We start from the raw sequence: 57,671 nt of genomic DNA on the forward strand, positions 1-57,671 counted from the left end.
GCTGTGTTGCGAAACGTATTTGGCGAAATACTCATCAAGCCAGTGACCTCCACCAATGTACTAGTTAATGATAAATCATTTACTGATTGGCTCTTCTTTGCGCGAGCTTAGAATAAGAATAGGTAGCGTGTTTCTATCAAGAGGTAGAACATATCTCTGTATTCCTTTTTTGCAAAGCTCTCATATTATATGTAATATATTGTAGAGCAATTACGAAACATTATTAGATTAATTTTTGTTTTGTCTGATTATAAATTTCCAAATTGATATGTTAGTAACAATTGAAAATTAATTAAGGAAATTATACAACTGAAATTGAAAAATTTTCTCTACCGCGGTGTTTCCTCTAAAATAATAAACTGTCTGCCAAGATGCAGCATTAAGGCTCGTGTCCTTTGTAAATTCTGAATCTGGAGAGGAATAGTTAAAATAAATGCTCCGCCGTTTTCTCTTCTTCCTTCGCTATAAACTACCAAGGCATGAATGTTAACCTTAGCCCCATTCCCTTGTTCAATTATTTCTATCCCAGGAAGTTCTGAGGCCATATTACCTATCAGTTCTTCTCTGGCACCGGTTACAGGGATAAGGAATAAAAACCGGGATTCATGCGTTGAGGTAACAACCTGGCTAACTGATATTCCCTGAGTATAGTGTCCTATTGGAATATTGAGTGCTTGAAATTCCCCAATTTCCTCATCTGAAAATTCCGCTCCTCCTTCATGCCAGCCAGTAACATCATCATGAAGAAGACCGGATTCTGTAGTAGTCTGAAGGAGTGAAAACTGTGCATCTCTATCTCTTAACGCCATCCCTGTATTTACCGCAGCAGAAGCTTCACAGGCACCACTAGTACCTAAAACAACTATTCTCTCACCCAGTACTTCTTCCTGCATAAGCGAAAACACTCTGGGAGGCATATCACCGTCTTTCATCGTAACATAAGTTGCTCCCATTGCTTTTAAATCGTCTATAATCCTTTGATGTCTTGCTCTCTGTAAAATTACAAATCTGGTCTTACTTAAATACTCATCAACAGTTTCACCATAAGCAGCTGCAAGTTTAGGGACAGCCGACTCAGGTAATTCATAAGGCGCAATACTAACAGGTTGGGGAGCATTAAATGTCCAACCACCTATATAGCCGTCAGGAGTATAATGTGCAGGAATGTTAAGAATATCTGGTGAGGTTGCACCGGATTCCGGGAAAGAAAACATTCTCATACTTGCAAAACTCCAGCCGCCAATCTCACCTAAAGCTGTAGAAGTAGTATTCTCAATAGTGTCGAATTTTATAAATATTACTCCTTTAACTTCATCGCGCCCAATTCCTATATGTTCCCACTCTAAAACTTTTAACACATCCGCTATCGTGTCAGGGACATATCTTTTGCCTTCAGAGGAACAGAACTCTTCAACCTGATAATATTTCGGAAGAATCATACCCTGAGAGGTAAATAGCGTCCCGGGTATTGCACCTGCTGAGGAATCTCTCCCTGGACCTTCTTCTCCCTCCAGGACAACAACATAGCCGGTTGTTTTACATAATTCCACTAATTGATTTTGAGCAGCTCTTACTGCTGCAAGGTCCATCTTAGCTTTGATATTTGATACAACTGGCTTAGCATCGCTTACAGGTGCTGCCTGACCGCTCCCAAATTTGGCAGCAATTGATGCTGCTAGAGCAACACGTAATACTTCCATTCCCGGCTGTTCAAAAATTGAAGAATCCACTTCTCCAAAAAGTGAATTTATCTCAACTTCTCCTGCCTGTTTAAAACCATAGTCAAATTGGCTATCGCCATTAGGAGTAAATAATTGAATTTGAGGAACTGACTGTATAGGTTCTTGAGTACGCCTTAGCGATAATTCAATAGAAGTATTATTAAAAATTAATTCCGGGAAAATTATAATTAGTCCCAGAATACATATTAACTTTTTAATCATATCACCCCCTCTATTAATTATAGCACATCAGGGAGTTTCTTCAAGTATCCCTACAGAATTAAATGACCTAAAGTATTCCATTGCGCTTTCATAAGCAGCGTTCCAAATTAAAGCTCTATTTGCTTCCGGAATTTCGCCAAAATCACCACGGATGATATATTTATTTGCCCATTTTATAGATTTATCCATAAACCTTTGGTCTGAATCATGTTTAGGTCTTTCCTTTTCTCCAAAATTATCCCAGATCCATTGCTCTACTTCTACCCGCATAGCTGGAGGTATATTATCTAACATAATATCTTGCCAGTTGGTAGCAACATTAGCTTTAAAAATCCCGCTGGCAACGAAAAGAGCCAGATTTTCTGGCGAGGTCGATGAAGTACCATGCTGGACAGGAACAACCCCTAACGGGGCTATATCATCTTTAACTTCACTCGTCCTCTGTAAATCAATTCCCAGCTGCGGCACCCTATTTCCATCTGCATCATGAGACCAGCCATGTTCGGTACCATTATGAATTGCAAGCATATCAGGATTAATACCTCTTTTTTGCAGCGCTCTGGTAAATGTTGTTGCCTCTAACACTGTTGTTAATACCTGAATATTTTGTTCTGGATTTTCAGGATCAGGCACTGTATGCCCAATTTCACCTACCTCAACCTCTAATCCAACTCCCTCCGGGATAAGTTTGGCTAATCGGGCTGTAATATTTATATTATCAAGAAGCTCAAGATAGGTCGTTATTACCGCAGCTGTTGCTTCACCAATCCCTTCTATCTCTTGTAATTCCTCCAAACTGCTAAATTCACCATGGTCAATAATTCTCTGGGCGAGCACATCTGCGACATCCGGAATAAGTTTTAAATCATCCAATGATGAACCATTCAATCTTTCGACTAACTTTAGAGGATCTAATTCCATACAATGTGAAGGATCAAGTGCAATTGATGAAAATCCTGCTTCAACTTCTGCTCGTACTAATGCTTCAGCTTTAACGATCTCTTCTTCTGTATTTTTCTTAACAGCTACATGATCTCCATGAATTGCAAAAGGAACATTTAGTCCTAACTGATATGCATAGTAGCGAATCTTTTCTACAAACTCAGCTGGAGTTAATCCCACATATGCCTTTTTCAAATCATTATAGTCAACCTCTACATTTATTTCTGACGCTGCAAGTTCAAACATTATCGGAGTTTTGGCATCCATAGCCGCCTGCATAATAGCAGGAATTATTATATCAGGAACACTTCGGGGATTGACGGCCATAATAACTGCCTGACGCCCGCTTTCTTGAACAATAAAAAGAATTTCTGCCGATGAAACTAACATAGGATGAATTTGAAAAAACCTATCTTCAGTATGCACACGCCGACAAGTATAATTAGCAATATTTTCATTATGAGTTATAAGAGAAAAAACCAAGAGAAAAGATGCTAATATTACTTTAGAATTTATGTTCCGCATTTTGCCCCCCCTTCTTTTTAAAGTTAACATTTAACTCCTCATCACATTTATAGCATACTTAATAAACTGTGTCAAGGTCTTGTGAAAAAATCTTACTTGAGGTTCAATATAAGGTTTTTGGTCCATACAGCAATAGAAGCAATTAAACCAGATTATGTTTTTCAACAGTAAGTATTGAGTTCTTATTTTTATGTTTTTTTCTGTAAAATTTTATATCATACGCAATATGTATTTTCAATATTATAGAATAATTGCGAAACATTATCCGACCAATTTTTGCTTTGTCTAAATTATAAATTTCCAATTTGACACATAAATAGCATAGATATATAGTTAGAATCAACAAGGAAACCTTTGAAAAAAACCATAAATTATGAAGTCTGTTTGTTAACTGCTGAATAGTTATGAAAAAGAAGATTAATAAAACCGTAATAATTTTAAGCAGCATAGTTATTAGTTTAGGGTTGATTGAGATTTTGTTACGATTAACCAATTATATCCCGTTTGATCATAAATCTATTAATGACATTCGTTCTTTCATTTATCACCATGAGGATATTGGCTGGTGCTCCAAAGATCCCGACCTATACTGGCGTTTCAATGAAGGTTCTTATGCTATGGGTGAAATTATAGGCCAGCCGACAACCCTAAATATTAACTCGCAGGGGATAAGAGGACCTGAAATTACAAGCGAAAAAAAGAAGAATAACCTTCGTATCGTTTGCTTGGGAGATTCAACTACTTTAGGCTGGGAGATAGATTACAAGTATACTTATGAACAGCAGCTGCAATCTTTGCTGAATGAAAAAATGAAAAATATTCATTTTGAAGTGATAAATGCTGGAGTTAACGGATATAGCGCTTATCAAGGATATCGTCTGTTAAATAAATATATCGATTTTTGGAAGCCCGATATAATCACCGTTTACTTCGGTGTTAATGACCATTTTGAAGCCAAAAGGTTTTATAACCAAATTGAGAATAGTGTAGTCAGAAAAATAGATGAAGGCTTGAGAAGTACCTCATATCTCTATAGTTTATTTAAAAAAATATATTTGCGTAATCAGATGATAACCTCTGCTAAAAAAAGAACGGGTTTACAAGAAAGAGAGTTGGAGAATGAATATAGGAATAACTTAGAATTGATTATTGATTTAGCAGAAAAGAATAAAGCAAAAGTTATTTTCTTAACCTATCCTGTCTCTGAAGAAATCTATAACGATGAGGTTTTTCCCTATAATAAGTTAATACTAAAAACAGCGCAGAAAAGAGAATGCCGTTTGGTTGATCTTGTAGATGCGTTTAAAGAAAACAGAGAAAATAAAATTTTTTATGACAATATTCATCCAACTCCTTTTGGGTATAGTATTATCGCTAAAAAATTAGCCGAAGCAATATATGAAGAGATAAATAATATCTAACAAATAATTTTACCTGACATTTCTAAAATGCAGGTGAACTCAATCGTTATATGAGCATCAAGAACTATTTTATTGAGAAATATGGATATCTCTATAGAGACTTAAGACTTAAATTCGCCATTATAAAAGCTCGCTGGTACGATAGGCTGCTGGGTATAAACGCTGGCAATCTCTTTAGAATAACCGAGGATAATAGCCTTTATAAAGATATGGTTGATTACTGCCCGACTTTTTTTGGCCGATTGGAGAAGATGGCGGCCTATTTAAGGCCAACGGAGGACGATGTATTTGCAGATCTAGGCTGCGGTAAAGGAAGAGTAATTTTTTTTATGGCCCAGCAGAAAATAAAAAAGGTTATTGGCGTAGAGTTAAATCCGGAGCTTTTTGCCATTGCCCAGATGAACTTAAAGAGCCTTAGACGCAAAAATTCTCCGATAGAACTTTTGAATATCGATGCTGCCTATTTTGACCCCATAGAGATTACCGCGGTCTTTTTATTTGATCCCTTTGGCCGAAGAACACTGGAACGGGTTCTTAGTAATATAAAGGACTCTTTAGCAGCAAATCCCCGTAAGGTTCGTATAGTATACTATAATACACGATTTCGGCAGCTTCTAGATGATCAAGACTGGCTGATTTATGAAGGATTTATTGAAAACTCTGCATGTCTTGTCTGGCGCAGTAATTTAAAAAATAACCAAAGCTGACATTAATTAGTAGAAACATATAGCTATAAAAGAAGAAAATCATATAACAGTTTAATTCAGCGGATATGACTATACGTCCTTCGGGTTTGTTCAGGGTGCTGACTTTTTGTATTAAATGAAATCTATATATAGATGCAAATAAAATATATTATTGTTTCTTTAAAGAAAATTATTAAAAAAACTTTCTGGGCTGCTGTATTCTCTATAGTAATATTAGAGTTATGTACAAGAATATTTTTATCTATTTCTTTAAATAAGTATTTTAATAAAGATATTCCTTTTTTATATAAAGAAAATATTTTGGAAATTAAACACTTTTTTATAAGAGGATCAGATTGGACAGAATATGACCCTCTCTGTTATTTTATACCTCGAGAGGGATTGTTCCGTTACCCATCCGAAAGGGGGTGGAATTGGGGAAATCCTATTAAAGAAAAGAAAAAAGATGAAATAAGAATCATATCTATAGGAGATTCAACTACTTACGGTAATTGGGTAACATATAAAGAGTCATATCCGTATTTATTAGAACAGCTTTTAAAGAAAAAATATTCCAATAAGAGCATAAAGGTTTTAAATGCCGGCCTTCCCGGCGGATCGTCCCGGCAGATTAAAAGATTTTTTCAATTGTATCTTATAGATTATCAGCCCGATATTGTTATATGGCGAAAAGGCGCAAAACTGACGGATAGATATGAAATACCGAAATTAACTGCCGCTAATTATAGGATTAGAAATCTTATCTGGTCAGGGTTATATCATCTGCGGATTTTTCGAGTAATTGCTGTAATAAACGACAGAGGTTATTCTAAAAAACAGAAATGGTATCCTGCAGTTGATAGAGTATATGATTATATAATGGGTCTAAATCAAATTTATAAACATAATTATAGTAATGGCTACAAATCAGATTTTTGCATAGTTAAGGAGATATGCAGGAAAAATAAAATAAAATATGCCTTAGCGGTTGACTATCTGCGGAGAGGTTCTGACAACGAATTGTACAGTGATTATCGTGAATATAAAGATAAAAAGATTGAGCCTGCTGTAAATACTTTCAATGCTTTTAAGCAAAGGATAGACCAAACATCCATAGATAAACTTTTTGTTGATAGCTGTCATCTAACAGAGATAGGCACTCAGACATTAGCAAAAGAGATATTTGATTTCTTAATAGACAATAATTGGATAGATGATTTGATTCTAACAAAATAATCCAGCTGGCTCCTATCACGCCGCTAAAGAAGATTTATAGTAGAAACAGGCTTCGCAGGGCAGCTGATTTTTGTGTTATCAGCATTGACCAGCTCAGGAGAGTTTGTATTTAAAACCTTATAGCTATTTAAGAGTATAAATAGTAAGATTGTGAAGAAGAGAAGGTTAACATTACATCAGAAGGCTGAGCTTGCTATGAGAGAAGCGGTGAAGCATAAGAGAGAGGTCCGTCCGCTTCTGGTATAGGAGGATGGCAGGGTTAAAAAATCAAGCTTTAATGGACAAAATTAACTTTAATAAATAGTGAGGGGTAGTTTTTAAAACAGCTATAATTTATGAAGACAGAACTCTCTAATTTTATCACAGAGATTATCGATAAAGATTTACTTGGCGGTAAGTATGGAGAAAAAATCCATACAAGATTTCCTCCTGAGCCTAACGGCTATCTTCATATCGGCCATGCTAAATCTATCTGTCTTAACTTTGGCTTGGCCGGGAAGTATAAAGGGTTATGTAACCTCCGTTTTGATGATACGAATCCCAGCAAAGAAGAGGTTGAGTATGTTGATTCTATAAAAGAGGATATAAGCTGGCTTGGTTTTAACTGGGAGGATAGGGAATATTTTGCATCGGACTACTTCAAGAGGTTTTATCAGGCTGCTCTAGAGCTTATAAAGAAGGGTAAGGCTTATGTCTGTGATTTATCAACGGATGAGATAAGAGAGCACCGCGGTACGCTTACAGAACCTGGAGAGAATAGTCCTTATAGAGATAGAGTAGTCGATGAGAATCTAGATCTATTTAAAGGGATGAGGGAGGGTGAGTTTAAAGACGGCTCAAAAGTATTGCGGGCTAAGATAGATATGGCCCATCCTAATATGCTCATGCGTGATCCGGTCTTATATAGGATCAAAAGAGAGCATCACCATAGAACTAAAGACGGCTGGGTGATATACCCGATGTATGACTTTGCCCATTGCTTAAGCGACTCTTTTGAAAAGATAACTCATTCAATCTGTACTCTTGAGTTTGAAAACAATAGGCCCTTATATGACTGGATATTAGATCAGCTTGATTATTACCATCCCCAGCAGATTGAGTTTGCAAGGTTAAACCTCTCCTTTACTGTTGTGAGTAAGAGAAAGTTATTAGAGCTGATTAACTCAGAAGTTGTAACCGGCTGGGATGATCCCCGGATGCCGACAATATCAGGTCTTAGGCGGCGTGGCTATACTCCGGAGTCAATTAGAGATTTCTGTTATAAGATAGGGGTATCTAAGGTAAATAGCCGTATTGATATAAGCCTGCTTGAGAACTCAATCAGAGAAGAGTTGAACAAGACCTCACCAAGAGTTATGGCAGTGCTTAATCCTCTAAAGGTTGTAATAGAGAATTATCCCGAAGATAAGATTGAAGAGCTTGATGCGGTAAATAATCCGGAAGATGAGTCTATGGGGGTAAGGAAGGTCTCTTTCTCCCGCATTCTCTATATCGAAAGAGATGATTTTATGGAAGAGCCTCCAAGTAAGTTTTATCGTTTATCGCCAGGACGTGAGGTAAGGCTGCGTTACGGCTACTTTATAAGATGCAAGGAAGTCATAAAAGATGATAAAGGTAAGATAGTTGAGTTGAGGTGCAGCTATGACCCCGAAACCAAAGGAGGAGATGCTCCGGATGGCAGAAGAGTCAAAGCGACTCTTCATTGGGTCTCAAAAGAGAGTGCAGTTGATGCAGAGGTCCGTCTCTACGGCCATCTCTTCTTAAAACCTAATCCTGATGAAGCAAAAGAGGGAGAAGACTTTAAGTCTAATCTTAATCCCGGCTCTCTATCAGTTATTAAGAATGCTAAGCTTGAGAGTTCTCTTTCTGATGCAAAGAAAAGCATAAGGTATCAGTTCGAGAGAAAAGGATACTTTACTTTAGATAAAGATTCATCTAAAGATAATCTGATATTTAACCGTATTGTCTCTCTGCGTGACAGCTGGGCCAAGATTAATAAGCAGCAATCTTAACGGTTGTTTTTTATCTTAAGTGTCTTTAAGAAGTCAGGGTGAGCTTTGTCAAATCCTAATTCCAGAGCCTTTAGACAATACTCTTTTGCAAGACTGTATCTTTTACGGATAAAAGAAGTTACAGCCAAGTTGTAAAATGCGCTTGCGTCATTAGGGTTTATCTCTATAGCCTTTTTATAGAGAGGTAGAGCTTTATCTATCTCTTTCTGAGAACTATATAGGTTTCCCAGATTTGTATAGGCTGAACCGTATTGAGGATTGAGCTCTATTGCTTTTTCAAAGCTCGCTATTGCACTCCTTATATTACCTTTAGTTAAATAGATAAATCCGAGATTGTTATATGTCTCTTCATTATTTTTGTCAAGATCAAGAGCCTTCTTGTAGCATAAGTATGCATTATTTATATCACTCATCTCTCTGTATTCACAGCCTAAGTTTATGTATGCATTAGTACTTTTAGGGTTATATTTTATTATATGTTTGTAAAAGGTTATCGGGTTCTTCCAGTAATTATTCTGTCTATATGTAAGAGAGGAGTAAGTCGTTATTAATGAAACTAAGAATAGATAGATTGAAATTTTAAGCTGTTTGGATTTATCTAATTTTTTAATCAATTTTGTAATTAAAACTATAAATATTAGGAAGAATCCTATTGAAGGAATATATAGATAATGTTCTGACATATAAAAAGGCAGGGGATAGAAAATATTTGATACAGGAATTAAAGCAATAGAAAACCAGAGAATAGAGAGACTCAATACTCTATCTCTATTTTTTGTTTTAAGTGCGTAATAGATAGAACCTATAAATATGAATAGGCCTAAAAGTGTTTTATAGTAACCCCAGGAGAATGTAAGCTTGCCATAATCAAAATGTAGGCCGTAGGGTATAATAAGTATTCTCAGATAATCTACTATGGCTACAAAAAATCCCGGGATTCTTTGAATGAAGTTTAGAGAGATTAGATTAGCTATTAATGATGATTCAATAATCGAACTTCTTATAAATAGGTATATGAATGTTACTATTGTTAGAGAGACAATTTTAAGTTTATCTATTTTTAAATTAAAGATGTAGTGATAGCAGAAGATTATCAGGACAAATATTAATGCACTCTCTTTTGATAGCAAGGATAGAATATAGCTTATAAGTGATAAGCTAAAAAGAGTTTTTGATTTTTTGTTTGTACTTTTTATATACAGCATGAATCCGGTTACTACAAATAGGGCGACTAAAATTCCTGCTCTTCCAGATAGATATGTTACTGAGTCTGTATGTATCGGGTGGGATATATACAGCAAGGTTGTTAATAAAGATAGTAATCTGTTTAACAGCAGTAATCTTAAAAGCCAGTATAAAGATATTCCAACAAGTATATGTAATAGTATGTTGAATATATGGTAGTATCTGACGTTTAATCTATCCAATGAATAGTTAAGCATATAGCTTAGAGTTGCAAGCGGGCGGTAGAAATTATATCTTTTTCCTGCTCCTGCACCCCAGTCAGATTTAAATACTTCGGCTATTTTGGTAGGAGATTTTACGTAAACATTGTTTTTAATTAGAGCTTTATCATCCCAGAGAAAACCTACATTGATTGAGTTAGAGTAGATGATAGCTATGAGAACAGTTATTAGGAGAATATGAGAGACTGTTATCTTTTTATCCTTAGATATTTTAGATAGCATTATTTAAAAATATAGTTTATGAGATGGGTTTTAGCAATAGATATTTATAGGTTTTCTAAATTGAATCTTGACAATTTATTATCTTAAAGTAATAATGTTATCAATAAACGGAGGTGAAAGATGATTAGAGTTTTCTTAGTTTCTATTATAGTTTTGTCGGTCTTTACAGCAGGGTGTTCTACTATCTCTGGTAGAAGAGGTTCTCATTCCAGCGATTTCGAGAAACAGCTTGAAGTATCAACTCTTCTTAAATTTGATGATATACCGGTGCCGAGTAGTTTTAAGTTTATTGCAGCAGAATCTTTTGCTTTCCAGACTGATGAGGTAAGAGTCGGTCTTCTTAAATATACAGGCAGGGTCTCTCCTGAAGAGACGGTTGTCTTCTACAAAGAGCAGATGCCTCTATATAATTGGAAGCCTATTAATTTCATAGAATACGAGAGAAGAATACTCAATTTTGAGAAAGATGAGCAGTCTGTAGTTATAACAATAGACGGCAAAGGTTCATCTTCAAGCCTTGTAATAGCTGTTTCACCTCGTTCTGAGAGTGAATTATTCAATAGATAGGCTATAAATACTGCTTTGAGACCTATTTATTATAAAAAAAGAGTTAATATTTTATCAAGATAAGATTAATTTATTACCAATTTTATCTTGACAGGTTCTATAAAGACTATAAAATACTACAAAAGGACAGTTCTTTAAAACTTTGGGGATACGATGCCAATCTTAATGATTGGTTTCCATTTAAACATCTCCCGTTAACTTAAGCCGGGACAGAAGGAGGTGATGTAAAAAAGTCAGTCCAAGGGTTAAAAGGGGAAGATGAAAAGAATATATCGGTAAATACCGTTGTATATTCTTCTCCAGAAAGGGGAAGAAGGCTCGTTAGTAAGGAATTAGCGAACCTATGAATTAACTTAAGGAGGAAAGTAAATGAAGAAGTTATTAATTATTGCAGCGCTTATGATGTTGGCTATGCCAGCATTTGCAGCTGTACAGAATGTAAAAGTAAGTGGTGATATCACTACTTATGGAGTAGGTCAGTATGTGTTTGATTTAGATGACAGAAGTACTGACATTGAAGGTGGTGCGGGTGACGAAGAAAATTTCTTTGCCACAATTACTCGTTTAAGAGTAGATGCAGATTTAACAGATAATGTTGCAGCTACAGTTAGACTTGTAAATGAAAGAGAGTGGGATACGCAATATTGTAGCAGTGGAGATACTACTGATGCAATCATGGACCTTGCTTATATAACTTTAAAGGAGATATTCTATTCTCCTTTAACAGTTATGATAGGCCGTCAAGAGCTTGCATACGGCAGCAAACTTGTTGTCGGTGATCCTAACACAAATGCAGTTAAATCGTCAGATAGTGATTTAACAAATGCTCCTTATCTGAGCAAAATTAAATCGTTTGATGCTATCCGCGGTGTGCTTGATTATGATCCTTGGACAATCGATCTTGTCTATGCAAAAATTGATGAGGCATTTGAAGCAGCAAGCACAGAGGATGAAGATATTCTCGGTATAAATTTTGCTTATGATTTTGCTGACTATGAAGCAGAAGCAGAAGGTTATTTCTTCTACGTTGATGGCGATCCAGAAGCTTCTTACTCATCAAGCGAAGCAAATATCGATGGTTATGTTCTTGGTTTAAGAGGCAGCTTAGCCCCTGTTGATGGTTTAACAGTTGGTGCAGAGATTGCTATCCAGGGTGGAGACTATGCTAATGGTCCTGCTGTAACCAATAGAGACCTTGATGCTATGGCAGCAACAGTGGAAGGTTCATATGTTTGGGATAATGAATATGCTCCTATGATTAAACTTTGTTATGACTATAGATCTGGTGAGAAAGCAGGAACATCAAGCGGTGATTATGAAGCGTGGTTACCTCTCTATGAAGATCAGACCAAAGGTTTGATTGCTGATTATTTATTTAGCGGTGCAAATGCTGGTGTGAATTCAAACTCAAACATCATAAACCTCGGTGGTTCTTTTCAACCGACGGAAGATTTAACAATTGCACTTGACTGGTTCCATTATATTTTAGATGAGAAACTTACATCTTCTAATGACCAGTCGTATTCTAGCTGGTCACCAGTCGGTTCAGTTACTATAGATAGTGAAGATGATCTTGGTGATGAAATCGACCTTGCTTTAATCTATGATTATACAGAAGATGTTGTCATAGGTTTACAGGCTGGTTGGTTTATGCCGGGTGATGTATTTGATGCTACAAACAACGATGATGCATATGAACTGCTTGGTTCTATAGCAGTTAGTTTCTAAAAGTTATTTAGTTTGGTTTTTAAAACCCCCGTAGATTTTTACGGGGGTTTTTCTTTTTAAGTTGTTTTTTCCTTTTTCAGCTTGATTTAGTAGTCCTGAATATTTAGTTTTCAATATTAAATATTAAGGGTTAAATATAGCTATAAAATTGAAGTAGATGGTATTAGGAAAATTATTTTAAAAGTAGTCAAGATCTTTTCAGCAATTAGTGTATATGGAGTGTTAAAATACTCAGAAAAGATTAAAAAACTAAAAAGAATGTTGTCTTCTGCTATAAAAGAGAAAACTAAAGAACTTGAATGTAAAAGTATCCATAATTCTTGATGAGGTATAATGAAATGCATATAAAAATTATTTTAGAACCGAGTGAAGAAGGTGGTTATACGGCTATAGTTCCTGCTCTCCCTGGATGTATAAGTGAAGGCGATACGCGGGAAGAAGCTTTAAAAAACATTCGTGAAGCAATAGAACTTTATTTAGAACCGGCAGCTGATGATGCTATCTTTGCTCCCAATTCTGAACAAGTAGAAATTACAGTATGAGCAAAGTTCCAAGTGTAAATTACTCTCAGCTTATCAATGCTCTGCGGCGGGACGGGTGGATAGTAATTCGCTAAAAAGGCAGTCATATCAGATTACAAAAACGTCTTCCTGATGAAATGCTTAAAATTACTATTCCTGCTCATCATCCAATTAAAAGATCAACGCTCTCGCATATATTAAAACAGGCACATTTATCTGTAGAAAAAATTATTGAATTATTATAAAAATTTTTCATGAGTCAATAGATCTGACTTTTTCCTATTGCTCTATTCCGGAAAAAACAGCAAAAAAGAGAAAAAACTGTTGCTATCTAATTAATAAAAGGTGTTATTTCTACTTTGCTATTACAGTATTTTTCAGGCTAGGTTGACTTTCTATGTTTCTTAGCTATAATAGATTCTTCCCATGAGCCGGGATGGCGGAATTGGCAGACGCGCATGGTTAAGGACCATGTGGGCTAACGCTTGTGGGGGTTCAAGTCCCCCTCCCGGCATTAATCCCTTCTATCTATTGCGTAGTTGCTTCCAGGGAGTGTTTTGGTGTACTCTTTTACTTCAGCCCCTCTCTCGGCTACTTCTGCAACGTGTTTGAACTCTATATTATTGTTAGTTATAACAGATACAGTTACAGACATTAAAGGAACATTCTCTTTATTTCCTTTTCTATCTTTTGATTCTATGTAGCCTTTTTCTCTATCTTTTTTAGGGTAGTAACGGGGTATCTTGGAGTCAAACTTCTTTATAACTGATTTAGATATCTCTTTTGCCCTCTCAGCATCTGCTATTATTACAAAGTCATCTCCTCCGACATGGCCTATAAAATCATTTTTTTGGCCTATCTCATCTACTGTCTCAATAAGTACGCGGGCGGTCTCCTGGATGATTCTATCACCTTTTTCAAATCCGTATTTATCATTATAGGATTTAAACTTATCTAAATCGACATAGCAGACTGCAAATTTGTTTTCTGATTTTATTCTGCTCTCAATCTCATTTAATATTGTTACATTACCGGGTAAGCGGGTTAAGGGGTTGGCATCAAGGTCTATCTCGGCGCGTCTTAAGACCATCTTGACGCGGGCAATTAATTCTTTCTCATCTGTGGTTTTGACTATATAGTCATCGGCTCCTGCATCTATTCCTTTTATCTTATCAGTTACATCTTCTTTTTTACCTGTAAGCATTATTACAGGGATGTGGCGTAAGAGCAGGTCTCTCTTTATGAAGCGGCAGAGTCTCTCACCGTCGACTTCAGGCATAACATAGTCTGTTATAACCAGGTCAGGCGGTCTGTGATGGATTTTATCTATGGCTTCTTTTCCATTAGAGGCTTCTTCAACTTCAAAGCCTTCTGATTTAAACAGTATCGTTAAGACATCTCTTATATCAGCATCATCATCTACGACTAAAATTCTCTTAGCCATCTTTTTGCTCCTCTCTTTTTATAGGCAGTTTAAAATAGAAATGGCTTCCTTTTCCAATCTTGCTCTCAACCCAGATAGTACCGCCGTGGGCTTCGATGATCTGTTTAACAAGGGAGAGCCCAAGGCCTGTTCCTTTCTTCTCTCGATTAATAGCATTATCAGCTCTGAAGAACTCATTAAACAATTTATCCAGGTCTCTATCATCAATACCGGCTCCTGTATCATAGACTTCAAATTTGACATAACCGTCTTCTGAGGTCAGGTTTAATCCGATCTGCCCAAGTTCGGGAGTAAATTTGAGAGCATTACTGAGTAAATTCACCAAAACTCTTTCAAGCTGAAGTTTATCAACCATTATATTCTCAGTTTCAGCTTCAAATCTGGTTCTAAACTCTATTCTTAGCTCTTCTGTCTGAGGTGCGATTATCTCTTCAACGTCTTTTATGACTTCATGTAATGAGATATCTTCAATATGCATCGTTGTCTTACCGGATTTAATTCTTGAGATATCAAGCAGATTATTTATAAGGTTTACAAGTTCGTTTGAATGTCTGTTAATTCTTTTTAACCTCTCCTGCTGTTCTTTTTCTAATTTTCCCAATCTTCCGCTGGAGAGTATCGTTGCATAACCTTTTATTGAGGTAAGGGGGGTGCGCAGCTCATGGGCAACTGCAGATACAAACTCATTCTTAGCCTGGTCTACTACTTGTAAGGCTTTATTTGCTTCTTGGAGCTCTCTGGTTCTCTCTTTGACACGTTCTTCCAAGTCCTGATATGATTTCCAGAGCTGCTCATAGAGTGATGCATTCTCTATGCTCTGGACAAGCTGGTTTGCCAGAAGAGATAATATCTCTATATCCGACTCAGACGGCTTTTGGAATGTCTTTGTATTTCCTATCACCATAACACCGATACTTTTCTCTCTGATAGATAGGGGAAGTATGATCATAGATGTTAAGTTGAGTTTCTCAGCCAAGGGAGCTAGGCCTTCGGGCATATGAACTTTGCTTCCTACATATATAGGGCCTTTTAAGGCCGAGATACTATCTATTATATTATCCGGTATCTGGGGTTCTTCATTGCCGTAGCCGGTAAACTGTTTGACTCTGATATCCTTGCCGCTATCGTCGAATATAAAGAAAGCCAGTTTTTCAAAGTTCAGCTCTTCAATATCTTCCTGCTCTATGCTCTGGAGTATTTTGTCGGTTTCAAAAGTATTGGATACTGTCTGGGTTATCTTATATAGAGTATTTAGCGCCTTTAGTTTTTTATCCAGCTCTCTTTGGGTTCTTTGGAAGTTCAGGTTTGTATCGGCAAGGAGTTTTGACTGGGATTCAACTTCGGTATAGACCCGGCGCATATATTCAAGTTCAGAGAGAAGCTTCTTTTTATTCATCTTCTCTTGGCCAAGAAGAGTGATAAGGAATGTAGCCAGTGTGAGCAGTATAAAAAAGAGTATTAATAAGCCTAGTCCGATATTTATATACATCTACTCTTCCTCTTCATTTAATCTTCTTCCTTTTATTTAGATAGATAATTATACATTCTTTACCCCTAAGGCAGCTATAAGTATTGTGCCGTTCTGATAATAAGAGGAACTGATTAGCTGAGAAGAGTCTCCCAAGGGTGCAAACTGTCCTCTTGTATATATCCCAATTATCTTTGTGGTCTCGGGAACTTTTTTCTTTATAAGATTTATCTCAGTATTTATATCTACCCCTAAGATCTCTTTACGTTCTATTCCTGAAACCAATATTATGAACTTGGGACTTATCTTCTCCTTCTGAAATGGTTTTAAGGCTTGGTCTAGAGCTTTCTCGGTTGCTTTAAGCAGGGCCTTTCTGGTCCCCATCATCAGTCTCAGGTGTTGGTTCTCAGTGACTTGTGAGTCTAGTAATATACTGCCGCCGGGTTCAAAGAACTTGGGGAACTTTATTATGTAATTATCTTTTTCGGTTTCAAACCCTAAGGGGTATATCGTAGCAATTGAAGTTATATCATCTTTCCTTAGATCAAGGTGTTTACCCAGATATTGAAAGTAGTATTTCAGGGGGCTCATATCGTCTAAGTCCTGGACTCTATTGGTTTCCGCTTTCTTTATTTTCTTAGGCAGCCCCAGAGGGATCCAGCCATGATAAGATCCCACTCCGACAATTAGGTTCTCGCCTGCAAATAGTATCCCAACCACTCCATCTTTACTGCTCTGGCGGTTAAAAGATATCTCGGTTGGATTTAAAGACGAATCAGATGATACTATGCCTCCTACGATAGGAAACCTTATCCCTAGTACTTCCTGCAGTCCTTTTAAGAATTCTGTTTTTTGGATGAAACTGTCAGAGCCGAAAACAAGAGCGAGTCTCTTCTGGGACTCTTTTTTCTGGGTCTTAGCTTCCAGGGAATCCAGCAGCCCCCAGGCCAGGTGGTGTCCTGCTATGTAGGGGTTCTCGCTTAAGTTCTTAACCAGAGATACTGCATGATAGTAGGAGTGGCCGGATAAGAGGCTTAAGACCACAGATCTTTTTTTAAAAGTATTGTTTATTACATTAGCCTGAGAGTTTATTATTACAAGGTTTTTCTCTCCTATGGTTGCTTTTATGCCGTCGTTCATCTGCAGGATAGGGTACTCATAGTGAGAGAATGCTATTCCTATCTCAGGGACGTCTGCTCCTAGAGACGAGAGAGCTTTAACCGCGGCATTCTTGCCGGCGAAGTAAGCATTAGTATCTGAACTAATGCCGGTTCCTATTCTTAGAGTCATAAGATTGTTGCTTTTTTTAAATTAGCAAATATGTTTATATAATAAAATTTATGTTTAGTTATGTCAATTTTATTAACCGTTGAGAATATTTTTGGTACAATAACAGCAATGAGAAAGATGTATAATATCTTGCTTCTATCGCTAGTGGTTTTAATTCCGCTTCTCTTCTCCAGATCTACTTTTGAAGTTGTGAGGGCGAAGATTACGTTATTTGAGTTAATCTTACCCTGGATCTTCTCTATCTGGCTCTGGCGTAATTTTAAATCCGGGTTTAAGGATTTGTCCAGACAGCCTCCTCTGCTGCTTCTGATTGTAGTCCTGTTCTATGTTCTGGGGCTATTTCTCTATTTCAGGAACAGTTTCCATACCGCCTGTTTTGAGAAGCTGCTTTTAAATACTCTCTCTCTTGTGTTGATACTCACATTAATAGCCAAGGAGCCCGGCAGAGAGCTGCTGCATAAGACGCTTATCTATCCGGCGCTTCTGGTCTTTGGTTTTGGGCTTTTCCAGATATTTGGAGTAAATATAGCTAATTACGGAGATGAGTTCTTGAAGCAGTCCAGAATATTCTCAAGTCTTGCAAATCCCAACAACCTGGCGCTGTATGCCAATATGGTTATCTTTTTGAGCATCTACTGCTATCTGAAGAAGAGGAATTTTTTCTATCTTATTATCATAGTTTTTGGACTCTTTAATCTCATCTTCACAAAGAGCGGGAGCGGCCTGATATCTTTTATCTTTGGGCTTCTGATATTCTCTTTCTCTCTAAAGAAAAATATTCGAGTCTTGAGTGTGATCTTATTTGCAGTTATACTTCTCTCTCTGATTATGAGTGCTGTATCGTTAAAGACCGAATCTTTCTTTTACCGAAGCTATATCTGGAGTGATGTCTATAGAGTCATAAAAGAGAGGCCTTTTGCAGGCTGGGGTTTAGGGAGTTTCTCTTCCGTCTATCCTTACTTTAGAAACCCCAGGCTCTTTATCCTGCTTCAAGACCACCAGATAGAGTTTGTTCACCCTGAGAACTATTATTTCAATTTAATCGTGGAGGGCGGCTTCTTATATCTGTTCTTATTTCTCTTTATGAATGCTACTCTCTTCTATTATCTTTTTAAGTATAAGAGAGGTTCAAGCTTAAGCTTCTGTTACCTTGCTATCTTAGGTTCTATGCTCTTCCAGAATCTTTTCTCTCAGAGCTTCTATAGTTTTACTCCCTATTTTTTATATCTGGTAATATTTGCTTTAGCGATGCGTGAGGTTGGGAGCCGTTCAGTTAGGAGAGCTAATATGACCAGGTTTCAGATTCCAGTTGTCCTGCTCTTTGTTATGTTGAATATAACGGTGAACTATTATGCCCTGAGGTTTTTTATCTCCGATAGTTATTTAAAAGAGGCAGTCTATTATTCTCAACTCAGAAGGCTCTCCCGCGCAGAGCCTCTCTATAAGAGGTCGATAGAGTATAACTATTTTAACGCCTTACCTCACTACCTGCTTGGGAACCTATACTTAGAAGATGGGAATGAGGCCAATCTCTATCAGGCTTTGAGGTATTATAATAATGTAGAGTATATGGCCGGGAACTATCTTCAGCTCTATGCTTTTAAGGCGCTTCTTTACAGCAGGCTGGGAGATAGAGAGGGAATGGATCTCTATTTTAAGAAGATGGAACGCAATAATCCTTATCTCTATAGACAGTTTAAACATTATATTGAACTTAAGGACTAATTATTATAGTATAAGGTTATAAAAAGAGAGGTTTCTATGGCTGAAGAAGAGAGAGAGTTGGATCCTCAGGAAGAGAGTCCTGAGATTGAAGAGAGAGACTTATCAGGGTTAGACGGAGATGAGGATATCATATTAAATGAGGTGATTAAGAAAGATGGGCAGCCCTCCTTTATAAAAGAGAAGAGTTTAGAAGAGCTTCTTGTAGACAGAGGTCTTCTTACGGATGAACAGCTTGACTCAGCTAAGGCTGAAGCCAAAGAGACCGGCAAATTACTCAAAGATATATTGATTGAAAGCGGTTTTATCTCTCAGGAACATATGCCTCTTCTCTGGGGTGCTGAGCTTGGGGTTAAGAGCGTAGACCTATCCAGTTTTATCATAGAGCCTGAGATAGCCGGACTTGTTCCTGAAGCAACGGTAAGAAAGTTAAAAATCCTTCCTCTATTTAAAGAGGGCAACAGTTTGACAGTTGCTATGGCCGACCCGACCGATGTTAGGATTATCGATGAGCTGCATCGTGAGACTGCTCTCATGATTGAGCCGGTGCTTGCATCTGATATGGAGATCATAAGGACGATTGATCAGACTTACGGTACAGCCGATACAATCTATGAGATTGTCAAGAGTGTTGATGAGAAGAAGCTCTTAAGTTCAAAAGAGGCGGGAGATGAAGCCCCGATAGTCAAGCTTACCAACCTCATTATAGTTCAGGCTGTGAGAGATAGGGCTTCGGATATCCATATTGAGCCTGAAGAGAAGATGGTTAGAGTCAGATATCGGATTGACGGAGTCTTACATAGAGTCATATCACTGCCGAAGTTTCTGCAGATGCCTATTACCTCACGTATAAAGATTATGTCTGATTTAGATATTGCAGAGCGCAGGCTTCCCCAGGATGGAAGAATCAGGATGGATGTAGGTAATAAATCTATAGATTTGCGTGTCTCTCTGCAGCCGACGCTCTTTGGTGAAAACGTTGTGATGAGAATCCTGGATAAATCCAGCATTATGATAGGTATTGAGAGTCTGGGATTTTCAAAAGATGATTTCAATACCTTTACAAATGTTATACGCGCGCCGCATGGGATGATTCTTGTAACAGGCCCTACTGGAAGCGGTAAGACAACGACGCTCTATTCCGCTATTAACAGGATAAATACGGAAGATAGAAGTATTATGACAATGGAGGACCCTACGGAGTATCAGATTCCTCTTGTCAGGCAGACCCAGGTCAATCCCCAGATAGGTCTTACCTATGCTGCCGGGCTGCGTGCGATATTGAGGCAGGATCCTGATATTATAATAGTAGGTGAAGTCAGAGATTTAGAGACAGCCGAGATAGCTGTCCATGCTGCTTTGACAGGTCATCTGGTCTTCTCGACCCTGCATACCAACGATGCTGCTTCTGCTTTCACAAGGCTCATTGACATGGGAGTCGAGGCTTTTCTAGCCTCCAGTTCTGTAATAGGTGTTATAGCCCAGCGTCTTATCAGGGTAATATGCGAGAAGTGCAAGGAAGAGTTTAAGCCTACCAAGGCGATATTGGATGAGATGGGTATTGTAGATAAAGGAGATACTATCTTCTATGAGGGTGCCGGTTGTCCGCTCTGCAAGGGTACAGGTTATAAGGGAAGGATTGGAATATTCTCTATACTAAGGGTAACCTCCAAAATTCAGGATCTTATAGTCTCCCGTGCCCCTGCTACCGATATCGATAAGGTGGCCAGATCGGAGGGTATGGACTCTTTAAGAGATGACTGTCTGGATAAGGTTAAAAAGGGAATTACAACGGTTGAAGAGATGTTCAGGGTTACTCAGGATATAGTTGTATAGTAACTGCAATATAAAAAGGATATGGATATGAAGAAGAGGTTGAGTTCTTTTACCCTGATGGAGCTGATAGTTGTCATGTCTGTTATAATTGTCTTAGGCGGTATATTACTTCCTCAGGTTAATCGCGTAATAACGGAGGCAAGAACATCGAAAGCGAAGGCAGAGTTAGAGCATATAAAGGCTGCTATGCTGGCTTATAAGGAAGATACCGGGGAGCTTCCTCCTAAGGCAGCCACATTTACTGAGAGCTCTATTACTGCAGCTATTATAAATGCTCTCCTGAGTACTGATAGTGCCACAGGATGGGACGGACCCTATCTTGATAAATCGGTTCTGACTGATCCCTGGGAAGAAGACTATATATATGCCGATAATGACGGGACAGCAAATTATCCGATTTCTTATCTTCTCTCTAAAGGCTCAGATAAGACTAAAGATATATCAAATCCTCATCTAACAACTGCTTCGGGAGCGGATGATGATATCTATGTTGTTGTCTATAACGATGGAGATTAAAAATGATGAAACTGAAAAAGAATAAAACAGGTTTTACCCTTGCGGAGATAGTTGCAATTCTCGTTATTCTGAGTCTCTTATCAGGTGTTATTACGCCTCAGATAGTCAAGACCATTAAAAAAGGAAGAGATGCCAGGCGTATAGCGGATATTGATAGTCTTGCCTCGGCTCTTCAGATTTACCATCTGGATAATACCGTCTATCCTACTGCTGCAGCCTGGACTTACTCAACAGGTGCTTTTTTAGGGGATCTTACAACGGGTAACTATATAACTCAGACTATAGAAGACCCCAAGAATGATGCTACTTATAAGTATGCCTATATAAGGGTAGCAGGAGATGACCCCTATGCTGTAATAGGCTGTACTAAGTTTGAGCAGCTCGCTTCTATGGGCGGAACGGTTGAAGCCATAACTCTATATTATTACAAAAAGCTCTATGAAAAGTAGAGATGTCAACCTGTCTATCTTAAGGAGTTTAAATATGAAGACTTCAAAAAGAGGCTGGACTTTGATTGAGCTTGTTATGGTTATAGTGGTTATATCCATTTTAGCTTCAATAGCTATTATTAAGATAAATGATGTTATGCAGGCAGGTAAGGTTGCTGCCGCGGTCTCTGATATAAATATAATAAAGAGAGCTCTTATGAGTTATTTCGGTGACAATATTGCTTTTCCTTCTGATGCTGCTGCCGGAGCTGATCCCGGTTTAGCCCCGGACTACATAGACTCCTGGCCGGCTGAGAATCCCTGGGAAGGAGAGTATGAGTATAACTACGGGACCTATGCCGATTTTAATTTTGACGGTACAGCGGGCAATGAAGTCTATCTCTCTATAAATAAAGGAAGTGATAATTTGACATCTGAGACATGTACAGAGGTTGATAATCTTTTGGATGATGGTACGACTACAACCGGTAAGGTCAGATCCGATGGGTCAACCTATATCTATATCTATGTTTCAGAGGGCTAGGGTAAATATTTTAAATCGATAAGGTATGCCTACATATATATATAAAGCGATAGATGCTAACGGTAAATATTCCAAAGGTAAACTTAAGGTATCGAGTGAGTCTGAAGTAGAGAGCATAATCTCTCAGCAGGGCCGGACGCTTATAAGTGTCCAGGAAGCAGCTAAGAAGCAGCAGTTTTTCTCTTCGGCAAAAAAGGTATCCAAGATAAAGAATAGTTCCCTGATCAGTTTTACCTATCAGCTGGGGACATATGTTGATAGCGGTGTGCCGCTCTTAAGCTCGTTATATGATCTCTCTAAGACCCCCGAGGATCCCTACCTAAGCAGCGTGGTCTCTGATCTCTACTCTATGATAGAGAAGGGTTTCTCTTTTGAAGAATCTTTGAAGTCTTATCCTAAGATATTCGACAATCTATATGTAGGGGCTATAAGAAGCGGTGAGACAACAGGTAATCTGGCTGAAGTCTTAAAATATCTCTCTCATTATCTGGAGTGGAAGGCTGCGATAAAATCTCAGGTGATACAGGCTATGATCTATCCGGTTGTTCTTCTGGTTGCTATAGGAGGTGCTATAATAATTTTGGTTACGTTTGTGTTTCCCAAGTTTGTCAGCATATTTGAAGGCATGAATATAGATATACCTATCACAACCAAGATGTTAATGATATTGAGCAAGACTGTCCGTTCTCAATGGAAGGTCCTTATTGTAGGCTCTACTGCCGCTTTCATTGCTTTTAAGGCCTATCTCAAAACTCAGCAGGGAGGGTTATTATTTGATAGATTGAAGTTTAAGCTGCCTATATTCGGGACACTGCTTAATAAAGTTGCTGTATCCCGTTTTACTCATACTTTCTCAATGGCTTTAAGGAGCGGTATTGATGTTATAAGAGCATTGGATCTATGCATCAAGGTTGTAGGTAATAAGGTCTTGGAACTGGATATATCCTCAATAAGAGATAAAGTTAATATAGGGGAGAACCTGGCTAATGCTTTTAAAGAGAGTCATGGGTTCCCTCCTCTGGTTACAAGGATGATCTCAGTCGGTGAGAGTTCCGGTACGCTGGAGGAGACGGTACGTAAGGTATCTGAATATTACGATAGCGAGGTTCCTAAAACTATAAGCAGAGTCTTCTCTTTGATGGAGCCGCTGCTCTTAGTTATTATGGGTCTGGGTGTAGGCTTTGTAGCTTTTTCAATATTTGTTCCGATGTTCAGTATGGTTAATGTCGTTAAGGCACATTAAAAATGGTTCTATCTCTGTCTCAAAATTATCGTTACAAGATCAGCTCTACTCTATCGAGAGAGCAGGGTGTCACTTTCGTCTCAGCTGTTATCCTGGTTGCTGTAATGTCGCTCTCTATCTGGGCATCCCTGGTATTGAGCGATGTAATACTTAAGGCCAAGAGCGTCGGCACCACAGAAAGCGAGATGGAGATAATAGCCGAAGGCCTTTTAAATTTCTATAGAGATTGCGATCAATTTATAACTGATACAGGAGTGCTTTCAACAGATTTCCTCGATTTAGAGACTCAGCCTCTGGCACCCCGTTTTGAGGGTACTCCATCTTTGCAGAGTTACAGGCAGAGTGCCTGGGACGGCCCCTATGTTAGAGGGGGTTACGATGAAGATAAGGATGGAGATACGGTTGATTTTATACAGGAGTATTTTAAAGATGCCTGGAATAAGACCTATATCTATGATTATACTGCCGGGGCTACTTCGGCTACTATTACAAGCTATGGTTTAAACCGTGCAACTGGTGGAGGAGATGATATAGTGGTAACAGTTACTGCAGATGGCGTGGTAGAGGAGAAGATAAGAAAGACAAAAGAAGAGCTGGCTTATATAAATGCCAGAAAAGAAGAGTTAGAGACAAGGTATGATAATGCCGGTGAGACCTGGCCTCCTGTAGGTTTTGATATTGATAGTCTATTCAGTACTTACGGATGTGATACCACAGGTCTTGTGAGTCATTGGAAGATGGATGAGGCAGTTTGGTCAGGAGTAGCTAATGAGGTAGTAGATTCAGTAGGCACTAATCATGGAACAGGACAGCCCACAGGTGCTTCTTATACCGGGCCCACAACAGTTTTTACAGGTAAGCTTGGCAGATGTGGCAGTTTTGATGGCACTGATGATTATGTAAATTCTATTAATGTTGATTCTTGGATTAGAACTGTCAATGATATAACTGTAACTGGATGGTATTATCATAATGCTGATACTAATGGTGCTCCTTGGTATATACTAACAAATACCTCTCCTATAGGTTCTGCGGATGGTTTTTGGTGGCATATAAAGTATACAGGGAATATTTTTTATTTAAGGACCGAAGACAATGTTAACGGGGAATCAGATGGAACTGGCACTCCTTTTGTGTCCGAAAATACTTGGTATCATATAGCTACTGTTGTTGGAGAAGACAAGTTTCATGTTTATGTAAATGGAGATATTTACTGGGCTTGGACACCAAACAATGATTTTTCATGGGCAAATATAAATTCAGATACGGCATACTTTGGTATAGGGAGGAGTTACAATATAGGTAGTGATTGCAAACTTGACGAAGTCCGCATCTGGTCTCGTCCATTAACCCCAGCTGATATCTTCCAAGAATATTTAAGAGGTCCGTATCTAACTGATTGGGCTTATAAGTACGATGAATGGCAGAGCGAATATGCCTGGGATAGTGGAGATGACGTATTCTATAGTTTTGGTCCTGATAGGGTTACAGGGAGCGCAGATGATATATACCAGAGTGAATAGAAAAGGTGATGATATGAGAAGAGAAGGTTTTACATTACTTGAGATAATAGTTGTGATCATTATTGTCGGTATCTTTGCCGGGGTTCTGACTCCTCTTGGTAATATTGCTATCAGGCGTACGAAGATTAGGAGCACAGAAGAGAAGATGGAGATTCTTGATAAAGCTCTGGCTTCATATTATGAGAGTAATGCCGGGTTTCCAGCAGATTCAGGTCTTGACCCCAATGATCTAACCACTTTAGAGACAGCAGGTTATATTAGTGAGTCTGAATACAGTGATGACTATGCCTATGATGCCTGGCGGGTAGCTTTTCAATATACCTACAATGCCGGTCAAGTCAGTGTTACGATACGCTCATTCGGCCCGGATAGAGTAGAGAGTAGTGATGATATTCTCTATATAGTACAGGCTAAAGACATCTGGAAGAAGTGGCGTAGAGATACTCAGGAGAGGCTGAGAAAGGTAAATCAGGCTGTTGAGAAGTATATCTCAGAAGGTAATACTGTTACTACAGGGGACAGTTCTGAAGTTCTATCTTCTGAGCTTGATGCCGCCGACATCTATGACCCCTGGGGAGAACCTTACCGTTATGACGAGAGTCTGTCTACATTTTATAGTTACGGTCCCGATAGTACTCCAAGCAGTGCTGATGAGATCTATCCGGCAGGAGTCGATACAGCGCCATAGTTATGAGCTATCTGTATAATAAGATTAAAGGTGTAACTCTGATAGAGCTTGTTGTTGTTATCATAATAATGGGGATTTTAGCCGGGATGTTAACACCTCTTGCAGCAACGACTATAAGAAGGGCAAAGATATCCAATGCTGAGAGTAAGCTCTATGCTTTAGGTGAAGCGTTAAGGCTTTACTACGAGTGTAATTTCGATTTACCAGCCAGTGATTTAGCAGATCTCTCTCCGGAATATATCAGGTCTTCTGAATATAGCGGTGACTATGCCTACGATGCCTGGAGGAAAGCTATCGTATATACCAAATCGGACTCAAAGAGCGCGACTGTTCTCTCTTATGGGCCAAACAGGGTAAGCGGGGGAGATGACATAACATATAATGTCTTCTGCAGCGATATCTATAGAGACTATCGCAGAGCGACAGAGATTGAGCTGATAGAGGTTAACAGGGCTGTTGAGGATTTTGTAAGGGATGGTTATCTTTTAAGCAGTTCTATTACATCTGCATCGGCTGATTTTAGTACTTATTTAACAGATAGCGATTATAGATATGATAATTGGGGTATTAGAGGTGCTCCAGGTGAAGATAGGGCAGATGGGGAGCCTTACCACTATGATGAGACCAGGAAGACATTCTATAGTTATGGTCCTGACGGAGCTGATGACTCCTGCGGTGATGATGATATTCTACCTGAGGGGATGCCTTAGATATAATGCATAGATTTAGCCGGCTGTTAGTATTCAGGTATTCTGGAGATTCCGGCATTACCCTTATGGAGCTTGTCGTTGCGATTGTTATCTCCTCACTCATTGCAGGTACTTTTGCTACTATATTCTATAATGTTACAACTTCCGAATTAAAAGATGCGACTAGAGACGAATTAGATATTATAGCCGAATCTTTACTCGATTTTTATAAGGACCTAGATCAGTTCCCTAAAGATTCCGGTGCTGTCAGTACCGACTTTCTTGATTTAGAGAGAACCCCTACGCCTAACAGCAGGATGGATGCAGCTGTTGCTGCTTTACAGGCTTGGAGAGTAGCAGCCTGGGACGGGCCATATATTCAGGATAAGTTTGACGATGATAGTTATCAGAAAGATGCCTGGCAGAATGATTATATTTATGATTATACTTACGGGAATGATTTCTGTGTTGTTACAAGCTATGGTCCAGATGGAGTAGTCGGAGGGACAGATAATATAGTTGTAAGGGCTAATGCCAAAACCATCAAAGAAGACAGAGTACGAGGAGTTCAGGATGAACTTGATATTATTCAGCTTGCATTGGCTGATTATGTAAGAGCAACAGGCTCTGCTCCAAGTGATATCTCAAGCCTATTTGAGTGGGAGGTTTTAAATCTCCATATGGATGAGTCTGTTTGGACTGGGGCAGCAGATGAAGTGGTAGATAATAGCGGTATGGGTAACAATGGTACAGCTTATAATGGAGTAACTACTACAAGTAGTGGGAAAGTGGGACGGGCGGGAAGTTTTGATGGTAGTAGCGATTATGCTAGCATTGCTGATAGTGTTAGCTTGGATATTGATGGTGCAATTACAATTGAGGCATGGGTTAAACTTACAGCTGGATATCCATCTTCACATCAGATGATAGCAAGTAAAGGTGGTGTAGCTTGGTATATGTCTATTTACAATAATAAGGTTTTCTTTTCACCTTGGATAAATGGAACACAAACTTATACGCAGGGATCAGAAATAGTTTCAGAGAATGCATGGCATCATGTTGCTTGCTCATGGAGCCCAGCAACAGATAAATATTATACATATTTAGATGGACAAGTTGATGTTGATGTAACTCATTCTGGAAGCTCTCTTAGCACGAATGCGAGTAATTTGCTTATTAGTGCTTATGCGAGTCAAGGAGACCTCCCGTTTAATGGTATAATCGACGAAGTTCGCATTTATAGCGTAACTCTTTCTTCAGATGAAATCTACCAACACTATATTAACCCAGGATACCCAAGAGATTATTTTGATTTGCATGACTATGCTTTTAAGTATGACGGGTGGGAGAGTGAATATGCTTTAGGTTCAATGACGGTAGGCGGTGAGACAGTCTATTACTTTTACTCCTGCGGCTCAGATAGAGCTGATGATTCCGGAGCAGATGACGATATAAAGCCCAGAGGACTATAGTTCCTTAAAAGATATATATCTTTTAAGCAGGGATAAATTTTGATAGAATTGATAATCTATGAAGGATAAAAAATATCTCGGTTTTGAATTAAGTAAAGAGAGTCTCAAAATAATTGAGATTGAGGGTTCATCTCAAAATGATTTTAAGATAGTCTACTATAAAAATATAGTTATACCGATGCTTACATTGCCGGGGGGTGAGAAGACAAAAGATATGGTTGTTGATTGGGATATGCTTCTTACCCAGCTTAAGACTGAGATCAAAGATAGAAACTACAGCAGCAGCCTGATATCTCTAACAGTACCCTCGAAAGATGCTTCTGATGTAGTTCTTACTATTCCGCTTATCAAGGGTAAGGATATAGTGCAGTTCTTAGAGCGTGAGATCAAAAAAACAACAGTAATTCAGGAGGATAGAAATAATAAGATTGAATATCTAAAGCTTGGAGATAGAACGGTTAAGACCGGCAGGGTCCAGGATATTTTAACGGTCTTAACGGATGCGGATAAACTGAAGAATTATTTGAATAATTTTGCATCTTTAGGCGTAAGACCGCATATATTTGCAATTAAGCCCTATGCACTTTACAGCCTGATGGAGAATCTCTATCCGGAATTTAAAAATGTTGTTCTTATTGACGTGGGTAGTGAATTGACATCTATGGTTGTAATTAAGGATGGTCAGCTGAAGTTTGCAAGAAGTATGTATATAACCATAGGCAGCATAGTAGAGGCGGTATCAGAGGAGAACAATCTTCCAGAGAGAGAGGTAGCAGATTTTATCAGTCAGCATGGATTTAAAATCGAATCTTATCCTGAGACAGAAGAGGGTAAGAAATATAAGAGGTCTATTTTGAAATTCTTAGATAGGTTCAGGGCTGAATTGCAGAGGTCGATACTATTCTATCAGGAGAAGTTCGGCTCTGGCGATAGAGTCTCTAAGATAGTTCTTACCGGAGGCGGGCTGGGAGTTGCCGATATAACTGAGTTTTTAAAAGAGAGATTGAAGCTGGAGATAGAGACTCTGCCCATTGCAAAGCGGCTTATTGCTGGTGATGATTTTAAGAGCTGTTACTCTCTCTATGCTTCTTCTATCGGCGGAGCTTTAATCTCAGACTTAAAAAGCAAGTTTAACCTCGCGCCTAAAGTAGAGAAAGATAGGACCGGCAGGCGAATACATCTTGAGATAGCGGTGGTATTTCTGTTTGTCTATGCCGCTATATACTATCTTCACCTTGGTTATAAGAACAGGCTCTCTGTACAAAAAAAACAACTTAATCAGATTCAGTTTGAGATAGGGAGTTATCCGGGGAACTTAGAGCAGGAGTATAAAGATGTTTTAAGCAAAAGAGAGGATTTTTCTGAATTGGAAAAGAGTTTCTTGAATTTGCAAAAGCCTTATATTGAATGGAAAGGGTTCTTTACCGAGATCTCAAATCGTATAGACCCAACTATGTTAGTGGTTGATTTCTGGGTAGGGTTTAACAGTGAAGGTGCTATGGTATTTCAGATTCAGGGTGAGTACGAAGGGACCTATCCGAATGCTCAGCTGGTGCTGAGAAAAGCGAGGCTCAGCTTTGAAGAGTCAGACTTATTTCAGAATATTAAATTTGAGATTCAGAGATCCGGCAAAGTTAAGATAGGCGAGATTAGAAACTATCCCTATACTATGGCCGGATATATAAATTCTGATTTCTTAACCAAGAGAGAGCTATGATAGGGTTTAATTTTAAAATCGATAAACAGTTTGCGGTAATAATTTTCTACATCTTATTGGGGACTATTATTGCCGCAGCGCTATATTTTCTTCTAGTCCTAAAGACTACCGGTAATATAGAGGATTATAACAGCAGAATGGATATTGCTTCAGGTGAAAGCAAAAGAAAGAGAATGATGCTTCAGGCGATAACTGAATTTAACGAGACTAAATTAGAGATAGAGGCGAAGACTTTGAAATTTTCTGAACATATTCCCTATAAGGTTGATACGACCGAGTTTGTTAAACTATTGGACAGTTTCTCTTCCGAGTTTAGTTCCAAGTATGGGCTGAAAGATATGAGGATTGATATCTTGCCTCTTACGGAAGTAGAAGAGGGGTACTATGAGAGGCAGTTCAGGATATATTGCCAGGGCAGGTATATGGATTTGATGAGATTCTTTGATATTCTTCAGAGAGTAAGATACCTTATAAATGTCGAAGAGCTGAGTATAAAAAGAAATCCGAAAATAATCCCCTACCTTGAAACGGATTTAAGGATAACTATAATTCAAACCTCAGAAGAAGAGTAGTCTGTCTCTATCTATTATAAGTCTCTCCTTGAGCAAGGATAGCTATGTTCGTTGACTCCTCTTTGGTTATAATATAAAATAACCAGATAATATAGCAGGCCGAGATGGCGGAATGGCAGACGCGCATGGTTCAGGACCATGTCCCTGAAAAGGGGTGGGGGTTCAAGTCCCCCTCTCGGCAGTGAATATAGATTATGGAGAGTTTAAATTTCAATATCGGACTCTGGAAAGCGCTTTTTGAGACAGCACTGCTTGTATTGGCCGGTTATATTAGCCGCAGGCTGGGTGTTTTTAAAGGTGATGCCGTAAAGGATTTAACGAAGTTCATAATCTATGTAACTCTGCCTGCGCTTATTTTTTACTCTTTCAGCTCTCATTTGAATAGAGCTAACCTCGGAGACTGCTCTCTCTTTTTTTTAGTCTCTCTGATTATCTTTCTAATAGGTTTTGTAGTTGGACTTATCTTTACCAAATCTCTCCTCAAAAGAGAAAATTTAAAAAGGGAGTTTATATTATTAAACGCATTTCAAAACTCCGGATATCTTCCTCTGGCTCTGGTTGGAAACCTTCTCTCACCTGCTGAGGCAGAGATTGCGTACCTTTATATATTCTCTTACCTTGTGGGTTTTAATCTCATAATGCTCTCTTTCGGTTTTTACTATATGCATGCCTCATCAGAGATGAAGCTGAAGAGTTTTATTACGCCGGCTTTTATCGCATCTATTCTGGGTATAGCTTTTGCTTTAAGCGGTTTAGCAGCCGGGATTCCAGATATTATTATCCAGCCGATACATAAATTAGGCTCTACTACTGTGCCTCTGGGTATGGTTATGCTGGGAATGATATTGGCTCAATCCAGGCTCTTCAGACTAGAGCACTTGAGGGAGCTTTCGGTTCTGATATTCTCTAAGCTTCTTCTTATACCGCTGGTAGTTTTGGTCTTGTTAAAGCTTATCAAGCTGGATGGTCTGATCTCTTTTTTGATACTGCTTCAGGCTGCCATGCCTTCAGCTACCACTCTATCTCTAATTGCGCATTTTAAAAACGCTCATACAGAGTTTGTCTCTCAAGGTATTATATATACACATCTTTTTTTACTCTTAACTCTGCCGTTAATTTTTTTATTGTTTTAAGATGCAGGTTATCTCTGGAAGATTTAAAGGTTTAAGAGTCTATGCTCCGCTTAGGAGCAGGATCAGTCCCACATCTTCCGTTGTAAAGAGGGCTATATTCGACTCCTTAAGAGAGAATGTTAATAATAAAGTAATTTTGGATCTCTATGCCGGCAGCGGAGCTCTGGGTATCGAAGCCCTTTCACGGGGTGGAATTGAGGCGGTATTTGTTGAAAATGATCCGGACTCTCTAAATGCTATAGGCAAGAATATCAAACCTCTTAAGAGTGTTAAGACTGAGGTTATTGCTATGGATGCGGCTATGGCAATAAGATTCTTAAGGGGCAGGAAGTTTGATATTATCTTTCTGGATCCTCCTTACCGGGAGAAGGTGATTAAATCTGTATTGCTTGAAATCTCTGAATGTGATATAGTAAAAAAGGATTCGCTTCTTTTCGCAGAACATCATAAAAAAGAGATAGTCTCTGGAGATATCGGGGCCTTTAGGTTAGTGAAAGAGAAAAAATACGGTGAGACCGTAGTATCTGTATTTACGAATTCTGTTTGATGAAAAAAAGAGCAATATATCCTGGTAGTTTTGACCCTGTTACGCTTGGTCATCTCGATATTATAAAGCGGGGCCTGCGTCTCTTTGATGAGATAACGGTGGCTGTTGCTGATACCAATTCTAAAGATAACCTCTTTACATTATCTGAAAGAGTTCAGATGGTAGAGGATGCTGCATCTGATTTAGAGGGGATTAGAGTTGAATCATTCAAGGGGCTGATGGTAGAGTTTGCAAGAGCTAAAGGGGTTAATATTATCCTGAGAGGCTTAAGGATGATATCCGATTTCGAATATGAGTTTCAGATGGCTTTAACCAATAGAAGGTTTGCTCCTGATATAGAGACAATATTTATGATGCCCAATGAAAAGTATTCTTATATCTCATCCAGATTGATAAAAGAGGCAGCCTCTTTAGGGGCGGATACCTCTAGTTTTCTTCCGCAGTCTGCCATAGAGAGATTGGATGCTAAATTAAAGAGGGCCGGATAGTATAATTATGCAGGAGTTAATAAAAAAAGCCTCATTAAACCCAGGCAGGATTATATTTCCGGAAGGAGATGATTTCAGAATCAGAGAAGCTGTAAGAGAGATAGAGCAGAGGAAGATTGCCCGGCCTATCATCTTTATTGAGCAGGATAATGCCGATGATCTAGAGGGGATTGATATTGTAAATCCTAAAGATAAAGGAATGATTGAAAAATATGTAGATATCTATAGTGATTTGAGAAAAAATAAAAATATAGCTAAGGATAAAATAAAAAATCTCTTAGAGTCCAACTCTGTTTTTATTGCCGCTTTAATGGTGAGAGAAGGTTTAGCCGACGCTGTGATAGCGGGGGCAGCCTATACCACAAAAGATGTAGCAAGGGCGGTTATCCACTGTATAGGTGTTAGAGATGGTAGTTTTGTGTCGAGCTGTTTTTTAATGGATACCGGAATTGAAGAGTTTGGTTATAAAGGCAAGTTTATATTTGCAGATTGCGGAATTATTTTTTCACCTGACTTTAAGCAGCTTGCCGATATTGCTATTAACTCCGGAGACCTTTTTAAGTCTCTCTTTAAGAAAGAGCCTTATATAGCTTTTTTAAGTTATTCCAGTCATGGCAGTGCTTCTGGTGAAAGCATAGAAAAGATAAGAGCTGCAGTTAGTCTGGTTAAAAAGAGGAGGCCGGATTTAAATGTTGACGGTGAGATGCAGGGTGATGCTGCCATAGTAAAAGCTGTTGCAGATATAAAATGTTCTGATTCTCCGGTAGCAGGACATGCAAATGTCTTAATATTCCCCGACTTAAATAGCGGTAATATATGCTATAAGCTGGTTGACAGATTGACATCTGCGAATGCTCTGGGTCCAATATTCCTGGGAACCAGATATCCCTGCAGTGATCTCTCTAGAGGCTGCGAGGCAGAAGAGATAGTACTTGATGCTGCTGTTATTTCAATAATGGCTCAACTGAATAAGCAATAGATGTGGTTCTTAACGATTAACTCAGGAAGTTCTTCCATTAAATATAGTCTCTTTAAGGTGAATAAGAGGTTGTCTCTGGCCGAAAAAGGAGTTGTTGAAAAGATTGGCGAAGAACAGTCTTTTTTTAAGACCGGGAGCAGAGTGCTGCGGTTAAGTATACCTGATCACCATAAAGCCATAGATCTTATTTTAGATGCAATAAAGAGAGAGATAAAAGATATATCTTCTTTGGCAGGAATTGGCCATAGAGTGGTCCATGGGGGTGAGAAGTTCAAAGAGTCTGTTGTTATAGATAGCGAGGTTTTAAACTATATTAAGAAATGCAGCCACTTAGCCCCGCTGCATAATCCTCCGGCGGTATTATCTATTGAGGCATCTGTAAAACTGCTGAAGAGTATTCCTCAGATTGCTGTTTTCGATACGGCCTTTCACCATACTATTCCCGACTATGCTTATAACTATGCCATCCCTTATAAATTCTATCGGCAATATAAGATAAGAAGATATGGTTTTCACGGTACCAGTCATCACTATATAGCATTGGAAGCAGCCAAGGTTTTAAATAAAAAATTAAAAGATACTAAGATTATAAGCTGTCATCTCGGTAATGGCTGCAGTATTACAGCTATCAACGGCGGGCGGTCAATTGATACAAGCATGGGTTTTACTCCCCTAGAAGGTCTTGTTATGGGTACAAGGTCAGGGGATATAGATCCGGCCATTGTATTGTTTTTAGAAGAGAGAGGGTTTAATTATACCGAGATAGATAAAATCTTAAACAGAGAGAGCGGGCTCCTGGGAATCTCCGGTCTAAGCAATGATATGAGGGCTATTGAGAGAGCAATGCTTAACAAAAATAAGCGGGCCCATCTTGCTTACAATATCTTTCTCTACAGGCTTATTAAGTATATATCTTCCTATATTGGTATCTTAGAAGGTGTTGATGCAGTTATTCTTACAGGCGGGATAGGGGAGAATCAGGTAAGATTAAAGAGGGATATAAAGAAGAGGCTTAAATCCATTCTGGATAAATTTGATGCAAGGGTTCTTGTTATACCTACAGATGAGGAGCTTATGATTGCCAGAGAGGGTTTGAGATTATTAAAAAGATGATAGATGCTTTAATAATAAACATTAAGAATATTCCTCCGGAGGGTCTGGAAAGAGTTCTGGAGTTTGACCCTAAAGATCTGGATTTAAAGATAGAGGACCCGGCTGAAACTGCAGTTGCCTTTGAAGGTCTTTTGAAATTAGATATCAGTATTGAAATAGCGGCTAGTGAGCTTATAATTAGGTCCAGAATGGAGTATACCTTAAAGCTTATCTGCAGCAGGTGTTTGTACGAGTTTAAACTTCCCTTTGATAAAAATTGTATTTTGAACTATAATATTCAGAATTCTGACTCTATTGATATTAGTGATGGTATTAGGGAGGAGGTAATATTAAGCTATCCTCAGAAGCCGCTCTGCAGGGAGGATTGTGCTGGGGTATGTTTAACTTGCAAGGTGAATTTAAATAAGGAAGAGTGTAAGTGCAGAATGGCAGAAAGTTGATAATTTTTAAATGGAGGTTTTAGATGGCTAATCCGAAAAGGAGACATTCCAATGCGCGGTCTCAAAAAAGGCGTACCCACTGGAAGATAAAAGAGCCTTCAGTGTCGCTCTGCCCGGAATGCAAGGAGCCCAAGCCGATGCATAGGATCTGCCCGCATTGCGGTTTCTATAAAGGCAGGAGAGTAGTAGCAAAAGATGAAAGTTAGGATTGCAATAGATGCAATGGGGGGAGATTTTGCCCCCGCAGTCTGCGTTCAGGGTGCTCAGTTGGCTTTGAGAGAGATATCTGACATAGAGATATACCTCGTTGGCCGGTCTTCCGAGATCTCTCCTCTTATTAAAGGAAGAGAGGGTATTCATATTATTGATGCCAAAGAGGTTATAGCTATGGATGAAGCCCCTGCGCTTAGCGTGAGGAGAAAGAAGGACTCTTCTATAAATAAAGCCATCAAGATGCTTAAGGAGAGAGAAGCAGATGTCTTTATAAGTGCAGGTAATACAGGGGCCGTTGTCTGCGCAGCGACTATGATTTTACGCACCCTACCAAAAGTTGAGAGACCAGGTATTGCAATAATGTTTCCAACCGTTAAAGGGTTTTCATTGATGATAGATGTGGGAGCCAATATCGATCCCAAGCCGTTACATCTTTTTCAGTATGGTCTTATGGGGGCAGCTTACGCTGAACTGATATTAGATAAACAGAATCCCAGCCTAGGTCTGCTCAATATTGGAGAAGAAGAGTCTAAAGGTACTGAGTTTATGAAGAGCGTAAATACTCTTCTTAAGGAAGGCGCTTCTAATTACATAGGTAATATAGAAGGCAGGGATATATTTTTCGGTAAGTGCGATGTTATAATAGCAGACGGGTTTGTAGGTAATGTTGCTTTAAAGGTCTCTGAGTCTGTTGCCATGGCTATTGCAGAGTTGTTGAAAGAGCGTATAAAGGAAGGGGTTTTGTCTAGATTAGGTGCATTATTGATGCTGCCTGTTTTAAAGAGATTGAAACAGGATATGGATTATGCAGAGCATGGCGGTGCTCCGCTTTTAGGCATAGACGGTAATATAATCATATGTCACGGCTCTTCTTCCAGTAAGGCTATAAAGAACTCTATTAAAGTTGCTAAAGAGATGGTTGAGCTGGGTTTAAGAGAGAAGATTAGAGATAAAATAGTTTTAGTATAAGCAGAGGAGAGAAGATGAATATAGGTATTGTTGGCTGGGGTTTTTATGTCCCGGATAGAGTGCTTAGTAACGCCGATCTGGAGAAGATGGTTGATACAACAGATGAGTGGATAACAACAAGGACCGGTATTAAGACAAGAAGGATTGCGGGAGATGATATGGCGGTCAGCGATATGAGCGCCAGAGCCGCAAGGCAAGCTATAGAGAGAGCAGGGCTCTCTCCGAAAGATATCGAACTTACCATAGTTGCCACCATCACTCCGGATATGTTTTTTCCTTCCAGCGCCTGTTTTGTACAGAAAGAGATTGGAGCAGAGAATGCGGCCTGTTTTGATATTAGTGCGGCCTGTTCAGGATTTATATATGCAATGGATGTTGCAAGGGGTTTGATATCTAGTTTAGGTTATAAGAATGCTCTGGTTATCGGAGCTGAGAAGTTATCAGCGATAGCTGATTGGGAGGATAGAAACACCTGTATCTTATTTGGGGATGGAGCCGGGGCTGTTGTTTTATCGGAAGTAGAGAGCGGCGGGATTTTAAGCAGTTACCTGGGTGCGGATGGTACCAAAGACGAATTGCTCTATCTTCCCGGAGGCGGGTCCAGAAATCCGTCAACACATAAGACAGTGGATCAGAGGCTGCATTACCTTAGGATGCGGGGAAATGAGCTGTTTAAAATTGCGGTTAAAATTATGGCTAACTCTGCAGAGGTGGCACTTAAAAGAGCGGGGCTGGAGAAAACAGATGTCAAGCAGCTTATTCCTCATCAGGCAAACTCCAGAATAATATGGGCGACCGCTAAGATGCTTGGATTGAAAAAAGAACAGGTATTTGTCAATATAGATAGATACGGCAATATGTCTAGTGCTTCAGGTGCTGTTGCACTCTGTGAGGTTTTGGATTTAAAAAATATAAATAAAGATGATATACTGCTCTTGGTTGCGTTTGGCGGCGGTCTTACCTGGGGTGCGGCTGCAATCAAGGTTAGCTAGAGGTTAGATTATGAAGTTAGGTTATATATTCCCTGGTCAGGGTTCTCAATATATAGGTATGGGACATGATCTCTATGAGCATTTTGATTTAGCTAAAGAGATGTTCCACGAAGCTAATAATATGCTGGGTTTTGACATTATGAGGCTCTGTTTTTTTGGTCCGATAGAGGAGCTTACGAAGACTAAAAATTGTCAGCCGGCCGTATTTCTCGTATCTGTTGTAACTTTAAGGTGTTTAGAAGAGTATTTCTTTACCAAAGAGTCCGGGGGTCTGATAAAACCTGCTATTACCGCCGGTCTGAGTCTTGGAGAGTATGCATCCTTGGTGGCTGCTTCTTCAATATCTTTTGAAGATGGATTGCTTCTTACTAGGAGAAGGGGAGAGTTTATGGAAGAGGCTTCTAAAGAGAATGAAGGGCAGATGAGTGCTATTATCGGTCTGGATAGAGATATCTTGGAGGAGATAGCAGGGAATACAGGGGCTGAGATTGCAAATATCAACTCTCCCAACCAGATAGTTATAGCGGGAAGCCCCGGGGTTATCAAAAAAGCTGAAACTATGGCTTTGGATAGAGGCGCCAAGCGCGTTATGAGGCTGAATGTTTCCGGAGCTTTTCATAGTTCTTTGATGGAGCCTGCAGCACGAAAACTTATGCTCTATTTGAAGGATCTGACTGTCTTAAAACCTGAGATTACAGTCTTAAGCAATGTAAACGCGTATTACTCTTTCTTTCCGCAGGAGATAAAAGCCAACCTCATAAATCAGGTCAACCGTACCACACTATGGCTGGACTGTGTTAAGGTTATGATAGATTCCGGTCTGACCAGTTTTTTGGAGATTGGCTGCGGTAAAAGATTGAAAGGTTTGTTGCGTAAGATAGATCCCAATCTGATAGTCTATAATATAGAGAACTATAACGATATTGAAAACCTTTATCAGGAGTTAATCTTAGAGGAGGTAAACCATGGGTATGCTGGATGACAGAGTTGCTTTAATAACAGGTGCCGGCAGAGGTATAGGAAAAAGAATAGCTTTAATATTTGCAGATCAGGGGGCGGATATAATCTGTCTGGATTTAGATAGAGAGAGTATTTTAAGTACAGTCTCTGAAGTTGAGTCTAGAGGCAGAGAGGCCCTGGGTCTGGTCTCTGATATCTCTAATATTAAGGAGGTTGAGGATGCTCTGGCCAGCTCTTTAGAGAAATTTGAGAAAATAGATATTCTTATAAATAATGCCGGTATTACAAGAGATAATCTTCTTCTCAGAATGAGTGAAGAGGATTGGGATATTGTCTTAAAGGTTAATTTAAAAGGAGCTTTTAACTGCAGCAAAGTTATATCTAAACATATGATAAAGAATAGAGGCGGCAGGATAATAAATATAGCCTCTATTATAGGTATTGTTGGCAGCGCGGGGCAGGCCAACTATGCAGCTTCTAAAGGCGGCCTCATTGCTCTTACCAAGTCTCTGGCTAAAGAGTTTGCCTCAAGAAATATAAATGTAAATGCAATAGCGCCTGGTTTTATAAAGACTAAGATGACCGATGATTTAGGAGATGAAGTAAAGGCTAAGATGTTGGATGGTATTGCTCTTAAGAGGTTTGGGGAACCGGATGATGTTGCCAAGGCAGCACTCTTCTTAGCTTCAAATCTCTCTGGTTATATTACATCTCAGGTTATAGTGGTAGACGGTGGTATGATATCCTAATTTTATAAAATATTGACTAAATTGATTGAATATGATATATAGATTTAACCTTATTGTTAATAATTGAAAGGAGGAATGATATGGGAGTAGCAGAAAAAGTGAAGAAGATTATTTCAGAACAATTAAATGTTAAAGAGGATGAGATTACGGATAATGCCTCTTTTGTAGATGATTTAGGTGCTGATTCTCTCGATACAGTTGAGCTTGTAATGGCTTTTGAGGAAGAGTTTGGTATTGAAATACCGGATGAAGATGCTGAGAAGATTCGCATGGTATCAGACGCTGTTAAGTACATAGGAGAGAAAGCAGGTAGTAAGGAGGAATAATTTAGATAGTTTTTAAAGTGATGATTATGCCGAGCGATGCTCGGCATAATATTATAATGGTATGAAAAGACGAGTTGTAGTCACAGGTTTAGGAGTTATCTCGCCTCTTGGTAATGAGGTGGAAGAGTTTTGGGCTGCTGTAACCAGCGGTAAAAACGGGATCTCTTCCATAACTCAACTTGATGCAGCTGCTTTTACGTCACGTATTGCAGGAGAGGTGCGGGATTTTGATCCCAGTGAGTACATCTCGGGTAAAGCCCTGAGAAGGATGGAGCGTTTTACCCAGTTTGCAGTCTGTGCAGCTGGAAAAGCTTGGGGAGATTCAGGTCTTAATATCGAGAACATAGATGAACATAAGGCCGGTGTTATCATAGGTTCTGGTATCGGAGCTCTCAGTTTGATAGAGGATCAGGTTACAGTATACAAGGAAAAAGGTGCTCGCAGGATAACACCTTTCCTTATTCCTCTAATGATAGTGAATATTGCTCCCGCTCAGGTTGCTATTGCTTTAGGGCTAAAAGGCCCCAACCACTGCGTTGTAACAGCTTGCGCTTCTGGAAGTCATTCTCTTGGAGGTGCTTTGAGGATGATTCAGAGTGGAGATGCTGATATCATGGTCTCAGGCGGTACAGAATCCTGCATTACACATCTTGGATTAGGAGGGTTCTGTTCCCTTAAAGCGCTCTCAACTAGAAACGATGATCCTGCCCATGCATCCAGGCCGTTTGACAGAGAGAGGGATGGTTTTATTATGGGAGAAGGGGCAGGAATATTAGTTTTAGAAGAGTATCAGCATGCAAAGAAGCGCGGTGCTAATATCTATGCCGAATTTGTCGGTTACGGGGCAAGCTGTGACGCCTATCACCAGACAGCTCCGAATCCTGAAGGAGAAGGTGCATACTATTCTATGAAGAAAGCCCTTGATGACGCCGAAGTTAATATCGGGGATCTGGATTATATCAATGCTCATGGTACGTCTACCCAGCTTAATGATAAGATGGAGACTAAGGCCATAAAGAGATTACTTGGTGAAGATGCAGGTAATGTACCTGTAAGTTCGATTAAGTCTATGGTCGGTCATCTTCTTGGCGCTGCAGGAGGAGTTGAAGCAATCGCAGCCGTATTAGCCATAAGGGACGGTATCATACCTCCAACTACCAACTATGAGTATCCTGATCCGGAGTGCGACTTAGACTATGTTCCCAATGAAGCCCGTAAAGCCGAATTAAATTTAGTCTTGTCTAACTCTCTGGGCTTTGGCGGTCATAATGCCTCTTTATTATTCAAGAAACTTAGCTAAGGTAAGTATTTACCCCCAAAATTTAAATAATTCTTGACTCTTTTTTAGTCCTAATATATATTTTAGAATACGGCGGTTTTGGAGGCATGCAGTAGAGGGGTCGCGGGCTTTTTTTATTTTCTAGTCTATCTATTTTATCATAATTTAGAGAGTCTATCTTCAATAGAACAGGATTAATTTATCACTTTTAAAAATATTTCAAAATATTGAAAAATATAGGTTTATATGGTATAAATCTGTTTAATGAAGGTTGTATATAACTTTATAATTTTATTTTTGGTAGTTATATCTTCTGTTTTCTCAGTATCTTATGCAGAGAATACCTATTGGCCTGATGGGACTCAATATTTAGATTATGGTTCTGTTAAAACTTTTAGCTTATATGAAGTTAGCGATATAGGTAGTGATGATGTCTTGAATGTATACGACCATATAAACCGTTGGCTCCCTGATTCTGATAGCGAGATATTTAACGGATATTTAATGTTAAGGTTTGATGTTCCCTATAGAGGTGAATATTTTTATACTTTAAAACATGATGCTAATAATAGAATTGTGATGAATGGCTTGGATTTAGGAGTAAGTTATGATCTATTAACAGAATTGAACTATTTTGATAGACCTATATTTGTAACATATACCCCTGATTACCTTAGGGAGTCTTGGGACCTAAGCTCTATTACAGAACTTAGGTCAGCGGAGTCAGAGTTTGACGTCAGGGAATTTCTTGATTTTTCAATACCGAAAAGCCATCCTTTAGCTATTTGGGATGTTGCCTATGGTAATAGCACAAGAAATACTGATTTTGCTCCGGAGCTACCTTTCATTGTAGGCATGGGTGTTTTGTATGGATTATCAGAAAATAATATTAAACTCTTAATTGCAATAAGGGTGCATGAGAACGGTCAGACCGGGAATGAGTTTGGAGTAAAAAAGGCAGTTGGTACCAACCTTCTTGAGCAGGCGCATTATGCATCTGGTACTGTAAGAAATAAATATTATGATTATTTAAGGCTGGCTAATCCCAATACTGATTTTATCGCTTATCTGGGTGCAATCTATGCTCCTACAACTTACGGTCTGCCTGAAGAAGAAAGGAAGGGGAATGAGAATTGGATTCCCGGAGTCAGAAGAATATATCAGTATCTCGAGCCTTATTCTTTAAGCAATCTATTGAGTTATTTGGATTAATAAAATCTTTTTAATAAAAACTTATTTAAAAGTTTGACAAAATAGTTATTATGTGGTTTATATTCTATTAGAGGAGAGGGCGTGATATGAAAAGAGAGAGAAATGTAAAAGGTAAGATTGTCCTTAATTTAAAAGATGTTAAGAAGAGAGAGATAAAGCTTCTGACTTCAGGTGTTAGGGTTGTAGTTGAAAAAGATAAAGAATATGCAAGCTGTCCTAATTGCGGTGTTCTCTCAAATAAAGTCTATGAATATAGAAAGCAGCTTATCCTCGATAAACCTAATCAAGATAGAAAAGTTGAGATTGAGTTAAATAAGCGTAGGTTTGTCTGTGTTAATAATAAGTGTTTGATTAAAACATTTACTGAAAATATAGAGGGTCTTGCATCTACAAGAAGGTATACCAGGGCATTTGAGAATTTCTTAAAAGATTTGGTATCCAGGAAAGGCTATCTTAAAGCGCAGAAATTATTACAGGATAAGTATTCACTCAATCTGAGCTTGACTACCCTGTTCTATCTTGATTACTCCGGCAGCAAGGAAAATTAAGAGCTGCCCGGGGTTCTAATATACAGCTAATATAATTTCCGCTTGACTATTAAGTTGATATAAAGTATATATTTTGGATATGCCACAAGTTAGACTAAGTAAAGTCAGTAAGGTCTATTCAGGGGATATTGAGGCTGTAAATGAATTTTCTCTCAACATTGAGAGCGGAGAGTTTACTGTCTTTCTTGGTCCTTCCGGTTGCGGCAAATCCACCACTCTTAGAATGATTGCCGGCTTAGAAGAGATTACAGAGGGTGAGATCTCTATCGGCGATAAGATAGTCAATGATATTCCGGCTAAGGATAGAGATATAGCTATGGTCTTTCAGAATTATGCTCTCTATCCTCATATGACAGTATATGAGAATATGTCTTTTGGTCTAAGGTTAAGAAGCTACCCTAAAGATGAGATAGATAGAAGGGTAAATGAGGCGGCTGATATCTTAAGCATAAAGCACTTGCTTAAGAGGAGGCCTAAGGAGCTCTCCGGCGGAGAGAAACAGAGGGTTGCTGTTGGAAGAGCTATCGTGAGAAAGCCTCTGGTATTCCTGTTTGATGAGCCTTTGAGCAATCTTGATGCTAAGCTGCGCGGCCAGATGAGAACAGAGCTAAACAAACTGCATAAGAAGCTGCAGTCTACAATGATATATGTTACCCATGATCAGGTGGAGGCTATGACGCTGGGGGAGAAGGTTGTTGTAATGAAAGACGGTTATATCCAGCAGATTGCAGATCCGCATACTCTGTACAATAAGCCGGACAATAAGTTTGTTGCGGGCTTTATAGGTACCCCGCCGATGAACTTTATTGAGGGTAGAATAGTTGAATTTGATAGCCGGCTCTATTTTGATTCTGGTAACCTCCGGGTTAGAATAGTAGATGATATGTCATCCTATATTAAGGACTACTTGGATAGAGAGTTAATATTCGGTATCCGTCCGGAAGATATATATGATAAGCTTTTTGTATCTGAAGCACCGCCTGAAAATGTAGTACATGTCAATGTGGAGGTTGTTGAGCCTATGGGTTCTGAAGTCTACCTCTACCTCAATGCAGGAGGCGTCTCTTTTATTGCTAAGGTTGGAGGCCAGGAGCAGGCTCAGGCTGGACAAGATCTTGAAGTAGTCTTTGATATGGGCAAGATACATTTTTTTGACAGAGATACCGAGAAAACTATCGTTTAATTTTTTAAATGAATAACGGTATCGGTATAAAAAAGAATTTACTCCTTCTATCCATCTTTATCTCTCAGGTAGTTAGCTTTTCGTTCTTTCTCATATCTTTTCAGAATTTTAAGTTTCATTTTCCATTTCTTCTGCTTATTGTCTTTTCGGCTTCATTTCTTATCTTCTTCAAGATAGAGATAGGGCTTATCTTTTATCTTCTGGAGATGCTGCTTCTTACGGTATTCTTCTTTGCGGTCAAGTACCCTTCACCCTATATCCAGTATTTTTTGCTCTTCTTTTTAATCTTTGTTTTTAGGTTCAGCTATTTGAAAATAAAAGTCCAGAAGAAGCTAAATTCCATAAATCTTAGCCTGGAAGGGGTCGAGGAAGAGGTAAATGTAAACAACGCTCAATATTTGGAGCTTGTAAAGATAAATGAAGCGTTGGAGAGGAAGATATTTAGATTTACTCATTTGAGAACATTCTCCGAAGATATAATTGCAAATTTAGACCTTAAAGAATTATTGAACGTTATCTCTACTAAGGCTTTAGAGATAATCTCCAGGGGCGAGGTATCTATGATATACCTTTTTGACAGCAATAAGGATGTCTTCAATCTTGCAAGCTCCTGCATTCTCTCTTCTAGAGTTAAGATAAAAGCAAAGACTGGAGATCCTTGCGAGCATTGGATATTCAGACAGCGTACTCCGCTGCTTATAAACGATATTTTAAGAGATTTTAGATTTGATTCTGAAGAGGTGTTTTCCTACGGTAGAGAGTTTAGGTCTCTTCTGGCCTCTCCTATTATATCCAGAGATAAACTTCTGGGTATTTTAAGGATAGACTCCAATGTCGCTGATGAATTTACGGTAGACGACCTGCGTCTCTTAGATATTATCTCTGCGTTATCAGCTATAGCCATAGATAATGCCCGCCTTTTTCAGAAGATGGAAGAGCTTGCGATCCAGGATAGTTTGACCAGTTTTTACCTTAGAAGGGAGTTTTTAAGATTACTTAGCAACAGATTAAAAAGAGGGTCACCGGTATATTTCGCCTTGCTGATGATAGATATTGATGATTTTAAAAATTGTAATGACAGCTATGGACATATAACCGGAGACCTTATCCTTAAAAACATCTCCCGGATTATTAAGTCTAGGTTGAAAAAAGATGAGTTTGCCTGCCGTTACGGAGGAGAAGAGTTTCTGATACTTTTAAATTCCGATGAGAAGGATAGCCTGATTCAAAGGGCAGAGAGCATACGGGAGAGTATTGAGAAGAGCAAGATAAAGATAAGGCGGCAGACTATAAATATAACAGTTACGATAGGGCTGGCTATATATCCTGAAGAGAAGAGAGAAGCTCAGTCTTTAATAGAGCTCTCCGATGCCAGGCTGTATGAAGGTAAGAGAAGCGGTAAGAACATAGTAATCTATGAGTGAGTCTCTTTTTCTACTAATTTTGGTTATTATCTTTGTAATCAAGAGAGATGTCAGATTTAAGATCATCTTTGCGGTTATCTCTTTCTTCTTAGTCTTATATCTTAAGAAGCTGGATATCATGACTTACCTGCCCTGGTTAGTTCTCTACCTCATGCTCTCTTTAATCGATTTTATTAACAGGGGTATAATTAAAGAAGAGTTTCAGAGCCTAAGCTCTGAACATAAAAATATGGAGCTGCAATTTACCAAGAGCGAAGATAAGTTGTCAGAGATGGATGGGGTTAACAAGCAGCTTCAGTCGGATGTTACAAAGATAACAGGTTTTTTTGAAATAAGCAAAGAACTTACAAAGGTTATGTACCTTCAACAGCTGCCGCCTGTTATTACAAGTATCGTTAAGGGAAGTTTCGATATTAATTTTCTTGCCCTCTTAATATTTGAGGGGGAGAAGAGTTATAGTATCTTCATATATCCTAAGCGCAACAGTTGTGAGTTAAAAGAGAATATAAATTATAAGGATATACTGGATTCTGAGAAGATATTGACTGAAGAAGAGCCTGGGTTCTATGATGGCGAGGATCTGAATCCCCTATTTACAAAATTGGGACAGAGCAATTTGGGTAATAAGATGTATCTTATCCCTATTATTTTAGAGGGTAAGATTAAAGGTATTCTGGTATTTGAAGATTTAGCAGAAGATAAGATTGACCTTGCTCATACGCTCTCTGGTTTCCTCTCTCTTACTTTAAGAAAGCTCAAACTCTACAATAAAGTTCAGGAACTTGCTATTACAGATGAATTGACTCAAGTCTTTGTAAGAAAACATTTTCAGGATGTTTGCAGAGAAGAGCTGGATAGAATTAAAGAGAAAAAGGGAGATGCCTGTTTTCTGATGCTTGATCTGGATAGATTTAAAAATTGTAATGATACCTTTGGTCATCTTGTCGGAGACGTAGTATTAAAAGAGACTGCAAAGATAGTTCAGCAGAATGTGCGTGAGATAGATATTGTAGGGAGGTATGGAGGTGAAGAGTTCTGCATCTTTTTGCCGGATACAAGTCTGGATAATGGTATGGAGGTATCGGAGCGTATAAGAAAAGCAGTTGAAAGATATACATTTCATGCTTATGATGAGGTTCTCAATATTACAGTATCGATAGGTCTCTCTTCTCTGGCCGAAGATGCTAAGAGTTATATAGGGTTGGTAGAGAAAGCCGATATGGCGCTCTACTATGCTAAGAGAAAGGGGAGGAACAAGGCGATAGCTTATAGTTTAATCAAATAGATCGAGTTATTTTAAAAATTATGAAGAGTTCTTATATGGGAGTGGATATTGGCGGTACAAATTTAAAAATAGGGTTGTTTGACCCTGAATTGAAGTTTATAGATTTTAAGACTTACACTTTAAATAAAGAGATAACTCCTCAAGATGTAATTTTAGTAATCAAAGATAGCTTTGAAATTTTGTCAAAGAAGTATCACATCAAATCTATAACCTGTGGATTACCTGGACTTATAAACTACGAAGAGGGTTATATCTACTCTCTTACTAACTTTCTCAACTGGGATGATGTTGATTTTAAAAAGCTCTTAAGAGCCGCTGTCAATATTCCTGTTTTCATTGATAATGATGTTAATCTGGCTGCTCTTGCGGAGTATCAGCTTGGTTCTGGCAAAGGCTGCAGCAGCATGCTGATGGTTGCTTTAGGTACAGGTGTCGGCGGAGGTTTAATATTGAATAGAGAGGTATATCGAGGGTGCAACAATGCTGCCGCTGAGATTGGCCATATTCAGCTGAATCCCAATGGCCCCAAGTGCAGTTGCGGCAACAGAGGTTGTTTAGAGAGTTATATCGGCAATAGAAAGCTGCTTGGTTATCTTAAGAGGCGGCTTAAGGATAGCGAGAGTCTTTTAAACAAGATAGATTTTGCTGAGTTAAAACTTGAAGATGCTGCTCATGCTGCTCTTTCAGGGGATAGATTCTCAGTAGAATTTTGGGACTATGCGGCCTCTAAATTGGCCCAGGCTTTAGTTGGGGTTGTCAATGTTTTGAATCTGGAGAAGATTGTAATCGGAGGTGGAATCTCCAATGCAGGAGAGAGCCTCTTTAAACCTTTGAGATGTTATCTTAAAGAGCAAGCTATGGACATTCAGGCAAAGAGTGTTAGTATAGTTAGAGCCCGTTTTAAAGATAGGTCCGGGGTTATAGGGGCAGGGCTCTTAGGAAGATGTAATTTAAAAGAGAGGAGATCGAAATGAAGTTTTTTCTGGATACCGCGAATGTAGATGAGATCAGAGAGGCTAATAGCTGGGGGGTGTTGGATGGGGTGACTACCAATCCTACGTTGGTTTCAAAAGAGGAGAGTTCTTTTAATGAGATTGCAAAAGAGATTGTAGGGATTGTATCCGGGCCTGTCTCTCTTGAGGTTATAGCCGAGGACTCCGGAGGTATGGTCGAGGAGGCTAGAGAGCTTAATCAGTATGGTAAAAATGTTGTTGTAAAAGTTCCCCTTACAAAAGAGGGTTTGAAAACTGTAAAGATATTGAATACTGAAGGTATCAGGACTAACGTTACGCTCTGTTTCTCTCCTGCTCAAGCATTGCTTGCTGCTAAAGCCGGGGCCAGCTATATCAGTCCTTTTATAGGCAGGCTTGATGATATAAGTTTCCATGGTATCCATCTGGTTGAAGCCATAAAAGATATATATGACAATTACGGTTTCAATACCGAGATTATCGTAGCGAGTGTGAGACATCCGCTGCATGTTGTAGAGGCTGCTTTAATAGGTGCTGACATTGCAGCCTTACCTTTTGGCGTTTTAAGTAAACTCTTCAATCATCCTCTTACCGATATCGGTATAGAGCGGTTCTTGAAGGATTGGGAGAAGGTTAAGAAGGTTAAAGTCTAAGTTTTTAAATTATAGAGATATTTATGTTTTTAAAATCAGAAAGAGTAATTTCAAAACATATTAACGTTATAGCCATCCCCCTTTTGTCTCTATTATTCTTAGCAAGAATTGGCTTGGCTGATGAGGTTGAGCTGAAGAGTCCGATAACGGTTAATGGCGATAGGGTTGAGTATGACCCCGAGAGACAGGTTATGGTAGGAGAGGGTAATGTAGAGGTAATATCCAAAGGGATGAAGCTCTATGCAGATAAGATAACTGTCTGGCTTGATGAAGAGAGAGCTCTGGCTCAAGGGGATGTAAAATTTGTAAAAGGTAATGCGGTTTTTTACGCCGAGGAGATAAGCTATTCTTTCAAAGATAACGAAGGTAAGATTATAGAGCCGACTTTTAAAGATTACGGGCCTTGGTACGGCAAGGGTCTAGAAGCTCTGGAGTATGAGGAGTCTAAATATCTTATCAAACGCGCCTATATGACAACCTGTGATTTAGAGAACCCCCATTACAGGTTAGAAGCAAAGACGATTAAAATATTTCCTGAAGATAGGATTATTGCAAAACATGTTGTATTCTATATCCGTAATGCCCCTATATTTTATCTGCCCTATTTCAAGCAGTCTTTAAAAGACAGAAAGGCTCCTTTTATGATTATACCGGGAAAGAGTGATAAATGGGGCTGGTATATCTTAAGCTCATATAGGTACTCTCTTAATGAGAAGAACGAAGGCCGTATAAGACTGGATTACCGGGAGAAAAAAGGTATTGCCCACGGCCTGGAGCATCAGTATAAGAGCGCTGTTGGAGAGGGTGTTGTTAAATATTACTATATGAACGAAAAAGAGTCTGCTTATCAAGACAATGACAGGTTTAGAGTGAGCCTTAGGCATAGCTGGAACCCGGATGATAAGACCTCAATATATGCAGAGTATAATAAGATCAGCGATATAGACTTTCTGAAAGACTATTTTGAAAGAGAGTATGACGAGGATTCAGATCCAGAGACCTATCTCTATATGACAAGAAGATATTCTAATGCTATCCTCAGTCTAAACATAAAAAAACGGGCAAATCATTTTTTTACCGAAGTTGAGAGACTTCCTGAACTGGGGATTGATATCAACGATCTCAGAATCAAGAAGACAAACTATTACTATAGCTCCAATACCTATTTCTCTAATCTGACAAAAAAATATGCTGACTCAGATACTGATTATGACGTCTGGAGATTTGATACCTATAATGAGTTGAGTCATGTGAAGAAATATTTCGGTTTTCTTAACTTCAGTCCTTATCTGGGTGTGAGAGAGACATTCTATTCTAAAAAGATTAGCGGTAAAGAACATATTTTAAGAGGAAATCTCTATACCGGATTCGATAGTTCGACAAGGTTCTATAAAGTTTTCAACCCTGCTTCCGGTAATTTTCTTTTTACTCAAGCCAATGCCGTAAGACATATTATTACACCGATATTTAATTACGAGTATATAGCTGAGCCTACAATATCCAAGGTAGACCTGATGCAGTTTGATGAGTTGGATGAGATAGAGAGAAAGAGCAGAATAACCTTAACTCTAGAGAATCTTTGGCAGATAAAATCAGAAGTTAATGGAGATGTTAAAAAGAGAGATCTCCTCCAGGCCGATATCTCAGCCTATTATGATTGCTCTATTGATGGAGGAAGCAGGTGGGGTGAAGCTGAATTAGAGTTGGATTACAGGCCCAGAGATTGGTTCCGTTTCGAGAATGATTATAGTTACGATATCAAGCCAGGCAGGTTAAATACTGCCAGTTTTGATATGGTTATAGATAAAGATAGGTGGCAGTTATCTTTAGGAGAGAGATATGAAAGAGATAGTTCAGCTCAGCTTACAACGGAGTTTAGTTATAGAATAAACGAAAAGTGGAGGTTTAAGGTATATCAGAGGTATGAATTCCAGAACTCCTCTTTTGAGCGTCAGGAATTTGCGATATACAGGGATCTTCATTGCTGGGACGGAAAGCTTTCTTTTATAAATAACAGACTGGATAACGACAAGACAATATTTGTGATATTTACCTGCAAGGCTTTTCCTGAACATCCTTTTAGCTTTTCGCAGTCTTATAGCGCTGGAGACTAATTCAGCACTTATTTTTATAGAGGTTAAAATTCATAAAATCAGGCATTGCTATGGAATGTAAAAAAGACAAAAATATGAAATTCTGTAATTGCAGTTATTCCGGCTGCAGTAAGAGAGGTATCTGCTGTGAGTGTATAAAGTATCATAAGGATAGAGGGGAGCTTCCAGCCTGTTATTTCAGCAGCAGGGAAGAGAAAACATATGATAGGTCTATTGAGAACTTTATCCGTAGTTACAGATCTTAGATATATTATTTAAGGATTTTAATATGAGAGAGCTTATAGAGATGGATTTGGTTAGGATCAGGATAGATGAGCGCCGCGGAGAGCAGGTGATAGTCTTGAAAGAGAAAGATGGCGAGAGACTGCTTCCAATTGTAATAGGTATAATAGAGGCTAGTGCCATAAAGATGAAGGTGAGCGGATTTAACCCGCCTCGCCCGCTTACCCACGATCTTTTAAACGATATCATAAAACGGCTTAAAGGAAGACTGGATAAGATAGTAATAGAGAGGCTCGAGAACAACATATTCTATGCCAGGATTATCATAGAGCGTGAGGATGGTGAAAAAATAGAGATAGATGCCAGGCCTTCCGACTCAATAGCTTTGGCTCTTAGGGCTGAGGTCCCGATATTCGCTGGAGATGCTCTTCTAAAACAGGTAGAGAGAAAGTAGTATGGCAGAATTTAAACTAAAAGTTAAATTACTATCTCAGACACCGGAGGCGCTTAAAGTTATCTATTCAGCTGCCCGTCAATGCTATAGCAGCAACACTGCGGGGGATATCTTTAATGGGGTTGAGGATGATGATGAGATTAAAGGTTTTATTGAAAACATCTTAGCCTCAGGTCATGAGAGTCCTTTGGAGCATGCAAGCTTTACTTTTACGATAGATGGTATCTCCCGGGTATGTTCTCACCAGCTTGTAAGGCATAGAATTGCCTCTTTCTCTCAGCAGAGTCAGCGTTATGTAAGAGAGCAGGATTTTGATTATATAGTACCTGACTCTATAAAGAGTGATCCTGAGATTAAAAAGATATTTGAAGATCTGTTATCCGGTATTCAGAGTTCTTATAATAAGATGTTGGATTTTTTAAAGGAGAAGGGTATCCCGGGTGAGAAGGCTAATCAGGATGTAAGGTTTGTTCTTCCCGGAGCTTGCGAGAAAAAGATAGCGATGACGATGAACTTAAGAGAGTTGATGCATTTCTTTAAGCTCAGACTCTGCAGCCGGGCTCAATGGGAGATCAGGGCTCTTGCTCAAGAGATGCTTAAGATATGTAAGAGTAGTCTGCCTATACTATTTGAGAATGTTGATGCTAAATGTGTCTCATTGGGATATTGCCCTGAGAGTGAAAAGTTTCCCTGCGGCCGCTATTTAACGAAGGATAATCTCTTAAACGATTCTTAATCAAAAAAGGGGAGGGTCAAGAGATGGCAAAAGCTTTAGTTCTCTATTATTCTAAGACAGGCAATACAGAGAAGATGGCCAAATTAATTACAGCGGAGTTATCCATGAGCATAGATTGTGATTTAAAATCTGCTCTGGATATAGGAGTGGATGAGTTTTTAAAGTACGATGCTATCATTGTGGGCTCTCCGACCTACTATGGTTCTATGGCAGCGGAACTAAAGCAGCTTTTTGACCAGAGTGTAAAGTTTCACGGTCAGCTGGACGGTAAGATAGGAGCCGCATTCTCTTCAGCCGCAAATATAGCAGGGGGCAATGAGACCACGGTTTTGGATATTATAAATGCGATGCTTATTCACGGTATGATAGTTCAGGGCAATCCTAAAGGTGACCATTACGGTGCGGTGAGCATTGGTTCTCCGGATAAGAGAGTTGAGGATAATTGCATAAGGTTTGCCTCTAGGATAGTTAAGCTGATAAATAGAGTAAGCCGGTAGATGAGAGAGAGAATAATTATAACAGGCGGCTGCGGTTTTATCGGTAGCGGAATAGTTTGGGCCTTAAACAGAAAAGGGTTAGAAAATATTATTGTCGTAGATGAGTTAGGAGAGAATGAGAAGCAGAAGAATATAGCCAATTTAAAATTCAATGAATTGATTGATAAGAACGATTTTCTATCTGGAATCTTGGATGGTAGTTTTAATTCCAGCAGTATAGATACTATATTCCATCTCGGCGCCTGCAGCTCTACAATAGAGAGAGACTTGGGTTATTTAATTGAGAACAATTATAACTATAGTAGGCATTTGGCAAGGTTTGCTCTTAAGAACGATATTAGGTTTATATATGCATCATCCGCAGCTACCTACGGTAGCGGCTCTTTAGGTTTTAGTGATAGCGGAGAAGAGCTGTTTAATCTTAAGCCGTTAAACTACTATGGATATTCTAAACAGTGGTTTGATATCTGGGCAAGACATAACAAGGTTTTAGGGAAGATGGCAGGGCTTAAATATTTTAATGTCTATGGCCCCAACGAATATCATAAGGGCCAGATGAGAAGTTTTATCGTCAAGGCCTATGAACAGATTAAAGAGAGAGGAGAGGTGAGGTTATTTAAATCCTATAGGGACGGAATTATAGACGGTGAGCAGATGAGAGATTTTATTTATCTGAAAGATGCGGTCAAGATGAGTCTTCTCTTCTTTGAAAATAGAGATTTGGGTGGAATTTATAATATCGGTACAGGAGAGGCGCACTCTTTCAATCAGCTTGCTGAAGCGGTCTTTGGGGCTTTAGGCTTGGAGCCTGACATAGAGTATATCGATATGCCTCAGGAGCTAAAAGAGCAGTACCAGTACTTTACTCAGGCTGATATTTCAAAGATTAACAATGCCGGCTATAACTGGAAATGCTATGACTTTAATCTAGCCGTATCGGATTATGTTAAAAATTATCTAGAACCAAAAGCCTATCTCAGTATTTAACTTTTCTCTTGACAAAGCCGTTAGGATATATCAAAATATATCAAGTAGTATTAAAGTATATTAAGTAGGGACAAATGATTATTAACGAAGAAAAGAAATTCTACTCAGTAAGAGAGGTTGCCGGTTATCTCGGTATATCCAAACAGACGCTCCTTAGATATGAGAAGAGAGGGATTTCCCCTAAGGCTAGGCGTAATCCAATAAATAGATGGAGAGAGTATAGCTGGATAGACATCCAAAAATTAAAAAGAATTCTTGGCAGATGATAAGGAATATTTTTTTTATTTTAATATTTTTATTATTGTTATATCCTTTTAAAGAGGTTTACTCTCAAGAAAAAGAATCAAGGCTGAGAAATCCTTTTTTAACATCCGAAGAAGAGATGAAAATACTTGGAATTAAACCTACTAAAGCGAAAGGCCGGAAGATTATTCCTTTAGAGAAGCTCAATCTTTCCGGAATCATATATGGAGAAAAAAAAATCGCTATAATTAACTCTGAGTTTTACAACGAAGGTGATCTGATAGGAAATTTTACCATTAAAAAGATAGAGCCTTTGAGCGTAATTTTAAATACAGAGAGACGTGAATACGAACTCAAGCTCAAGCATGTTTTGGCTGCAGTAAAAGAGCCTAAAGAGGATCTGGAAAAAGAGACGGTCAAAGAGAAAGAGGATGTTAGCAGGGAAGAGTGGTCTGATGATATAATTGAGCAATTGCTTGGAGCAACGGAATGATTAGAAATATAATATATTTTCTATCTCTGCTTTCATTGTTAATATTCCCTCCTATATTAAATGCTCAGATAGCTTCTGACTTGATGGATGATGATGGTGTGTCTGACAAGCTTACCAAGAACATAAAGATTGAACAGAAAGCCGGCAATCTATACAACGTCGAGTTTAGAAATGCGGATATTAAAGATATTATAAGATATTTTGCCCATGAGTATGGACTCAATATTATAGCCGACAAAGATGTTGAAGGTACTGTTACTGCAAGTCTTGGCAATGTTACCATAAAGCAGGCTTTGGGCCAGATTCTTGATTCTCAGAATTATACTATGATTGAAATAGATAATGTGATTCGTGTTAAAGCAAAGCTTTCTCCTGTTACGACTTTTAAGCTTCACAATGTTTCAGCCGCAGATATATCAGATAACATGGTTTCTCTTTTGGGGTCAGAAGGCAAGATGGTTATTGATGAGGTAACCAACTCTATCATGGTGACCGATAGTGATGATAATATTAATATAATGAGGAATTTTATTGAAGGTGTTGATGTAAAAGGGAGGCAGGTCTTGATAGAAACAAAGTTTGTTGAGACTACCCTGAATACTTCAAAGAATCTCGGCGTAGAGTGGGGGACCACAATTACTGTTCAAGGTGCAGCCCGGCCGCATACTTTTCCTTTTGGCTCTACAGGTGATAAGTATGCCTTTGGTAATGAAAATGCGCAGATTGGAACAGACGAGGAAGAGAGAAGTAATATTGCCGGTTTTCCTGTTGCTGGTAGCGGGGAGTATACATTCGGTACTCTTGATTTTGCACAATTCAAGGCAGTCTTAAAAGCACTTCTAACTGATGACGATACCAAGATTATCTCCAATCCTCAGGTTGCAACATTAAATAATAGACTGGCTACGATAGGTGTCACGACAGAGTATCCTCTTCCTACTTATGAGGTTGATAGCAGTACCGGGGAGTTGACCGTATCCGGTTATGAATATAAAAATATTGGAATTACACTCAATGTTACCCCTTTTATTGCAAGCGATGATTATATAACTATGACTATAGAGCCGACAGTAGGTACTGTGGGTGAGACGATTAGCGTTGGAGATACCGGGTTTAAGCTTCCCATAATAAGTTCTAAAACCGCCACTACGAAAGTGACTATAAAGAACGGAGAGACTATTGTAATAGGCGGTCTTATCAGTACCGAAAAGATAAAGTCCACGACCAAAGTGCCTCTGTTGGGCAGCATACCTCTTTTAGGTAAGCTTTTTTCTTATGAGGGGACTAGTGACTATAGCTCAGAACTTTTAATATTTGTTACGCCTCACATTCTTAACCTTGAAGGAGACGAAGAGCTCAAGAGGGAAAAGATAGATGAGCTATACGAAGATATAGATAGGTTGATGTTTGATGAAGACTACGGGGCTGTTATATCTAAGGTTGACGAGATTTTAGAGTTAGACAAAGGAGAAGAGAGAGCTAAAGATTTAAAGGTTAAAGCCGAAGAGAATATCAAGCAGAAAGAGAAAGAGGAAGAGGGGAAGGCGGAAGAGAGAGAGGCATTTTTGAGATCCCTTTGGAGGGAGGCCAATAGTCTCTATGCAGGGGGGGAGTATCAGCAGGCAAAGGATAAGTATATCTATATTCTGGCAGAGAGCCCTGATGATAAGATGGCGGTTAAAATGCTCAAGAGGTCTCAGGAAAAGGTAGAGGCTATTAAGGAAAACGATTTGTACTCACTTATCAGAGAAGGCAAATCTTATTATAGAGAGAATGATTTTAATAAAGCTCTGGCCTCTTTTAGAGAAGCTTTAGTTATAGATCCTACAAACAGAGCTATTTCAAATTATATAGTTGATATTGAATTAAAGTTAACCCAGGAAGAATTAGGTAAGGTTGAGAAGCCGCTTGAAGAGATAGAGAGAGAGAAGAGAGTCCAATCTCTCTGGGAGGAGGCGAATAGTTTTTATGCAGCTATGAATTATGAGGGAGCCCGTAATATCTATACTCGGATACTCGCTTTAGAGTCTGACAATAAATCTGCCATGGATATGCTTAAGAGATCCGAAGAGAAGATAGGACAGCAATTGAGCGAGAGAGCATCCGCTCTCCTTCTTAGCGCTGAGAAGTCTTTTAGGAAGAGAGAGTATTCTCAGGCTTTAGAGAGTTACTATAGTGTTCTTCAAATAGACCCTGATAATGAAGATGCAGAACTTGGTATTACCGAACTGAACAAATATATTCAGGAGAGAGAAGAAGATAAGCAGGTTGCCTTGGATCTTAATAGGGCTTTAAAACTATATCAGGGCGGTAGTTATAGCGAAGCAAAGTTTGTATTAGATAAGATACTTAGTAAGAGACCTGATAATGAAGAGGCTTCTAAATATAGAAGGCTGTCTATCCAAAAGATAAATAAAGATAAAGATATAGCTCAGCTCTGGGAGGAAGCAAATAGATATTATACTGCCAGGGATTATGAAAGAGCCCTTGATATCTATACCCAGATACTTGCGTTAGAGCCTGACAGCAGGTCTGCTATGGATATGCTTGATAGATGCGAGGATAAGCTAAAAGTTGAGAAAGACGAAGTACTTAGTTCTCTGCTTGTTAAGGCTAGAAAATCTTCGAGGAAGAAGGATTATACGGGGGCTTTAAGCTATTTTGAAAAGGTTCTTGAGATTGATCCCGGTAATAGAGAGGCGGATAGTGAGATAGTTGAGATTCAAGGATTGATAGAACAGGAGACTTTTAAAAAGAGTCTGGATAAAGCTCTGCTGAGTGCTAAGAGTCTATATAAACAGGGCAGCTTTAAGGAGGCTAAGATTATATTAAACGGAATCATAGAGAAGAGCCCAGAGAACAGAGAGGCCTTGGGATATCTTGAGCTCTGCTCGCTTAAGATAGCCAAAGAGAAAAAAACGGCTTTATTATGGCAAGAGGCTGATACTCTTTTTTCTAAAGGTGATTATGGGTTGGCGCGTCAAAAGTATGCTCAGATTCTCTCTATAGATTCAGGTGGGAAGGTAGCTTTGGTTAAAATAAATAAATGTGAGGAGAAGCTTGAGAAGGCAGAAGAGCGGAAGATAGCTGCTTTACTTACTTCAGGTAGGATTGAGTATAAGAGAAAAGAATATTTGAAAGCACTGGAACGCTTTGAAAAGGTTTTAAAGTTAGACCCTGCTAATCAGGATGCGGTAACTGAGATGATAAAAGTGGAGAACGCGCTTAAAGAGCAGAGCTGGCCTCAAGAAGAAAAATTAGATTCTGCTGATTTAAGGTCTAAGATTGCTGAGAGTGAAAGAGCGAGTCAGCTCTGGGAGGAAGCCAACAAGCTATATGCTGAAAGAGCATATCTTAAGGCGCTTAAGAAGTATGCTAGCATTGTAACTATTGAACCTGAAAATCAGTCTGCTCTTGAGATGCTGAATAGATGCGAAGATAAGATTGAGATTAAAAGGAGTAGAGAGGTTTCATCTCTTTTAGTTATGGGCGAGAAGGCAAGGAGGAGCGGCAATTACGATAAGGCACTGGAGTATTTTGAACGAGTTTTAGAGTTGGAGCCTGCCAATAAAGAGGCTGATGGTAAAATTCTGGAGATAGCCTTGCAAAAGGATGGTAAAAGAGGGGCTAAGAAGAAGAGCCTTGAATTGGCTAAAAGAGAGAGCAAGGAAGAGGAGCTGAAGATCTTATGGGAAGAAGCAAACATGTATTACAGTCAGAAAGATTTTAAGTCTGCCTGGGATAAATATGCCGACATTCTCTCTCTTGACCCAGAAGATAAGATTGCCAATGATATGCTTAATAGATGCGAGGATAGGCTCTATGAGACTAAAGTAAAAGAGATCTCATCCTTGCTTCTATCTGCCTCAAGAGAGTTTCGTAATAAAAATTATGATAGAGCTCTTAAATATTATCAGGATGTTCTTCAGATAGACCCTGACAGCAAAGAAGCAAGAAGGAGTATAGAGGATATCTATAAGAGTATGAGGTCTCTTGAGATGGCAGAGAGGGTTAAAGGCGATCTGGTTAAAGCGAAATCT

The 57,671-nt window shown here is 38.9% G+C and carries 54 protein-coding genes, 2 tRNA genes and 1 pseudogene (1 of these 57 running past the window's edge); 51 read left to right on the forward strand and 6 right to left on the reverse strand.

Translation table 11 applies throughout. The features are described 5' to 3' along the window. Positions 1-329: 329 nt before the first annotated feature. Both P9L98_06560 and P9L98_06565 read right to left on the reverse strand, forming a co-directional pair. Positions 330-1,943: a fructose-bisphosphatase class II gene (locus P9L98_06560; GenBank protein ID MDP8216954.1), complete on the reverse strand. Its 1,614-nt coding sequence runs from the start codon at positions 1,941-1,943 to the stop codon at positions 330-332. Between the two features lie 27 nt (positions 1,944-1,970). Next, positions 1,971-3,410, reverse strand: a complete 1,440-nt coding sequence (locus tag P9L98_06565; GenBank protein MDP8216955.1) for a class II fructose-bisphosphate aldolase — start codon at positions 3,408-3,410, stop codon at positions 1,971-1,973. A 404-nt stretch (positions 3,411-3,814) separates the two neighbouring features. Between P9L98_06565 and P9L98_06570 the strand changes: the two genes are divergently transcribed. The 4 genes from P9L98_06570 (at position 3,815) to P9L98_06585 (ending at position 8,765) form a co-directional block, all read left to right on the forward strand. Further along, on the forward strand, positions 3,815-4,831 hold the full coding sequence (locus P9L98_06570) for an SGNH/GDSL hydrolase family protein (GenBank protein ID MDP8216956.1): 1,017 nt from the start codon (positions 3,815-3,817) through the stop codon (positions 4,829-4,831). Positions 4,832-4,881: 50 nt separating this feature from the next. Beyond that, on the forward strand, positions 4,882-5,538 hold the full coding sequence (locus P9L98_06575; GenBank protein MDP8216957.1) for a class I SAM-dependent methyltransferase: 657 nt from the start codon (positions 4,882-4,884) through the stop codon (positions 5,536-5,538). Between the two features lie 300 nt (positions 5,539-5,838). Continuing rightward, entirely contained in the window at positions 5,839-6,753 is a 915-nt protein-coding gene (locus P9L98_06580; protein ID MDP8216958.1) for a hypothetical protein, read from the forward strand. A 335-nt stretch (positions 6,754-7,088) separates the two neighbouring features. Continuing rightward, positions 7,089-8,765 (forward strand): glutamine--tRNA ligase/YqeY domain fusion protein, encoded by a 1,677-nt coding sequence (locus tag P9L98_06585; protein ID MDP8216959.1) that lies wholly within the window; start codon positions 7,089-7,091, stop codon positions 8,763-8,765. Here P9L98_06585 and P9L98_06590 read toward each other — a convergent pair. After that, on the reverse strand, positions 8,762-10,453 hold the full coding sequence (locus tag P9L98_06590) for a tetratricopeptide repeat protein (protein ID MDP8216960.1): 1,692 nt from the start codon (positions 10,451-10,453) through the stop codon (positions 8,762-8,764). The genes P9L98_06585 and P9L98_06590 overlap by 4 nt on opposite strands. A 120-nt stretch (positions 10,454-10,573) precedes the next feature. Between P9L98_06590 and P9L98_06595 the strand changes: the two genes are divergently transcribed. The 5 genes and pseudogenes from P9L98_06595 (at position 10,574) to P9L98_06615 (ending at position 13,783) form a co-directional block, all read left to right on the forward strand. Then, entirely contained in the window at positions 10,574-11,020 is a 447-nt protein-coding gene (locus P9L98_06595; GenBank protein MDP8216961.1) for a hypothetical protein, read from the forward strand. A gap of 369 nt (positions 11,021-11,389) precedes the next feature. Continuing rightward, complete coding sequence (locus tag P9L98_06600; GenBank protein ID MDP8216962.1) at positions 11,390-12,748, forward strand: alginate export family protein; 1,359 nt, start codon at positions 11,390-11,392, stop codon at positions 12,746-12,748. Between the two features lie 338 nt (positions 12,749-13,086). Further along, positions 13,087-13,290: a type II toxin-antitoxin system HicB family antitoxin gene (locus tag P9L98_06605; GenBank protein MDP8216963.1), complete on the forward strand. Its 204-nt coding sequence runs from the start codon at positions 13,087-13,089 to the stop codon at positions 13,288-13,290. Next, positions 13,287-13,514, forward strand: a pseudogene (locus P9L98_06610) (type II toxin-antitoxin system HicA family toxin). The gene P9L98_06605 and the pseudogene P9L98_06610 overlap by 4 nt, the downstream one beginning before the upstream one ends. A 185-nt stretch (positions 13,515-13,699) precedes the next feature. Next, positions 13,700-13,783 (forward strand) — tRNA-Leu (locus P9L98_06615). On the opposite strand, the gene P9L98_06620 is transcribed toward P9L98_06615, so the two are convergent. The 3 genes from P9L98_06620 to P9L98_06630 are packed head-to-tail and all read right to left on the reverse strand — an operon-like array spanning position 13,784 to position 17,471. After that, positions 13,784-14,713, reverse strand: a complete 930-nt coding sequence (locus P9L98_06620) for a response regulator (GenBank protein ID MDP8216964.1) — start codon at positions 14,711-14,713, stop codon at positions 13,784-13,786. Next, positions 14,706-16,202, reverse strand: coding sequence for a GAF domain-containing sensor histidine kinase (locus P9L98_06625; protein ID MDP8216965.1), 1,497 nt, complete (start codon positions 16,200-16,202; stop codon positions 14,706-14,708). The genes P9L98_06620 and P9L98_06625 overlap by 8 nt, the downstream gene beginning before the upstream one ends. A 48-nt stretch (positions 16,203-16,250) precedes the next feature. Then, positions 16,251-17,471: an FIST N-terminal domain-containing protein gene (locus P9L98_06630; GenBank protein MDP8216966.1), complete on the reverse strand. Its 1,221-nt coding sequence runs from the start codon at positions 17,469-17,471 to the stop codon at positions 16,251-16,253. Positions 17,472-17,531: 60 nt separating this feature from the next. Between P9L98_06630 and P9L98_06635 the strand changes: the two genes are divergently transcribed. The 42 genes from P9L98_06635 to P9L98_06840 form a co-directional block, all read left to right on the forward strand. Continuing rightward, the gene (locus P9L98_06635; protein MDP8216967.1) at positions 17,532-19,196 is read left to right on the forward strand and encodes an O-antigen ligase family protein; all 1,665 of its coding nucleotides are present in this window, start codon (positions 17,532-17,534) and stop codon (positions 19,194-19,196) included. Between the two features lie 36 nt (positions 19,197-19,232). After that, the gene (locus P9L98_06640; protein MDP8216968.1) at positions 19,233-21,029 is read left to right on the forward strand and encodes an ATPase, T2SS/T4P/T4SS family; all 1,797 of its coding nucleotides are present in this window, start codon (positions 19,233-19,235) and stop codon (positions 21,027-21,029) included. A gap of 27 nt (positions 21,030-21,056) precedes the next feature. Then, positions 21,057-21,545 (forward strand): type II secretion system protein GspG, encoded by a 489-nt coding sequence (locus P9L98_06645; GenBank protein MDP8216969.1) that lies wholly within the window; start codon positions 21,057-21,059, stop codon positions 21,543-21,545. 2 nt (positions 21,546-21,547) lie between these two features. After that, entirely contained in the window at positions 21,548-21,994 is a 447-nt protein-coding gene (locus P9L98_06650) for a type II secretion system protein GspG (GenBank protein ID MDP8216970.1), read from the forward strand. A 34-nt stretch (positions 21,995-22,028) separates the two neighbouring features. After that, positions 22,029-22,517: a prepilin-type N-terminal cleavage/methylation domain-containing protein gene (locus tag P9L98_06655; GenBank protein ID MDP8216971.1), complete on the forward strand. Its 489-nt coding sequence runs from the start codon at positions 22,029-22,031 to the stop codon at positions 22,515-22,517. A gap of 25 nt (positions 22,518-22,542) precedes the next feature. Beyond that, positions 22,543-23,760 carry a type II secretion system F family protein gene (locus P9L98_06660; GenBank protein MDP8216972.1) on the forward strand — a complete coding sequence of 406 codons (1,218 nt, stop codon included), beginning with the start codon at positions 22,543-22,545 and terminating at the stop codon, positions 23,758-23,760. A gap of 2 nt (positions 23,761-23,762) precedes the next feature. Further along, on the forward strand, positions 23,763-25,283 hold the full coding sequence (locus P9L98_06665) for a LamG domain-containing protein (protein MDP8216973.1): 1,521 nt from the start codon (positions 23,763-23,765) through the stop codon (positions 25,281-25,283). Next, a complete protein-coding gene (locus P9L98_06670) occupies positions 25,261-25,971 on the forward strand; it encodes a type II secretion system protein GspG (protein MDP8216974.1) in 711 nt (236 codons plus the stop codon). The genes P9L98_06665 and P9L98_06670 overlap by 23 nt, the downstream gene beginning before the upstream one ends. A gap of 2 nt (positions 25,972-25,973) precedes the next feature. Next, entirely contained in the window at positions 25,974-26,681 is a 708-nt protein-coding gene (locus P9L98_06675; protein ID MDP8216975.1) for a type II secretion system protein GspG, read from the forward strand. A 5-nt stretch (positions 26,682-26,686) separates the two neighbouring features. Beyond that, entirely contained in the window at positions 26,687-28,132 is a 1,446-nt protein-coding gene (locus P9L98_06680; protein MDP8216976.1) for a LamG-like jellyroll fold domain-containing protein, read from the forward strand. 58 nt (positions 28,133-28,190) lie between these two features. Next, complete coding sequence (pilM, locus tag P9L98_06685; protein ID MDP8216977.1) at positions 28,191-29,849, forward strand: pilus assembly protein PilM; 1,659 nt, start codon at positions 28,191-28,193, stop codon at positions 29,847-29,849. After that, on the forward strand, positions 29,846-30,421 hold the full coding sequence (locus P9L98_06690; GenBank protein ID MDP8216978.1) for a hypothetical protein: 576 nt from the start codon (positions 29,846-29,848) through the stop codon (positions 30,419-30,421). The genes pilM and P9L98_06690 overlap by 4 nt, the downstream gene beginning before the upstream one ends. Before the next feature lie 98 nt (positions 30,422-30,519). After that, positions 30,520-30,602: transfer RNA gene (locus P9L98_06695), tRNA-Leu, on the forward strand. Between the two features lie 13 nt (positions 30,603-30,615). Beyond that, positions 30,616-31,554: an AEC family transporter gene (locus tag P9L98_06700; protein ID MDP8216979.1), complete on the forward strand. Its 939-nt coding sequence runs from the start codon at positions 30,616-30,618 to the stop codon at positions 31,552-31,554. Position 31,555: 1 nt separating this feature from the next. Beyond that, complete coding sequence (rsmD, locus tag P9L98_06705; GenBank protein ID MDP8216980.1) at positions 31,556-32,101, forward strand: 16S rRNA (guanine(966)-N(2))-methyltransferase RsmD; 546 nt, start codon at positions 31,556-31,558, stop codon at positions 32,099-32,101. Then, positions 32,101-32,589: a pantetheine-phosphate adenylyltransferase gene (gene coaD, locus P9L98_06710; protein ID MDP8216981.1), complete on the forward strand. Its 489-nt coding sequence runs from the start codon at positions 32,101-32,103 to the stop codon at positions 32,587-32,589. Before rsmD ends, coaD begins: the two co-directional genes overlap by 1 nt. A 7-nt stretch (positions 32,590-32,596) precedes the next feature. Further along, positions 32,597-33,568, forward strand: a complete 972-nt coding sequence (locus P9L98_06715) for a phosphate acetyltransferase (protein ID MDP8216982.1) — start codon at positions 32,597-32,599, stop codon at positions 33,566-33,568. After that, positions 33,569-34,681 (forward strand): acetate kinase, encoded by a 1,113-nt coding sequence (locus P9L98_06720; protein ID MDP8216983.1) that lies wholly within the window; start codon positions 33,569-33,571, stop codon positions 34,679-34,681. It abuts the gene before it with no gap. Continuing rightward, a complete protein-coding gene (locus P9L98_06725) occupies positions 34,678-35,121 on the forward strand; it encodes a DUF177 domain-containing protein (protein MDP8216984.1) in 444 nt (147 codons plus the stop codon). The genes P9L98_06720 and P9L98_06725 overlap by 4 nt, the downstream gene beginning before the upstream one ends. 23 nt (positions 35,122-35,144) lie before the next feature. Beyond that, positions 35,145-35,327 (forward strand): 50S ribosomal protein L32, encoded by a 183-nt coding sequence (gene rpmF, locus P9L98_06730; GenBank protein MDP8216985.1) that lies wholly within the window; start codon positions 35,145-35,147, stop codon positions 35,325-35,327. Then, the gene (plsX, locus tag P9L98_06735; GenBank protein MDP8216986.1) at positions 35,317-36,303 is read left to right on the forward strand and encodes a phosphate acyltransferase PlsX; all 987 of its coding nucleotides are present in this window, start codon (positions 35,317-35,319) and stop codon (positions 36,301-36,303) included. The genes rpmF and plsX overlap by 11 nt, the downstream gene beginning before the upstream one ends. Positions 36,304-36,317: 14 nt before the next feature. Then, positions 36,318-37,295, forward strand: a complete 978-nt coding sequence (locus P9L98_06740) for a beta-ketoacyl-ACP synthase III (GenBank protein MDP8216987.1) — start codon at positions 36,318-36,320, stop codon at positions 37,293-37,295. Positions 37,296-37,305: 10 nt separating this feature from the next. Beyond that, a complete protein-coding gene (gene fabD / locus P9L98_06745) occupies positions 37,306-38,277 on the forward strand; it encodes an ACP S-malonyltransferase (protein ID MDP8216988.1) in 972 nt (323 codons plus the stop codon). Beyond that, entirely contained in the window at positions 38,261-39,004 is a 744-nt protein-coding gene (gene fabG / locus P9L98_06750) for a 3-oxoacyl-[acyl-carrier-protein] reductase (GenBank protein MDP8216989.1), read from the forward strand. Before fabD ends, fabG begins: the two co-directional genes overlap by 17 nt. Before the next feature lie 80 nt (positions 39,005-39,084). Then, entirely contained in the window at positions 39,085-39,330 is a 246-nt protein-coding gene (locus P9L98_06755) for an acyl carrier protein (GenBank protein MDP8216990.1), read from the forward strand. 61 nt (positions 39,331-39,391) lie between these two features. Beyond that, positions 39,392-40,630 (forward strand): beta-ketoacyl-ACP synthase II, encoded by a 1,239-nt coding sequence (gene fabF / locus P9L98_06760; GenBank protein MDP8216991.1) that lies wholly within the window; start codon positions 39,392-39,394, stop codon positions 40,628-40,630. A gap of 243 nt (positions 40,631-40,873) precedes the next feature. After that, a complete protein-coding gene (locus P9L98_06765; protein ID MDP8216992.1) occupies positions 40,874-41,821 on the forward strand; it encodes a hypothetical protein in 948 nt (315 codons plus the stop codon). Positions 41,822-41,907: 86 nt separating this feature from the next. After that, complete coding sequence (locus tag P9L98_06770; GenBank protein MDP8216993.1) at positions 41,908-42,369, forward strand: transposase family protein; 462 nt, start codon at positions 41,908-41,910, stop codon at positions 42,367-42,369. Positions 42,370-42,448: 79 nt separating this feature from the next. After that, a complete protein-coding gene (gene ugpC, locus P9L98_06775; protein ID MDP8216994.1) occupies positions 42,449-43,552 on the forward strand; it encodes a sn-glycerol-3-phosphate ABC transporter ATP-binding protein UgpC in 1,104 nt (367 codons plus the stop codon). 8 nt (positions 43,553-43,560) lie between these two features. After that, on the forward strand, positions 43,561-44,976 hold the full coding sequence (locus P9L98_06780) for a sensor domain-containing diguanylate cyclase (GenBank protein MDP8216995.1): 1,416 nt from the start codon (positions 43,561-43,563) through the stop codon (positions 44,974-44,976). Next, complete coding sequence (locus tag P9L98_06785; protein ID MDP8216996.1) at positions 44,969-46,261, forward strand: GGDEF domain-containing protein; 1,293 nt, start codon at positions 44,969-44,971, stop codon at positions 46,259-46,261. Before P9L98_06780 ends, P9L98_06785 begins: the two co-directional genes overlap by 8 nt. A 20-nt stretch (positions 46,262-46,281) precedes the next feature. Further along, a complete protein-coding gene (locus tag P9L98_06790; GenBank protein MDP8216997.1) occupies positions 46,282-47,235 on the forward strand; it encodes an ROK family protein in 954 nt (317 codons plus the stop codon). Beyond that, positions 47,232-47,885 carry a fructose-6-phosphate aldolase gene (gene fsa / locus P9L98_06795; protein ID MDP8216998.1) on the forward strand — a complete coding sequence of 218 codons (654 nt, stop codon included), beginning with the start codon at positions 47,232-47,234 and terminating at the stop codon, positions 47,883-47,885. The genes P9L98_06790 and fsa overlap by 4 nt, the downstream gene beginning before the upstream one ends. 23 nt (positions 47,886-47,908) lie before the next feature. After that, positions 47,909-49,999, forward strand: a complete 2,091-nt coding sequence (gene lptD, locus P9L98_06800; GenBank protein MDP8216999.1) for an LPS assembly protein LptD — start codon at positions 47,909-47,911, stop codon at positions 49,997-49,999. A gap of 50 nt (positions 50,000-50,049) precedes the next feature. Next, positions 50,050-50,244 (forward strand): DUF6485 family protein, encoded by a 195-nt coding sequence (locus tag P9L98_06805; protein MDP8217000.1) that lies wholly within the window; start codon positions 50,050-50,052, stop codon positions 50,242-50,244. Positions 50,245-50,267: 23 nt separating this feature from the next. Continuing rightward, positions 50,268-50,675, forward strand: coding sequence for a bifunctional nuclease family protein (locus P9L98_06810; GenBank protein ID MDP8217001.1), 408 nt, complete (start codon positions 50,268-50,270; stop codon positions 50,673-50,675). Position 50,676: 1 nt separating this feature from the next. Continuing rightward, the gene (thyX, locus tag P9L98_06815; GenBank protein ID MDP8217002.1) at positions 50,677-51,411 is read left to right on the forward strand and encodes an FAD-dependent thymidylate synthase; all 735 of its coding nucleotides are present in this window, start codon (positions 50,677-50,679) and stop codon (positions 51,409-51,411) included. A 23-nt stretch (positions 51,412-51,434) separates the two neighbouring features. Further along, positions 51,435-51,908, forward strand: a complete 474-nt coding sequence (locus tag P9L98_06820) for a flavodoxin domain-containing protein (GenBank protein MDP8217003.1) — start codon at positions 51,435-51,437, stop codon at positions 51,906-51,908. After that, positions 51,909-52,895: an ADP-glyceromanno-heptose 6-epimerase gene (gene rfaD / locus P9L98_06825; protein MDP8217004.1), complete on the forward strand. Its 987-nt coding sequence runs from the start codon at positions 51,909-51,911 to the stop codon at positions 52,893-52,895. Positions 52,896-52,969: 74 nt separating this feature from the next. After that, complete coding sequence (locus tag P9L98_06830) at positions 52,970-53,161, forward strand: MerR family transcriptional regulator (GenBank protein ID MDP8217005.1); 192 nt, start codon at positions 52,970-52,972, stop codon at positions 53,159-53,161. A gap of 116 nt (positions 53,162-53,277) precedes the next feature. Then, positions 53,278-53,631, forward strand: coding sequence for a hypothetical protein (locus P9L98_06835; protein MDP8217006.1), 354 nt, complete (start codon positions 53,278-53,280; stop codon positions 53,629-53,631). Then, on the forward strand, positions 53,628-57,671 hold the 5' portion of the coding sequence (locus P9L98_06840; GenBank protein MDP8217007.1) for a tetratricopeptide repeat protein. 1,104 nt of this gene lie beyond the right edge of the window; the window shows 4,044 of its 5,148 coding nt (coding positions 1-4,044); its start codon is at positions 53,628-53,630; its stop codon lies beyond the right edge, outside the window. The genes P9L98_06835 and P9L98_06840 overlap by 4 nt, the downstream gene beginning before the upstream one ends.

The sequence above is a fragment of the Candidatus Kaelpia imicola genome, from assembly GCA_030765505.1.
Lineage (GTDB): Bacteria > Omnitrophota > Gorgyraeia > Kaelpiales > Kaelpiaceae > Kaelpia > Kaelpia imicola.

Bases quoted from the DNA above. Each gene is read 5' to 3' on its own strand.
- P9L98_06560 (MDP8216954.1), bottom strand. From the start codon at position 1,943: ATGATTAAAAAGTTAATATGTATTCTGGGACTAATTATAATTTTCCCG.
- P9L98_06565 (MDP8216955.1), bottom strand. From the start codon at position 3,410: ATGCGGAACATAAATTCTAAAGTAATATTAGCATCTTTTCTCTTGGTT.
- P9L98_06570 (MDP8216956.1), top strand. From the start codon at position 3,815: ATGAAAAAGAAGATTAATAAAACCGTAATAATTTTAAGCAGCATAGTT.
- P9L98_06575 (MDP8216957.1), top strand. From the start codon at position 4,882: ATGAGCATCAAGAACTATTTTATTGAGAAATATGGATATCTCTATAGA.
- P9L98_06585 (MDP8216959.1), top strand. From the start codon at position 7,089: ATGAAGACAGAACTCTCTAATTTTATCACAGAGATTATCGATAAAGAT.
- P9L98_06590 (MDP8216960.1), bottom strand. From the start codon at position 10,453: ATGCTATCTAAAATATCTAAGGATAAAAAGATAACAGTCTCTCATATT.
- P9L98_06595 (MDP8216961.1), top strand. From the start codon at position 10,574: ATGATTAGAGTTTTCTTAGTTTCTATTATAGTTTTGTCGGTCTTTACA.
- P9L98_06600 (MDP8216962.1), top strand. From the start codon at position 11,390: ATGAAGAAGTTATTAATTATTGCAGCGCTTATGATGTTGGCTATGCCA.
- P9L98_06605 (MDP8216963.1), top strand. From the start codon at position 13,087: ATGCATATAAAAATTATTTTAGAACCGAGTGAAGAAGGTGGTTATACG.
- P9L98_06620 (MDP8216964.1), bottom strand. From the start codon at position 14,713: ATGGCTAAGAGAATTTTAGTCGTAGATGATGATGCTGATATAAGAGAT.
- P9L98_06625 (MDP8216965.1), bottom strand. From the start codon at position 16,202: ATGTATATAAATATCGGACTAGGCTTATTAATACTCTTTTTTATACTG.
- P9L98_06630 (MDP8216966.1), bottom strand. From the start codon at position 17,471: ATGACTCTAAGAATAGGAACCGGCATTAGTTCAGATACTAATGCTTAC.
- P9L98_06635 (MDP8216967.1), top strand. From the start codon at position 17,532: ATGTCAATTTTATTAACCGTTGAGAATATTTTTGGTACAATAACAGCA.
- P9L98_06640 (MDP8216968.1), top strand. From the start codon at position 19,233: ATGGCTGAAGAAGAGAGAGAGTTGGATCCTCAGGAAGAGAGTCCTGAG.
- P9L98_06645 (MDP8216969.1), top strand. From the start codon at position 21,057: ATGAAGAAGAGGTTGAGTTCTTTTACCCTGATGGAGCTGATAGTTGTC.
- P9L98_06650 (MDP8216970.1), top strand. From the start codon at position 21,548: ATGATGAAACTGAAAAAGAATAAAACAGGTTTTACCCTTGCGGAGATA.
- P9L98_06655 (MDP8216971.1), top strand. From the start codon at position 22,029: ATGAAGACTTCAAAAAGAGGCTGGACTTTGATTGAGCTTGTTATGGTT.
- P9L98_06660 (MDP8216972.1), top strand. From the start codon at position 22,543: ATGCCTACATATATATATAAAGCGATAGATGCTAACGGTAAATATTCC.
- P9L98_06665 (MDP8216973.1), top strand. From the start codon at position 23,763: ATGGTTCTATCTCTGTCTCAAAATTATCGTTACAAGATCAGCTCTACT.
- P9L98_06670 (MDP8216974.1), top strand. From the start codon at position 25,261: ATGATATATACCAGAGTGAATAGAAAAGGTGATGATATGAGAAGAGAA.
- P9L98_06675 (MDP8216975.1), top strand. From the start codon at position 25,974: ATGAGCTATCTGTATAATAAGATTAAAGGTGTAACTCTGATAGAGCTT.
- P9L98_06680 (MDP8216976.1), top strand. From the start codon at position 26,687: ATGCATAGATTTAGCCGGCTGTTAGTATTCAGGTATTCTGGAGATTCC.
- pilM (MDP8216977.1), top strand. From the start codon at position 28,191: ATGAAGGATAAAAAATATCTCGGTTTTGAATTAAGTAAAGAGAGTCTC.
- P9L98_06690 (MDP8216978.1), top strand. From the start codon at position 29,846: ATGATAGGGTTTAATTTTAAAATCGATAAACAGTTTGCGGTAATAATT.
- P9L98_06700 (MDP8216979.1), top strand. From the start codon at position 30,616: ATGGAGAGTTTAAATTTCAATATCGGACTCTGGAAAGCGCTTTTTGAG.
- rsmD (MDP8216980.1), top strand. From the start codon at position 31,556: ATGCAGGTTATCTCTGGAAGATTTAAAGGTTTAAGAGTCTATGCTCCG.
- coaD (MDP8216981.1), top strand. From the start codon at position 32,101: ATGAAAAAAAGAGCAATATATCCTGGTAGTTTTGACCCTGTTACGCTT.
- P9L98_06715 (MDP8216982.1), top strand. From the start codon at position 32,597: ATGCAGGAGTTAATAAAAAAAGCCTCATTAAACCCAGGCAGGATTATA.
- P9L98_06720 (MDP8216983.1), top strand. From the start codon at position 33,569: ATGTGGTTCTTAACGATTAACTCAGGAAGTTCTTCCATTAAATATAGT.
- P9L98_06725 (MDP8216984.1), top strand. From the start codon at position 34,678: ATGATAGATGCTTTAATAATAAACATTAAGAATATTCCTCCGGAGGGT.
- rpmF (MDP8216985.1), top strand. From the start codon at position 35,145: ATGGCTAATCCGAAAAGGAGACATTCCAATGCGCGGTCTCAAAAAAGG.
- plsX (MDP8216986.1), top strand. From the start codon at position 35,317: ATGAAAGTTAGGATTGCAATAGATGCAATGGGGGGAGATTTTGCCCCC.
- P9L98_06740 (MDP8216987.1), top strand. From the start codon at position 36,318: ATGAATATAGGTATTGTTGGCTGGGGTTTTTATGTCCCGGATAGAGTG.
- fabD (MDP8216988.1), top strand. From the start codon at position 37,306: ATGAAGTTAGGTTATATATTCCCTGGTCAGGGTTCTCAATATATAGGT.
- fabG (MDP8216989.1), top strand. From the start codon at position 38,261: ATGGGTATGCTGGATGACAGAGTTGCTTTAATAACAGGTGCCGGCAGA.
- P9L98_06755 (MDP8216990.1), top strand. From the start codon at position 39,085: ATGGGAGTAGCAGAAAAAGTGAAGAAGATTATTTCAGAACAATTAAAT.
- fabF (MDP8216991.1), top strand. From the start codon at position 39,392: ATGAAAAGACGAGTTGTAGTCACAGGTTTAGGAGTTATCTCGCCTCTT.
- P9L98_06765 (MDP8216992.1), top strand. From the start codon at position 40,874: ATGAAGGTTGTATATAACTTTATAATTTTATTTTTGGTAGTTATATCT.
- P9L98_06770 (MDP8216993.1), top strand. From the start codon at position 41,908: ATGAAAAGAGAGAGAAATGTAAAAGGTAAGATTGTCCTTAATTTAAAA.
- ugpC (MDP8216994.1), top strand. From the start codon at position 42,449: ATGCCACAAGTTAGACTAAGTAAAGTCAGTAAGGTCTATTCAGGGGAT.
- P9L98_06780 (MDP8216995.1), top strand. From the start codon at position 43,561: ATGAATAACGGTATCGGTATAAAAAAGAATTTACTCCTTCTATCCATC.
- P9L98_06785 (MDP8216996.1), top strand. From the start codon at position 44,969: ATGAGTGAGTCTCTTTTTCTACTAATTTTGGTTATTATCTTTGTAATC.
- P9L98_06790 (MDP8216997.1), top strand. From the start codon at position 46,282: ATGAAGAGTTCTTATATGGGAGTGGATATTGGCGGTACAAATTTAAAA.
- fsa (MDP8216998.1), top strand. From the start codon at position 47,232: ATGAAGTTTTTTCTGGATACCGCGAATGTAGATGAGATCAGAGAGGCT.
- lptD (MDP8216999.1), top strand. From the start codon at position 47,909: ATGTTTTTAAAATCAGAAAGAGTAATTTCAAAACATATTAACGTTATA.
- P9L98_06805 (MDP8217000.1), top strand. From the start codon at position 50,050: ATGGAATGTAAAAAAGACAAAAATATGAAATTCTGTAATTGCAGTTAT.
- P9L98_06810 (MDP8217001.1), top strand. From the start codon at position 50,268: ATGAGAGAGCTTATAGAGATGGATTTGGTTAGGATCAGGATAGATGAG.
- thyX (MDP8217002.1), top strand. From the start codon at position 50,677: ATGGCAGAATTTAAACTAAAAGTTAAATTACTATCTCAGACACCGGAG.
- P9L98_06820 (MDP8217003.1), top strand. From the start codon at position 51,435: ATGGCAAAAGCTTTAGTTCTCTATTATTCTAAGACAGGCAATACAGAG.
- rfaD (MDP8217004.1), top strand. From the start codon at position 51,909: ATGAGAGAGAGAATAATTATAACAGGCGGCTGCGGTTTTATCGGTAGC.
- P9L98_06830 (MDP8217005.1), top strand. From the start codon at position 52,970: ATGATTATTAACGAAGAAAAGAAATTCTACTCAGTAAGAGAGGTTGCC.
- P9L98_06835 (MDP8217006.1), top strand. From the start codon at position 53,278: ATGAAAATACTTGGAATTAAACCTACTAAAGCGAAAGGCCGGAAGATT.